The 56,663-nt window shown below is 70.1% G+C and carries 50 protein-coding genes (2 of these 50 only partly in view); 22 read left to right on the top strand and 28 right to left on the bottom strand.

The genetic code is table 11. The features are described 5' to 3' along the window. The 4 genes in view from NV348_RS14710 to NV348_RS14695 are tightly spaced (at most 2 nt apart) and all read right to left on the bottom strand, a layout consistent with a single transcriptional unit that may run on beyond the window. On the bottom strand, positions 1-580 hold the 5' portion of the coding sequence (locus NV348_RS14710; protein WP_447147459.1) for a pyridoxal phosphate-dependent aminotransferase. It extends 449 nt beyond the left edge of the window; the window shows 580 of its 1,029 coding nt (coding positions 1-580); the start codon lies at positions 578-580; its stop codon lies off the left edge, out of view. After that, entirely contained in the window at positions 577-1,590 is a 1,014-nt protein-coding gene (locus NV348_RS14705; protein WP_447147458.1) for a 3-oxoacyl-ACP synthase III family protein, read from the bottom strand. The genes NV348_RS14710 and NV348_RS14705 overlap by 4 nt, the downstream gene beginning before the upstream one ends. A 2-nt stretch (positions 1,591-1,592) precedes the next feature. Then, positions 1,593-2,252, bottom strand: coding sequence for a DUF8713 domain-containing protein (locus NV348_RS14700; RefSeq protein ID WP_447147457.1), 660 nt, complete (start codon positions 2,250-2,252; stop codon positions 1,593-1,595). Further along, complete coding sequence (locus NV348_RS14695) at positions 2,249-3,922, bottom strand: thiamine pyrophosphate-binding protein (RefSeq protein WP_447147456.1); 1,674 nt, start codon at positions 3,920-3,922, stop codon at positions 2,249-2,251. Before NV348_RS14695 ends, NV348_RS14700 begins: the two co-directional genes overlap by 4 nt. Positions 3,923-4,098: 176 nt before the next feature. Here NV348_RS14695 and NV348_RS14690 point away from each other — a divergent pair, with 176 nt between their 5' ends. From NV348_RS14690 to NV348_RS14680, 3 genes are all read left to right on the top strand, one after another. Further along, a complete protein-coding gene (locus tag NV348_RS14690; protein WP_447147455.1) occupies positions 4,099-4,626 on the top strand; it encodes an EXLDI protein in 528 nt (175 codons plus the stop codon). Positions 4,627-4,745: 119 nt separating this feature from the next. Further along, complete coding sequence (locus NV348_RS14685; protein ID WP_447147454.1) at positions 4,746-5,705, top strand: ATP-binding cassette domain-containing protein; 960 nt, start codon at positions 4,746-4,748, stop codon at positions 5,703-5,705. Continuing rightward, entirely contained in the window at positions 5,702-6,481 is a 780-nt protein-coding gene (locus NV348_RS14680) for an ABC transporter permease (RefSeq protein WP_447147453.1), read from the top strand. The genes NV348_RS14685 and NV348_RS14680 overlap by 4 nt, the downstream gene beginning before the upstream one ends. Positions 6,482-6,538: 57 nt before the next feature. Here the strand turns inward: NV348_RS14680 and NV348_RS14675 are convergent, their stop codons facing one another. The 3 genes from NV348_RS14675 to NV348_RS14665 all read right to left on the bottom strand — a co-directional run bounded on the left by NV348_RS14675 (position 6,539) and on the right by NV348_RS14665 (position 8,450). Continuing rightward, positions 6,539-7,237: an anti-sigma factor family protein gene (locus tag NV348_RS14675; protein ID WP_447147452.1), complete on the bottom strand. Its 699-nt coding sequence runs from the start codon at positions 7,235-7,237 to the stop codon at positions 6,539-6,541. After that, positions 7,234-7,743: a sigma-70 family RNA polymerase sigma factor gene (locus NV348_RS14670; RefSeq protein ID WP_218718536.1), complete on the bottom strand. Its 510-nt coding sequence runs from the start codon at positions 7,741-7,743 to the stop codon at positions 7,234-7,236. Before NV348_RS14670 ends, NV348_RS14675 begins: the two co-directional genes overlap by 4 nt. A 68-nt stretch (positions 7,744-7,811) precedes the next feature. After that, a complete protein-coding gene (locus tag NV348_RS14665) occupies positions 7,812-8,450 on the bottom strand; it encodes a YqgE/AlgH family protein (RefSeq protein WP_447147451.1) in 639 nt (212 codons plus the stop codon). Positions 8,451-8,556: 106 nt separating this feature from the next. On the opposite strand from NV348_RS14665, the gene NV348_RS14660 reads away from it, so the two are divergent. Then, on the top strand, positions 8,557-9,318 hold the full coding sequence (locus tag NV348_RS14660; protein WP_447147450.1) for a lysophospholipid acyltransferase family protein: 762 nt from the start codon (positions 8,557-8,559) through the stop codon (positions 9,316-9,318). On the opposite strand, the gene NV348_RS14655 is transcribed toward NV348_RS14660, so the two are convergent. After that, complete coding sequence (locus tag NV348_RS14655) at positions 9,312-9,623, bottom strand: GNAT family N-acetyltransferase (protein WP_447147449.1); 312 nt, start codon at positions 9,621-9,623, stop codon at positions 9,312-9,314. The two genes, NV348_RS14660 and NV348_RS14655, sit on opposite strands and share 7 nt — an antisense overlap. Positions 9,624-9,780: 157 nt before the next feature. Here NV348_RS14655 and NV348_RS14650 point away from each other — a divergent pair, with 157 nt between their 5' ends. Further along, positions 9,781-10,935, top strand: coding sequence for a glycerate kinase (locus NV348_RS14650; protein WP_447147448.1), 1,155 nt, complete (start codon positions 9,781-9,783; stop codon positions 10,933-10,935). On the opposite strand, the gene NV348_RS14645 is transcribed toward NV348_RS14650, so the two are convergent. Then, positions 10,916-11,296, bottom strand: coding sequence for a winged helix-turn-helix transcriptional regulator (locus NV348_RS14645; protein WP_447147447.1), 381 nt, complete (start codon positions 11,294-11,296; stop codon positions 10,916-10,918). The two genes, NV348_RS14650 and NV348_RS14645, sit on opposite strands and share 20 nt — an antisense overlap. A gap of 94 nt (positions 11,297-11,390) precedes the next feature. Here NV348_RS14645 and NV348_RS14640 point away from each other — a divergent pair, with 94 nt between their 5' ends. Then, positions 11,391-12,317 (top strand): NAD(P)-dependent oxidoreductase, encoded by a 927-nt coding sequence (locus tag NV348_RS14640; protein ID WP_447147446.1) that lies wholly within the window; start codon positions 11,391-11,393, stop codon positions 12,315-12,317. A gap of 53 nt (positions 12,318-12,370) precedes the next feature. Here the strand turns inward: NV348_RS14640 and NV348_RS14635 are convergent, their stop codons facing one another. The 3 genes from NV348_RS14635 to NV348_RS14625 are packed head-to-tail and all read right to left on the bottom strand — an operon-like array spanning position 12,371 to position 14,365. Continuing rightward, positions 12,371-12,607 (bottom strand): helix-turn-helix transcriptional regulator, encoded by a 237-nt coding sequence (locus tag NV348_RS14635; RefSeq protein WP_232995771.1) that lies wholly within the window; start codon positions 12,605-12,607, stop codon positions 12,371-12,373. Then, on the bottom strand, positions 12,597-13,439 hold the full coding sequence (locus tag NV348_RS14630; RefSeq protein WP_447147445.1) for an ABC transporter permease: 843 nt from the start codon (positions 13,437-13,439) through the stop codon (positions 12,597-12,599). Before NV348_RS14630 ends, NV348_RS14635 begins: the two co-directional genes overlap by 11 nt. Beyond that, a complete protein-coding gene (locus NV348_RS14625; RefSeq protein ID WP_447147444.1) occupies positions 13,436-14,365 on the bottom strand; it encodes an ABC transporter ATP-binding protein in 930 nt (309 codons plus the stop codon). Before NV348_RS14625 ends, NV348_RS14630 begins: the two co-directional genes overlap by 4 nt. A 180-nt stretch (positions 14,366-14,545) precedes the next feature. On the opposite strand from NV348_RS14625, the gene NV348_RS14620 reads away from it, so the two are divergent. Next, positions 14,546-14,992, top strand: coding sequence for a nitroreductase family deazaflavin-dependent oxidoreductase (locus tag NV348_RS14620; RefSeq protein ID WP_447151039.1), 447 nt, complete (start codon positions 14,546-14,548; stop codon positions 14,990-14,992). 90 nt (positions 14,993-15,082) lie between these two features. Here NV348_RS14620 and aroQ read toward each other — a convergent pair whose 3' ends face one another. After that, positions 15,083-15,541 carry a type II 3-dehydroquinate dehydratase gene (gene aroQ / locus NV348_RS14615; RefSeq protein ID WP_447147443.1) on the bottom strand — a complete coding sequence of 153 codons (459 nt, stop codon included), beginning with the start codon at positions 15,539-15,541 and terminating at the stop codon, positions 15,083-15,085. A gap of 15 nt (positions 15,542-15,556) precedes the next feature. Continuing rightward, a complete protein-coding gene (abmR, locus tag NV348_RS14610; protein ID WP_447147442.1) occupies positions 15,557-16,138 on the bottom strand; it encodes an ATP-binding transcription factor AbmR in 582 nt (193 codons plus the stop codon). 439 nt (positions 16,139-16,577) lie between these two features. Here abmR and NV348_RS14605 point away from each other — a divergent pair, with 439 nt between their 5' ends. Continuing rightward, positions 16,578-18,215, top strand: coding sequence for an NTF2-like N-terminal transpeptidase domain-containing protein (locus NV348_RS14605; protein WP_447147441.1), 1,638 nt, complete (start codon positions 16,578-16,580; stop codon positions 18,213-18,215). A gap of 161 nt (positions 18,216-18,376) precedes the next feature. Beyond that, entirely contained in the window at positions 18,377-18,733 is a 357-nt protein-coding gene (locus tag NV348_RS14600) for a DUF3054 domain-containing protein (protein ID WP_447147440.1), read from the top strand. A 1-nt stretch (position 18,734) separates the two neighbouring features. On the opposite strand, the gene NV348_RS14595 is transcribed toward NV348_RS14600, so the two are convergent. After that, on the bottom strand, positions 18,735-19,817 hold the full coding sequence (locus NV348_RS14595) for a lysylphosphatidylglycerol synthase transmembrane domain-containing protein (protein WP_447147439.1): 1,083 nt from the start codon (positions 19,815-19,817) through the stop codon (positions 18,735-18,737). A gap of 4 nt (positions 19,818-19,821) precedes the next feature. Then, positions 19,822-21,342, bottom strand: coding sequence for an adenylate/guanylate cyclase domain-containing protein (locus NV348_RS14590; RefSeq protein WP_447151038.1), 1,521 nt, complete (start codon positions 21,340-21,342; stop codon positions 19,822-19,824). 72 nt (positions 21,343-21,414) lie between these two features. Here NV348_RS14590 and NV348_RS14585 point away from each other — a divergent pair, with 72 nt between their 5' ends. The 5 genes from NV348_RS14585 to NV348_RS14565 all read left to right on the top strand — a co-directional run bounded on the left by NV348_RS14585 (position 21,415) and on the right by NV348_RS14565 (position 27,612). Beyond that, positions 21,415-22,650, top strand: a complete 1,236-nt coding sequence (locus NV348_RS14585; protein WP_447147438.1) for an AI-2E family transporter — start codon at positions 21,415-21,417, stop codon at positions 22,648-22,650. After that, a complete protein-coding gene (gene macS, locus NV348_RS14580) occupies positions 22,631-23,809 on the top strand; it encodes a MacS family sensor histidine kinase (protein ID WP_447147437.1) in 1,179 nt (392 codons plus the stop codon). The genes NV348_RS14585 and macS overlap by 20 nt, the downstream gene beginning before the upstream one ends. A 14-nt stretch (positions 23,810-23,823) precedes the next feature. Further along, positions 23,824-24,480, top strand: coding sequence for a response regulator (locus tag NV348_RS14575; protein WP_447147436.1), 657 nt, complete (start codon positions 23,824-23,826; stop codon positions 24,478-24,480). A gap of 49 nt (positions 24,481-24,529) precedes the next feature. Continuing rightward, positions 24,530-25,195: a DUF1707 SHOCT-like domain-containing protein gene (locus NV348_RS14570; protein ID WP_447147435.1), complete on the top strand. Its 666-nt coding sequence runs from the start codon at positions 24,530-24,532 to the stop codon at positions 25,193-25,195. 695 nt (positions 25,196-25,890) lie between these two features. Beyond that, positions 25,891-27,612: a DUF2339 domain-containing protein gene (locus NV348_RS14565; protein ID WP_447147434.1), complete on the top strand. Its 1,722-nt coding sequence runs from the start codon at positions 25,891-25,893 to the stop codon at positions 27,610-27,612. A gap of 141 nt (positions 27,613-27,753) precedes the next feature. On the opposite strand, the gene NV348_RS14560 is transcribed toward NV348_RS14565, so the two are convergent. Genes NV348_RS14560 through trmB form a run of 3 tightly spaced genes read right to left on the bottom strand, consistent with a single transcriptional unit; the run spans position 27,754 to position 33,110 of the window. Next, positions 27,754-31,557, bottom strand: coding sequence for an MMPL family transporter (locus NV348_RS14560; RefSeq protein WP_447147433.1), 3,804 nt, complete (start codon positions 31,555-31,557; stop codon positions 27,754-27,756). Then, positions 31,558-32,280, bottom strand: coding sequence for an NYN domain-containing protein (locus tag NV348_RS14555; protein ID WP_447147432.1), 723 nt, complete (start codon positions 32,278-32,280; stop codon positions 31,558-31,560). After that, a complete protein-coding gene (gene trmB, locus NV348_RS14550) occupies positions 32,277-33,110 on the bottom strand; it encodes a tRNA (guanosine(46)-N7)-methyltransferase TrmB (protein WP_447147431.1) in 834 nt (277 codons plus the stop codon). The genes NV348_RS14555 and trmB overlap by 4 nt, the downstream gene beginning before the upstream one ends. Before the next feature lie 166 nt (positions 33,111-33,276). On the opposite strand from trmB, the gene NV348_RS14545 reads away from it, so the two are divergent. From NV348_RS14545 to NV348_RS14535, 3 genes are all read left to right on the top strand, one after another. Continuing rightward, positions 33,277-34,386 (top strand): hypothetical protein, encoded by a 1,110-nt coding sequence (locus NV348_RS14545; protein WP_447147430.1) that lies wholly within the window; start codon positions 33,277-33,279, stop codon positions 34,384-34,386. Beyond that, positions 34,373-35,851 carry a hypothetical protein gene (locus tag NV348_RS14540; protein WP_447147429.1) on the top strand — a complete coding sequence of 493 codons (1,479 nt, stop codon included), beginning with the start codon at positions 34,373-34,375 and terminating at the stop codon, positions 35,849-35,851. Before NV348_RS14545 ends, NV348_RS14540 begins: the two co-directional genes overlap by 14 nt. A 252-nt stretch (positions 35,852-36,103) precedes the next feature. After that, positions 36,104-37,936: a phosphoenolpyruvate carboxykinase (GTP) gene (locus NV348_RS14535; RefSeq protein WP_447147428.1), complete on the top strand. Its 1,833-nt coding sequence runs from the start codon at positions 36,104-36,106 to the stop codon at positions 37,934-37,936. 54 nt (positions 37,937-37,990) lie between these two features. Here the strand turns inward: NV348_RS14535 and NV348_RS14530 are convergent, their stop codons facing one another. After that, positions 37,991-38,746, bottom strand: a complete 756-nt coding sequence (locus NV348_RS14530) for an HD domain-containing protein (protein ID WP_447147427.1) — start codon at positions 38,744-38,746, stop codon at positions 37,991-37,993. Between the two features lie 114 nt (positions 38,747-38,860). On the opposite strand from NV348_RS14530, the gene NV348_RS14525 reads away from it, so the two are divergent. Both NV348_RS14525 and NV348_RS14520 read left to right on the top strand, forming a co-directional pair. Continuing rightward, positions 38,861-39,811, top strand: coding sequence for a GlxA family transcriptional regulator (locus NV348_RS14525; RefSeq protein ID WP_447147426.1), 951 nt, complete (start codon positions 38,861-38,863; stop codon positions 39,809-39,811). 291 nt (positions 39,812-40,102) lie between these two features. Continuing rightward, the gene (locus NV348_RS14520) at positions 40,103-40,282 is read left to right on the top strand and encodes a hypothetical protein (protein ID WP_447147425.1); all 180 of its coding nucleotides are present in this window, start codon (positions 40,103-40,105) and stop codon (positions 40,280-40,282) included. A gap of 69 nt (positions 40,283-40,351) precedes the next feature. Here the strand turns inward: NV348_RS14520 and NV348_RS14515 are convergent, their stop codons facing one another. Next, positions 40,352-41,800: an aldehyde dehydrogenase gene (locus NV348_RS14515; protein ID WP_447147424.1), complete on the bottom strand. Its 1,449-nt coding sequence runs from the start codon at positions 41,798-41,800 to the stop codon at positions 40,352-40,354. 435 nt (positions 41,801-42,235) lie between these two features. Beyond that, a complete protein-coding gene (locus tag NV348_RS14510; RefSeq protein ID WP_447147423.1) occupies positions 42,236-43,108 on the bottom strand; it encodes a class I SAM-dependent methyltransferase in 873 nt (290 codons plus the stop codon). Between the two features lie 156 nt (positions 43,109-43,264). Here NV348_RS14510 and NV348_RS14505 point away from each other — a divergent pair, with 156 nt between their 5' ends. Further along, on the top strand, positions 43,265-44,446 hold the full coding sequence (locus tag NV348_RS14505) for a glycosyltransferase family 4 protein (protein WP_447147422.1): 1,182 nt from the start codon (positions 43,265-43,267) through the stop codon (positions 44,444-44,446). On the opposite strand, the gene NV348_RS14500 is transcribed toward NV348_RS14505, so the two are convergent. Continuing rightward, positions 44,436-45,353, bottom strand: a complete 918-nt coding sequence (locus tag NV348_RS14500; protein ID WP_447147421.1) for a hypothetical protein — start codon at positions 45,351-45,353, stop codon at positions 44,436-44,438. The genes NV348_RS14505 and NV348_RS14500 overlap by 11 nt on opposite strands. A gap of 54 nt (positions 45,354-45,407) precedes the next feature. Beyond that, complete coding sequence (locus tag NV348_RS14495) at positions 45,408-47,645, bottom strand: MmpA family trehalose lipid delivery protein (RefSeq protein WP_447147420.1); 2,238 nt, start codon at positions 47,643-47,645, stop codon at positions 45,408-45,410. 190 nt (positions 47,646-47,835) lie between these two features. On the opposite strand from NV348_RS14495, the gene NV348_RS14490 reads away from it, so the two are divergent. Next, positions 47,836-49,035: a polysaccharide biosynthesis protein gene (locus NV348_RS14490; RefSeq protein ID WP_447147419.1), complete on the top strand. Its 1,200-nt coding sequence runs from the start codon at positions 47,836-47,838 to the stop codon at positions 49,033-49,035. A 169-nt stretch (positions 49,036-49,204) separates the two neighbouring features. On the opposite strand, the gene pgfA is transcribed toward NV348_RS14490, so the two are convergent. Continuing rightward, positions 49,205-50,371 (bottom strand): cell envelope lipid trafficking protein PgfA, encoded by a 1,167-nt coding sequence (gene pgfA / locus NV348_RS14485; protein ID WP_447147418.1) that lies wholly within the window; start codon positions 50,369-50,371, stop codon positions 49,205-49,207. Between the two features lie 146 nt (positions 50,372-50,517). Here pgfA and NV348_RS14480 point away from each other — a divergent pair, with 146 nt between their 5' ends. Further along, a complete protein-coding gene (locus tag NV348_RS14480; protein ID WP_447147417.1) occupies positions 50,518-51,735 on the top strand; it encodes an acyltransferase family protein in 1,218 nt (405 codons plus the stop codon). A gap of 65 nt (positions 51,736-51,800) precedes the next feature. Here the strand turns inward: NV348_RS14480 and NV348_RS14475 are convergent, their stop codons facing one another. The 3 genes in view from NV348_RS14475 to NV348_RS14465 are tightly spaced (at most 55 nt apart) and all read right to left on the bottom strand, a layout consistent with a single transcriptional unit that may run on beyond the window. Continuing rightward, positions 51,801-56,021 carry an alpha-(1->3)-arabinofuranosyltransferase gene (locus NV348_RS14475; RefSeq protein ID WP_447151037.1) on the bottom strand — a complete coding sequence of 1,407 codons (4,221 nt, stop codon included), beginning with the start codon at positions 56,019-56,021 and terminating at the stop codon, positions 51,801-51,803. Then, positions 56,002-56,172 carry a DUF2613 domain-containing protein gene (locus NV348_RS14470; protein WP_218716029.1) on the bottom strand — a complete coding sequence of 57 codons (171 nt, stop codon included), beginning with the start codon at positions 56,170-56,172 and terminating at the stop codon, positions 56,002-56,004. The genes NV348_RS14475 and NV348_RS14470 overlap by 20 nt, the downstream gene beginning before the upstream one ends. Positions 56,173-56,227: 55 nt before the next feature. After that, positions 56,228-56,663, bottom strand: the 3' portion of a protein-coding gene (locus NV348_RS14465; RefSeq protein ID WP_447147416.1) for an isochorismate synthase. The gene runs 692 nt beyond the window's last position; the window shows 436 of its 1,128 coding nt (coding positions 693-1,128); the start codon falls outside the window, past its right edge; its stop codon occupies positions 56,228-56,230.

The following is a 56,663-nucleotide window of genomic DNA, read 5'->3' as shown; positions in this document are numbered from 1 at the left end:
CGAGGCGATCGGCCGGGTCGAGGAATTCGACGTAGGCCTCGTCCAGCAGTACCGGTACCCGCCGGGGGATGGCGGACAGGAACGAGCGCACCGCCCCGGCGTCGAGCACCGTTCCGGTCGGATTGTGCGGCCTGCACAGCACCACCAGCGCGGTGTGCCGGTTCACCGCGTGACGCAGGGCGGTCAGATCCTGCTCGCCCGCCGGATCGAGCGGCACCGGCACCAGTGTCATGCCGCTCATGTCCGCCAGCATCGGGTAGCCGTCGAAAGTGGGGGTACTGGTGACGAGTTCGCCACCGGGCAGCGCCCGCATCACCTGCTGGGCGACCCCGGTGGCGCCGGAACCGACCACCACCTGTTCGGGCCGGACGCCGAACCGTTCGGCGATGATCCGCGGCAACCGCTCGGGCAGGAACTCGGGGTACCGATTCGCCTGGGCGAGAGTGTCGTTCACCGCGGTGACGACCGACGGCAGTGGCGGAAAGGGGTTTTCGCTGAGCGAGAGGTCGAACAGCATCGGCGTGGCCGGGGTGCGGAACCGACGGGAGGGGATCGTCGGTTCCGCGAGGCGAGTGGTCATCGTGCCGCGCCCCAGCGCACGGCGGCCGCGCCGGCGAAATCACCGGCGTGCGCGAACGCCGACATCAGTACCACCGAGCCGTTGCGCAGGCGGCCTGCCCGGTTCTCCCTATCCAGCGTCACCGGAATGCCCGCGGCGAACAGGTTTCCGCACTGGTCGAAGGTGTCGGGATGCCGTTCGGCGGGCAGTTCCAGCGCGTCGTGCCAGTTGCGCAGGAACAGTCGATTCGGCTGGTTGGTGACGAAGGTGTCGATGTCACGGCCCTTCACGCCGATGTGATCGCACACGGCCAGCGCCACCTCGGGGACGAGCCGGTTGCCGCGCGCGAACACCTTGGTGATCTTCGATTCGGTGAAGCTCACGCAGCCCTGGCCCTCGCCCGGCTCCCAGTACTTGCGCGGACCGTTGGTGGAGAAGTCCATGTCACCGGCGAATTCGGGATAGGTGCGGCATTCGATGTCGAGGATCGGCGCCGAATCGTCCTTGCGGAGCAATCCGATGCCGCAGCCGTCGCCGGGCACCGGCGCCTGCGCGAGCTTGCGGATATCGGGCTGGGTGAACACCGGGCCCGCGCAGTTCTGGGCGGCGACGATCAGCGCGGTCTTGGCGTCGCTGGTGGCCATGATCATGCGGGCCAGCGCCATCATGTGCACGAAGGCCGCGCAGCCGCCGTTGTGCACGTCCAGGACGTGCGAGGGCTTGGCGCCGAGCCGTCGGGCCAGCTCGGGGCCGGCGCCCAGCACCGGATTGTCGGGCAGCTGGGTGTGGGTGAGGATGATGTCGATCTCGGCGGCCAGGCCATCGCCGTGCCGTTCCCGCAGTGGCGCGAAGGCTTTTTCGGCCATGTCGACGGCGGTTTCGTCGCGGCTGATGTGGTGGCGTCCGGTCGGGGACCGGAACATCACGTTCTTGGCCATTCGCTCGGAGCGGGAGAACTGGGTGAAGTATTCGGTCGGGACCGGATCGCCGGGCAGGTAGCTCGCGACGTCGACCAGACTCACTTTGGGCATGTTCACTGCATCCACTCCGGCTTGATCGGCAGCCCGTGAGCCGCGCGGTATTCACAGATGGCCTTGAGGTTGTCCAGCTCCAATTGGTGGCCGGCGGAGAACATCTCCCAGAAATCGCCGACCCACACCGGCCGCTTGGGCGGCGCGGTCTCCGGATAACCGTTCTCGTCGTAGAAGGGGTGTTTGCAGTTGACCCACAGCACCACCGACCCCGGTTTGTCGAGCACCACCTGGGCGTCGACGACCCGCATCAGGTAGATCATCCACAGGTGTTCGGACTGGTCCCAGGCACAGTGGTAGTCCACGGTCATGGCGTCGGCATGGGTGACGGTCCTGGTGAAACACTTGGTCGCGTCGCCGAGCCGGTCGTACGACAGCCACAGGCCCGGTTCGTCGGTCTCGGTGAAGCCGCGCAGGCTGTAGGTCCATTCCTCCAGCGAGCGGGTGTCGGCGAGGTATTCGAAGACCTCGCGCGGCGGTGCGGCGATATAGGTCTGCACGGGGCAGAAGTCGCCGTAGATCTGGTCGTGTGGATACACCGACCGCAGCATGTCCATGATGATCGGGGTCGTCGCCTCCCGATCGGAATTCTCGATGCGCAGAACGCCGGGGATCACCTCGTCGGGGATATCGCTGAGTGCTGGCAGGGCGCTGGTGGTCACGGGGTACTCCTCGAAGCGTCGATAGTCGACAGGAAGGGCAGGAAGGGCGGGATTTCGTCGGGGTCGCAGAGGATTTCGAGGAACGAGGGACCGGTGGCGGTGAAACTGTCGCGCAGTGCGACGGTGAGGTCACCGGGTTCGTCGACGGTGCGGGCGGGTAGCCCGGGGAACATGGCGGCGATGCCCGCTCCCAGGTGTGCGGGGTGAAAACGGTTGAAGCTGTAGCGATCTCGGTAGTAGAGCTGTTCGCGGGTGACGCACATGGCGTGCGCGTTGTTGTTGAACACCACGAAGGTGATCGGCAGGTCGTGTTCCACGGCGGTGTGCAGTTCCATGCCGTGCATGTAGAAGGAACCGTCGCCGGCGATCACGATCGTGCGATGCGGACCGTCGGCGGCGTCGTGCCGGGCGAAGGCGGAACCGATGCCCGCGCCGAACGCGTAGCCCATGCCGCCCATCCCGAGGGCGACGACGAATCGTCCGTTCTCGGGCACCCTCAGGTAATGCACCACGCTGGCGCCGGTGTTACCCGCGTCGGCGAAAATATCCGCGCCCAGGGGCAATGCGCGCTGAATCGCGTCGACGACTGTGCGGTAGCGCAGGCCGGGACCCGCGGCGTCGGGCACCGTCATCGGGGTCGGGTCGACCGGGGGATCGGCGTGGATGGGGGTGCCGTCGATGTGGGTCAGCAGGTCGCCGATGGTCGTGGCGAGGTCGGTGGTGGTGGTGTGCAGCGCGGCCGGATAGGGCGGCAGCGCGCCGATGCTGAGCAGGGTGACCTCGCCGAGTGCCGCGTCGAGGCCCGCGCTCGCGGTGACGGGCAGCCGTGTGCCGATCAGCAGGCACGCGCTCGCCGCGGCCAGCGCTTCGGCGAGTTCGGCGTGGCCCATGCTGCCCGCGACCCCGCAGTAGCCGGGACCGGCGTTCGGATAGACGTCCTTGGCGTCGGGCGCCAGGCCGATCGAGGCGTCCAGCGCGGTGACCAGCTCGGCGAGCTGGGCGCGAGCACCGTCGCGGGCGACCTGATCACCCGCGATGATCACGATCTTGCCGGTGCGCCGGGCGGCGGCGAGCTCGGTGACGAGGGAGTCGAGTACCGGAACCTCGGCGGGTCCGGTCGCACTCGGCGGTGCGACGGATTCCGGCATCGACTGCTGCTGCACATCTTTGGGGATGAGCAGCACGGCAGGCCCGCCGCCCGCGGCGGCCGCGACCGCCGCGGCGAACTGCGCGGGCAGCTCGCCCGGATCGGTGACGCGCGCGCAATACCGGCTCACCGCCGAGAAGAGCGCGATGGCGTCCAGCGATCCGGCCAGTCCACTCGAATCCTGAAACGCCCCATGGCCTTCCAGCGCGGTCGGCGGCTGCCCGATCAGCGCCAGTACGGGGACCCGGGACGCGAAGGACTCGGCGAGCCCGGCGACCAGGTTCATCGCCCCGCCGCCGGAGGTCGCGACCACGACGCCGAGTCCGCCGGTGCTGCGCGCGTACCCGTCGGCCATGGTGGCCGCCGAGAACTCGTGCTTGGCGACGATGCCCGCCGGGCGCCCGCCCGCGTCGAAGATCGCGTCGTAGAGGTCTTCGATATTGGCGCCGTCGACGCCGAAGAGATGCGTGACCCCCAGTCCGGATACCGCGTCCACGAGGTAGTCGACCACTCTGTCCGGCATCGGCCCTCCTTTTCTTCGCGTGCCGCGTCCATCGCCCGGGCACCTGGTCTGACCAGCGGGTACCGATGGACGGAACGTCGCGTACACGAGGAATACGGCGTGGCGGTGACCCCGGTTCACAGGGTGGGTGAGATCCACCCCTTGTGTGTACGTATACATCTACGTATAGTGAGTGCATGCCCAACAAGACGATCTACGTAGCCGACGATGATCTGCCTCTGTTCCAGCGGGCGCAGGAGCTCGTCGGCGGCAACATCTCCGGCGCGGTGGTCGCCGCGCTGCGCCGATTCATCGACCTGGAGGAAGGCCGCCAGGCCGGCTTCGACGAGGTCGTCTTGCAGGTGGGTCGCGACGGCGTGCGGCAGGTGCGCTTCCAGGGCTCCCTGCTGGGCGAATGGCGCGATGTCGGTGACGAGCGGGTACTGCACCAGCAGGTCTACCGCAGTCGCAAGGGCAAGCTCGTGCTGCACACGCACACGGCGCTGTGGAAGGACTACCCCACCGGCGAGGCGGCCGGTGATCTGAAGGACTGGAAGTACTGGCGCCGGATGTTCGGCATCGGCGACCGGCCCTGGGATTGGGGCGATTACGAGTACGAGATCGTCGACGACGTGACCGACCTGAAGGGCCGCATCCCCGACAAGCTCTACCGCAAGGTCGAGGACATCCACGCCCACCCGCAGATCGAGGAACTCGACATCTAGGTCCCGGCCGCCGGACACAACCACACACGCACACCAGCTACCGCAGCCCCTGGGGGCTGTGTCGATGACTCATGCACTTATTCGCAGTAATGAATGAAATTCTCTGGAAAGGGACGACCATGGTCAACTCGGCCATCACGGCACGGGGCCTGCGCAAGGCCTACGGCGAGCACACGGTCCTCGACGGCATCGACCTCGCCGTCGCCGAGGGCACGATCTTCTCCCTGCTCGGCCCCAACGGCGCGGGCAAGACCACCACGGTGCAGATCCTCACCACACTCATCAGCGCCGACGGCGGCGAGATCTCCGTCGGCGGCCACGACGTGGTGACCGACCGCGACGGCGTCCGCGAGCTGATCGGCGTCACCGGGCAGTTCGCGGCCGTCGACGAACTGCTCACCGGCCGCGAGAACCTGCACATGATGGGCGATCTCAACCATCTGCCCCGCCGTGACACCCGCAGCCTGGCCACCGAGCTGCTGGAACGCTTCGACCTGGTCGAGGCGGCCGACAAGCCGGCCGGCACCTACTCCGGCGGCATGACCCGCAGGCTCGACCTGGCCATGACGCTGGTCGGCAATCCGCGGGTGATCTTCCTCGACGAGCCGACCACCGGTCTCGATCCGCGCAGCCGCCGCGCCATCTGGGACATCATCCGGGGCCTGGTCGACGACCTCGGCGTCACCGTCTTCCTCACCACCCAGTATCTCGAGGAAGCCGATCGGCTCGCCGACCGGATCGCGGTGCTCGACCAAGGCCGCATCGTCGCCGAGGGCACCGCGGCCGAACTGAAGCGGCTGATCCCCGGCGGGCACATCCGCATCGACTTCGCCGATCAGCGCGCGCTGGCCGCCGCACAGTACGCGCTCGGCCCGTCCGCGCGGGTGCTCGACGCCGGCGACGGCCTCACTCTCGCCGTCCCCAGCGACGGCGGCGTGCGCTCCCTGCGCACGGTGCTCGACCAACTCGATGCCGAGAACATCGAAGCGGGCGGCATTTCCGTGCACACCCCCAACCTCGACGACGTCTTCCTCACCCTTACCGGCCGCGCCACCACCGAGCAGGAGTCCCTGGCATGAGCACCAACACCGTCGCGAACAAGCACGCCTTCGCCGACACCATGACCATGTTGCGGCGCAACATCATCCACGCCAAGCGCTACCCGAGCATGGTCTTCGGCATCCTGATCATGCCGACCGTGCTGCTGCTGGTGTTCAACTACGTCTTCGGTGGGGCGCTGGAGAAGTCCTCCGGCGGCGAGTACATCGACTACCTGGCGCCGGGCATGCTGCTGTTGCTGCCCGCGTACATGACCGTGTCGGTGGCCGTCTCGATCGCCACCGACAAGAGCAAGGGCATCATGAATCGCTTTCGGGTGATGGCGATCTCGCAGCCCTCGATGCTCAGCGGGCACGTGCTCGGCTCGCTCCTCCAGGCGCTGGGTGGCATGGCCGTGATGACCGCCGTCGCGCTGCTGATCGGCTTCCGGCCGAACGCCGACCTCGTCGAGTGGGTGGCCGTATTCGGTCTGCTCACCCTGGTGACCTTCGCGTTCAACTGGCTCGCCATCGCTCTCGGTCTGCTCTCGCCCAACCCCGAAAGCGCCAGCAACGCACCGTTTCCGATCGTGATGCTGCCGTTTCTCGGTAGCGGCCTGGTCGCCACCGACACTATGCCGGTCGGCCTGCGTCAGTTCGCCGAGTACCAGCCCTTCACCCCCATCACCGAGACCCTGCGCGGCCTGCTGATGGGCACCGAGATCGGCGTCAACGGCTGGGTCTCGCTGGGCTGGTGCGCGGTGATCGCCGGCGGCGGCTTCCTCTGGTCGAAGTCCATCTTCAGCAAGCAGAGCTGAGCAGCACGAGCTGAACGGTCCCGGAGAGACTCAGCTCTCCGGGACCGTTCGCTGTGCTCAGATCTGGGCTTCCAGGATCGTGCGGCCCGAGCTGACCGAGGTGATCTCGACCTTGCTGATCGACTCGGGCGGCGCGTCGATGGTGCGGTCGACGGTGAGTTCGGTGCCGGGGCCCGCGGGCCACTGGTCGAGCTCGAAGCGCTGGTCGCCCGCGGTGACGATCAGGCCGTAGGTCCAGCTGTAGCCGGAGCCGTAGCTGCTGGGGGCATAGCGGCAGGTCATCACCAGGCGGGTGCGGTCGCCGTCGCGCACCAATTTCACCTCGGCGCTGACCGGCGTCTGCTCCACCGCCCGCATCTGCTGGGCGGCGACGACCTGTTCGGCCGGTACGTCCGAGCGGGCGACGGTGACCGTCACCGGGACGGCGATCGCCACGGCGGCCGCGGCGGCCACGACCGCGCTGCCGATCCCGAGCCAGCGACCGCGCCGTCGCCGTTTCTCGGCCGCGGCGGCCAGCGAGGGGATCAGATCCGGGGCGTGGGCGGTCGCCGGTTCGGTGGCTTCGATCATCGACAGGGCGGTGTCGCGATCGACCAGCGCGAGCATTCCCGGCATGCCGGCCAGGTCGGCGACCGCTTCGGTGCAGTGCGGGCAGTCGTGCAGGTGCGTCTCGTACTCGCGGCGCTCGTCGGCGCCCAGGGAGCCGAGCACGTAGGCGGCGTCCCAGGTGCTGTACTCGTCGAAGAGATCGGTCATCGGTTCGTCACCCCCATCTCCTGTAATGCCAGTCGCATGGCGCGCATGCCGTAGTGCAGCCGCGACTTCACCGTGCCTGGCGGAATACCCAGCTCGTCGGCGATCTGCTGCATGCCGAGGCCGCGGTAGTAGGCCCGCACGATCACCTCGCGATGATCCTGGCTCAGCGTGCTGAGCGCGTCGGCGACGAGCCAGCCGTCCAGCGCCCGGTCGGACTGGTCGGGACTCACCTGTTCCGGCGGTGTGTCGGTGCCGAACTCCCGGCGGTGTCGCGCGCTGCGGTGTTCGTCGACGGCAAGATTACGGGCCACGGTGAACAACCACGCGCGCGGTGAGGTCTCGGTCTGCTCCAGCACCGCGGGCCGCTGCCAGGCCCGCAGCAAGGTCTCCTGCACGATGTCCTCGGCCCGGCCGGGATCGCGCACCAGGCCGAGGGTGAAGCGCCACAGCGCGGGAGCGTGCTCGGCGTAGAGCGCGCGCATCAGTTCGTCGCGACCGTCGTCCATCGGCGGTCCGGGTCACTGCTCGTCGATATTCATGGTGTCACTCCTGGTCTGTCGATGGAGTAACGGGATCAGTTGCGTTCGAGTTCAATCGGGTGCGTCGCGAGCAAGGCCAGGGGCAGCGGCTGGCGGCGCAGCACGCTCGCCCACAGGTCGTGCCGGTCGGTGGCGAGGGGATCCGACGGCAGCGCCGAGACCACGATCCAGTCGTCGTTGTCGAGTTCGCCGTCGAGCTGGCCCATCGACCAGCCCGCGTACCCGGCGAAGATCCGGATGCCCTCGACCAGCGGGCCGATCTCGGCGGGATCGGCGTCCAGATCGACCAGCACCACCCGGCCGTCGACCCGGCGCAGGCCGCGCACCTCGGAGATGTCGGCGCCGGTGCGCAGGGTGCCCAGGCACAGGGCCGCGTCGCGTTTGACCGGACCGCCGATGTACAGGTCGGTCGGCTGGGCGGCCAGGTCGGCCCAGGCGGGCAGGACATCGCGCACCGGGGTCTCGCTCGGCCGGTTCAGCACCACGCCGAGACTGCCCGCGTCGTTGTGCTCGATGACGTACACCACGGTCCGCCGGAAAGTCGGTTCCACCAGGTCGATCGCCGACACCAGCAGATTGCCCGCGCGGACGCCCACCGCGGGTTGCCCGCGCCGCCGGTCATCGCCGTGCCCGTCGCGAGTCCGGCGCTCGTCCGGGTCGTCTCCGCGTGCCACCGAGCCATCATCGCATTGGACGGGTGTCGCGCGCTCCCCGCGGAGCGTCGCGCACCGGAAATTTTCTTGCCCGACCGGCTGTGGGCGCGCCCGGTAGGGTCGCGGCATGCACTCGCCCGAGGTCGTTCTCGAAAACAGTGACGCCGTGTACGACTACTACCAGCGACATCAGCAGAATCGCTGGCAGGCGCTGGCGTCCTATGCCGTGCTGGCCCGGCGCTTCCGCCCGCGGGTGGCGTTCGCCGACGGCGCGAAGCAGCAGCTGACGGCACTGGTGCGCAGCGGGCGCCCGGTGATCTTCGCGATCAATCACCTCTCCACCAGCGACCCGTACACCGTCGCCGCGACGGCGTGGCGCTCCCCGCTGCGCCGCAAGATCGGCCGGGTGCGGGTGCTGGCCAAGGACGAACTGTTCGCCGATGCCGAGCAGCGCCGCAAGGTCGACATGATGGGCGGCATCCCGGTGTTCCGCGGCAAGGACCACGGCATCAGAGCCGTCAACGCCGCGGGTCAGCGCATGATGGACGTCTGCGCGCAGCGTCTGGCCGCCGGCGACCACCTGGCGATCTTCCCCGAGGGCACCTGCAACGACGTCGATCCGGCGACGGTGCAGTCCGTCGGCAGCGGGATCGGTCATATCGCGTTCCGCGCGGCCAAGCTGGACGCGCCGCCCGCGCTGGTCGCCCTGGCGATGAGCTACGGTCCGCGACCCGACCCGAAGGTCGAGCCGACCGCCGCCGAGGTCGTCGCCGCCCGGTTCTACTTCCGGGAGCCGGTGCTGGAACTCCCGCAGCGGCCCGCCGACATCGCCCGCCTGGTCAAGGACGAACTGCAGCTGGCCCTCGACGCCGCCGTCGCGAGCTACTGAGGCAGCCCGAACAGCTCCCGCGCCCGCTGCGGCACCAGCGAGATGTAGGCCGGGTGGGTCTTGACGAAATGCAGGACCACCGGACACAGCGGCAGCACGCTGAAACCTTCGGCGCGGCTGGCGTCCAGCGCGGCCTGGGTGAGCACGTTGGCCAGTCCCTGGCCCTCGAATCGGGGATGGATCTCGGTGTGCACGAGGGCGCGTTCGGCCCCGGTGTCCTGGTACTCGATATAGCCGGCGGGGACCCCGTCGGCGGTGAGTTCGAACCGCTCGAGCGCGGCGTTGTTGCGGACCTCGGTCGCCATGCGTCGAAACTACCCCGGTCGGCGGCATTCGACGGCGGGGTCCGCGTATGGCGGGTTCCGGCCCGAGCCTGGACAATGTCGGGATGATCGGTCAGCGCCCGCAGGCGGTAGCTCGCGTAACCACGGAGGGCGCCCGAGCATCCCAGGAGGAGACGGCATGACCGCACGTGTGGTGCTCGCTCCCGACAAGTTCAAGGGTTCCCTCACCGCGCCCGAGGTCGCCACCGCGCTGGCGGCCGGGATCCGCCGGGCCGCGCCGTCCGTCGACGTGCGCTGCGTGCCGGTCGCCGACGGCGGCGACGGCATGGTCGACGCGTTCGCCGCCGCGGGCTGGCAGCGGATCGTGGTCCCGGCACCGGGCCCGACCGGGGAACCGTCGACCGCGGTCTACGCCGTGCACGGCGACACCGCGGTGGTCGAGCTGGCCGCCGCGGTCGGCCTGGTCAAACTCCCCGGCGGCCGATTGGAGCCGATCCGGGCGAATACCTTCGGCCTCGGGGTGGTGGTCGCGCACGCGCTCGACCACGGCGCCCGCGAGATCGTCCTCGGGCTCGGCGGCAGCGCGTCCACCGACGGCGGCGCGGGCTTCCTGCAGGCGCTCGGCCTGCGCTTGCTCGACCGTGACGGCCGCGAATTGCGGAGCGACGCAGCCGGATTCGATGTGGTCACGCTGCTGAGCGGGGTGGTGTCGGTCGATCGGGCGGCACTGCATCCGGCGATCGCGCAGGCGCGGTTCACGCTCGCCTGCGATGTGGACAATCCGCTGCTCGGTCCGGCGGGCGCGGTGGCGGTGTACGCGCCGCAGAAGGGCGCGAACGCCGGCAGAATGGTGGATCTCGAAGCGGCGCTGACCAATTGGGCCGCCGTCCTCGGAACCGGCTACGCCGAGATCGGTGGCGCGGGCGCGGCGGGTGGTACCGGGTTCGGTGCGCTGGCCGTGCTCGGCGCGCGGGTCCGCCCCGGCATCGATGTGCTGCTCGAGCTGCTGGAATTCCCGGCGCTGGTGGCCGGGGCGAACCTGGTCGTCACCGGCGAGGGGTCACTGGATCACCAGAGCATGCACGGCAAGGCGCCGGTCGGGGTGGCCGCCGCGGCCAAGGCGGCCGGGGTGCCGGTGGTCGCCGCGGTGGGCCGAACCATGTTGTCGCCAGGGGAGATCCGGGCCGCCGGCTTCGCCGGGTGCTACGCGCTCGCCGACCTCCAACCCGATCCGGCGCGCTCGATCGCCGACGCGGCCGCGCTGCTCGAACGCGTCGGTGAACGGATCGCGGTCGACCGCCTGCTGCGACCGGCTACAGCGCGACGGCGGTAGCGACGGTAGCGACGGGCGCGCCCGGACGGGCGTTCGCGGCGAGCTGGGCGCGGTGGGTGTCGCCCCAGGCTTCCAGCGGCTCCAGCGCGAGTCGCAGGGTGTCGCCGAGCGGGGTCAGCGTGTATTCGACGCGCGGCGGGATCTCGGGGTAGATCTCCCGGTGCACCACGCCCGCGGCCTCCAGCTGGCGTAGGTTCTCGGTGAGCACCTTCTCGCTCACCCCGTCGAGCAGCCGCCGGATCTGCCCGAACCGCTGCGGGCCCGCGCCGAGCACCCACATCAGGTGCAGCTTCCACTTCCCGCCGACGACGTCGATCGCCAAGCTCATGCCGCACACGTCGTGATCTGCGTCACTACTCATCGTTGGTGCACCCCTTCCGACCGTATTTCGGACCTCGGGGTAAGCAACCACACCCCGACGTTCGGTCTTCCCGACGATACCCGCGCCGACCACCATGGATTCCGGCGCCGAACCATCGAACAATCGAGAATCGAAGGGGCATCAGATGTCCGAACAGTCCACCCGCTCCGTGTCCGTGCTCGGCCTCGGCCCGATGGGGCAGGCCATGGTCCGCGCCTTCCTGGCAGCGGGCGTCGAGGTCACCGTGTGGAACCGCAGCGCCGAGAAGGTCGACGCGATGGTCGAGCTCGGTGCGAAACGCGCCGCCACCGTCGCCGAGGCACTGGCCGCCAACGAGGTGTCGGTGCTGAGCCTGACCCACTATGCCGCCATGTACGACGTGCTCGGCCAGGCGCCGGAAGCCTTGGCGGGCAAGGTGATCGCCAACCTGTCCTCGGATTCGCCGGAGAAAGCCCGGGCCGGCGCCGCCTGGGTGCGTGAGCGTGGCGCGCAGTTCCTCTCCGGCGGGGTGATGTCGGCGGGCGACAATATCGAGCACCCCGCGTCCTACATCTTCTACAGCGGTCCGAAGGAGGTGTTCGACGCGCACGCCGAGCTGCTACGCCCGCTCAGCCCGCAGGAGTACCTCGGCGCCGACGACGGCCTCGCCCAGGTCTTCTACCAGGCGTTGCTGGTCATCTTCCATCCCTGGCTGCTGGCCTTCGACCAGGCGACCGCGGTGATCGCGAAGTCCGGCCACGACATCGCCCAGTTCGTGCCGTTCGCGGTCCGTTCCAGCGAGGCCTTCCCGTACTTCATGACGGAGTTCTCGGTGGCCAACCAGAACGGCGGCTGGGCCGACCTGGCCTCGCTGAAGATGATGGTGGCCGGCGCGCAGCACATCATCGACGCCAGCGAGGAGGTCGGCGTCGACGCGGGCTTCTCGCACCTGGCGCAGTCGTACTGGCGCAAGGCGGTCGAGGCCAGCGAGGCGGCGGGCAAGCCGGTGTCGACCTTCGAGCTGATCCGCGGCGCGGCCTGAGCCGGACGCGCCGGAACCGTCCGGTACCCGAGGGTGCCGGACGGTTCCGGTGGTCACGCGGTCTCGGCGCCGAGCCGGGGGAACGGCTCGGTGGCGAACACCACCTCCACTGCCACCTCGAAGTAGGCCGCGATCCGCAGGGCGAGATGCAGGCTGGGGCTGTATTCACCCCGTTCGAGGTAACCGACGGTCTGGTAGTGCACGCCCAGCGCCTCGGCCAGGTCCCGCCGCGAGATGCCGCGCTCGGCGCGCAGCATCGCGATGCGGTTGTAGATGACCTCAGAAGGCACGCTGCATCGCCTTGTCCCTGCGCGCGGCCATCGCGGAGCCGGATTCGTGTGCTGCCATGCGCCGCAGGACGATCGGCGCGATCACCAGCCCGGCGACCGTCCAGAGGCCGAGTACCGCGACGGTTTCCAGGTGCCGCCAGGACTGGTCGAGTTCGACGGCGACCGCGTCGGCCGGCAACAGCGCCGAGCGCATACCCAGACCCAGCCAGTACATCGGGAACGCCTGACCGACCGCCTGCAGCCAGCCGGGCAGCGCGGTGATCGGGTAGAAGATGCCGGAGATGGCGACCAAGCCCATCAGCGGAATCGTCAGCAGGAACGACGAGCGGCTGTCGAGCAGGCTGCCCAGGATCGTGCCCCAGGGCAGCACGGCCAGCAGACCGAGCGCCAGCACCCCGGCGAATGTCGCGATCGCGCTCGCGTCGGTCAGCGAGGAACCGCCGATGATCACCATGCCCACACCGAGCACGATAACGACCTGCGCGAGCACCGAGCCCGCGCCCGCCACGATCTTGCCGGTGAAGTAGCCGGTCAGCCCTTTGGGCACGGCCTTGGATCGCAACAGCGTGCCGTCCTCGCGGTCCAGGACCAGCACATTGAGGACCGCGTACAGGCCGTTGAACGCGATGATGGCGCCGATCAGACCGGGCACGGCCAGCTCGGCGACCGACAGTCCGCTCTCGCCGTACATCCGGTTCCGCAGCAGGAACAGCACCGCGAGCGAGAGCGCGGGGGTGAGGAACTGCCCGATCAGATCGGGGGCGTTGGTGTAGAGCTGGCGCAACTCGATCCCGCCGCGGGCGAGTCCGGCGCGGATGGCGGTGACGCTCATCGGGTGACCTCCGCGAGAGTGTGAACGGGTGCGCCCGCGGCGCCGGATTCGGCGCGGCGGACCAGGGTCATATAGGTGTCCTCCAGCGAGGCGCGACGGACCTCGAGATCGCCGATGGCCTCGCCGTGCTGCTTGAACAGCTCGTGCACGTACTTGGTCGACTCGGTGGTGGTGTGCACGAATCGCTGACCGTCCACGGTCCAGCTCACCTGGGCCTCGCCCGCGACCGAGCGGGACAGCTCGTCGGGCGAGCCGTCGGCGATGATCCGGCCACCGGCCAGGATCAGCAGCCGATCGGCGAGCTTCTCCGCCTCGTCCAGATCGTGCGTGGTGAGCAGCACCGTGGTGTCCTCCAGATCGGCCAGCCGGTGCACCAGATCGTGGAAGTCGCGCCGCGCGGCCGGATCGAAGCCGGCCGTGGGTTCGTCCATGAACAGCAGGTCGGGCTTGCCGACGATGCCGATCGCCACGTCCAGCCTGCGGCGCTGGCCGCCGGAGAGTGTGGCGATCTTGGCGTCGGCGTGGTCGGTCAGGCCGACCAGCTCGATGAGCTGATCGGTGTCCCACGGCCGTGGGGTGCGCTGGGTGGCATAGGGAACGTAGTACGAGCCGAGATGCTGCAGCAGTTCGCGCACCCGCCATTTGGCGTGATCACGCCAGGATTGCAGCACGACGCCGATCCGCGCGCGCCACTGTTCGTCACCGTGTTCGGGATCGGTCCCCAGCACGTCGACCCGGCCGGCCGACCTCCTGCGAAACCCCTCGAGGATCTCGATCGTGGTGGTTTTGCCCGCGCCGTTGGGCCCGAGCATGACGAGCACCTCGCCGCGCGAGGCCTGAAATGTCACATCGTGCAGGACATCGGTGTCGTCGTAGCGCATCCGTAGTTGCTGTACGTCGAGAACAACGTCGTTACTCGAAGCCATGAGTCCTCCCAGTCATCGACCTTCGATGAGATGTAGCATACGTACTACATTCCATCGCGGCAATGCTTCGGCTGAATTGGACATTTCGGGAAGTGAGAGCACTGCTCTTGACATGCCGCCGCCGGGCGCGCATAGTTGTACTCAACAGAGAGCAGTGCTCACAGTTCAGGAGTGATCAAGATGGACAACGCGACCCGCTACCTCGGCCCCACCGGCTTCGACCCGATCATGAACAAGATCGCCAACCTGCTGCCCAAGCTGGGGATCAGCATCATGGGCTCGCGTCTGCTGGCGGTGCGCGGTCGCAAGAGCGGCGAATGGCGCACCACCATGGTCAACGTGATGACCGCCGCCGACGGCGCGCGCTACCTGGTCGCCCCGCGCGGGCACACCCAGTGGGTGCGCAACCTGCGCGTCGCGGGCGACGGCGAACTGCGGCTGGGCCGCAAGGTCGAACAGTTCACGGCCACCGAGATCGCCGACGCCGACAAGGTCCCGCTGCTGCGCCTCTACCTGGAGAAGTGGGGCTGGGAGGTCGGCAAGTTCTTCGAAGGAGTCGACAAGAACGCGACGGACGAACAGCTCGCCGCCATCGCCCCTGGTTTCCCGGTATTTCGTCTCGCCTGATCAGGCACGCACATGGGTAACTTCTCGGGCACGGGCTGACCTGCCCGGTATCGAACCCGCGTCCCTGGATCTGGCGCGCCTGAGTCCGGCCTAGATACGCGGGGAGGCGGACAAGTACTCGATCGCCGCGGCGTAGCCCTGGATGCCGAGGCCCGCGACGACCGCGGTCGCGATCGGGGATACGAAGGAGTGGTGCCGGAACTCCTCGCGGGCGTGCACATTGCTGATGTGCACCTCGACGATCGGCACCTCGGGAATCACCAGGGCATCGCGCAGCGCGACAGAAGTATGGGTCAGGCCGCCGGGATTGATCACGATGCCCGACACCTCGCCCCGAGCCTGATGGATCCGGTCGATCAGCGCGCCTTCGTGATTGGACTGGAACGCCACGATCTCGCGCCCGAACCGGGCGGCCGTGCGCTCGCACAGCGCGACGACGTCGTCGAGGGTGTCGGCGCCGTAGATCTCCGGCTGGCGGGTGCCGAGCATGTTCAGATTCGGCCCGTTGAGCACGAGGATCGGGCCGGTGGCCTGCACGGTGTCTGCCATGCAGGCCACCTTAATTCACAGGCCGGTCGGGCCCTCCGAGCGCAGGTCGTCGACTTTGCGCATGGCCTCGCGGAGTTCGGCGAGCCAGGACTCGGCGTGCTTGCCCGCCAGTTTCACCGTCCAGGCCAGCGCGTCGGCGCGAGAGCGGGCCACGCCTGCGTCGATCAGGGTGTCGAGCACCTGGCGTTCGGGCTGACGCAGCCGGGTCATCACCGGAACCGCGAGGTGGGTGAACAGGATTCGCTCACCATCGACTCGCACGCCCCAGGCGACGCTGCGGCCGTACCGCCGCTGCGCCTCGTCGGCGATCTGCATCCTGGCCGGGCGGGTGGACTCGCGGAAGCGAGCCAGCGCTCCCTCTTTCGTCGCCGCCGAGACCGGCGGGGCGTCGCTGTCGGCCGACTTGGGCTGTGGCACCGGGAGTTCGCCGACGACCACGATCTCGTCGCGGTCGATATTGATCTCGGGCGGGCCGGTGAACCAGTCGGCGGGCAATCGTCCGGCGAACCAGTCGGCGGCGTCGGCCGGATCGGGGAGGTCTGCTTGCTGCCAGCCGCCCGGCCGGCCGAATCCGCGTTCGCGATGGGCGTTCCGCATGGAAATCACCTGCTATCTCTGTTGCGCACGTTGCGTTGATTACAAGATTACGCCGATATATGCGCCGCGGTTTATGCTCTGCGTGAACGGGGATGTTCCCGGTTGGCGCCCCGCGGTGACGCGGGGTTGAGCGTCGGTGGGTCTGGGTACCCTCGCGTTGAATCGCCGGACAATGCGAGATCCGCGCGACTCGGCGCGCCGCCCGGTACGGTAAGCGCGCCAGTTGTTGCCACTGGCTGGGCGAGGTTCGAAATCAGGCCCTCATCGGGGTGGGATTTCGGGCACAATCGAGGTGCTGAGGTCGGGTAGCGTCCCGTATTGCCGGGGCATCGGAGACGGGTCAACTTCCGGTACGGTGGATTTGTTACCGGAGTGGCAAGAGTGAAGAGTGGGCGATATGGATGTGTGGGGATCCCGCCGCTTTCGCGTCCGGGGCGCAATGGCGATCGCGGGGGTTGCGACCCTCGCCATCGCGCTGTGCTCGTGCGGGGTGGGTGGGAAGCCGAGTGAGTCGGAGTCGGTTGTCCAGCGGTTCACCGATCTGCTGGACGAGCAGGATTACACCAAAGCCGCCGACCTGACCTCGTACCCCGCCGCCGCTTCGGCAACCATGAAGCAAATGTTCGAGGGCTTGGCGACCGGCAAGGTCGACTACGAGCCGAGTCAGGTGATCGATCTCGACCCGCAGTCGGCGATCTTCAGCATGGACGTCGCCTGGAACTTCGGCGAGCACAAGGACTGGACCTACACACTGCAGGGCACCGTCCGCAAGCTCGCGATCGGCTGGCGGATCTCCTGGGAACCCGCCGTCGTCATGCCGCAGCTGGCCAACAATCGCACCGTCAAGCTCGTGCGCACCACCGCCAAGCCGCCGCCGCGGGTCGTCGACCTGCCCGGCGAGCCGCTGATGACCGAGCAGACGATCAATGTCATCAAGATCGATCCGAGCCGCACCGGCGACCTGGTCGGCTCGACCAACGCGCTCGCCGACGCGATCGAACCGGTCGCGCCGCTGATCACCGGGCCGTCGCTGATGCAGCAGCTGGCCGCGTCGCAGGGCCAGCCGGTCGTCGCGGTCAACCTGCGCGAGGGCGACTTCGCGATCCTGGAACCGCGGATGGCGCGGGTGCCGGGCGTGGTGATGGAGAAGCAGCCCAAGCTGATCTCCGCCGATCGCCGCACCTGGTCGCCGATGCTGGACGCGCTGCGCGAGGTGTGGAAGGACAGCCAGGAGGCCACCTCCGGCTGGGGTGTGCAGATCTTCGAGGCCGACGGCCGGTTCGTCAACCAGGTCGCCGGTTACCAGGGCCCGGCCGGGCCCGACATCTCCGCGACCATGGATCAGCGGCTCCAGCGCGCGGCCGAGGACGCGGTGGTCAGCGTCGGCACGCCGGCCTCGGTGGTCGCGATCCAGCCGTCGACCGGCGCGGTGGTGGCTGTCGCGCAGAACAGCTACGCCACCGAGAAGGGGCCGATCGCGTTCACCGGGCTGTTCCCGGCGGGCGGCACCATGGAGCTGTTCCGCGTCGTCGCCGCGGCCGCGAAGAACAAAGCGCCGCAGGATGTCTCGGTGCAGGAGGCCGCGGAGGCGGCCACCGCGCTGGGCGTCGGCGTCGACTTCAAGGTGCACGGGCTCGACGAGGTGACCGGGCGGATCAGCGCCCCCGGCCGCAGCACCGAGCAGGTCCGGCAGGGCGCCGGGTCGGACGCGGTGCTGGCCAGCCCCTTCGGCATGGCGATCGCCGCCGCCGCGATCTCGCGCGGTTCGGTGGTGCCGCCGATGATCGAGAACGGCAAGCCGAGCACCACCGACACCCCGGTGCCCGCGCTCACCCAGCCCGCGGTCGACCGGCTGCGCGGCCTGATGCAGGAGGGCATCGGCAAGCCGGAAACCGCTGCGCTGCGCGGCTTCCGGGATGTCACCGCCTTCGCGGCGACCGGCGGCGCCGACGGCTGGCTGCTGGCCACCATGGGCGACCTGGTCTTCGCGGTGCACATCGCCGATGTCGACAGTGGCGACGCGACGTCGCGACTCGCCGCCGTCCTGCTGAAATCGTTGGCCACACCGGAGGCTTGACCGCCTCTCCGCGTTTCTGGCCGGACTCAGGTGCGCAGAACGTGAGGACGCGGCCGGCGGTGATGTGTGGGGCCGGTTCAGGCCGTACCCGGTGAGTTACCCATGTACTCGCGTGGGCCGGGGTGACGGATTCGTAAGCCGAGCTGGCATAGGCTGCTGGAGTGAAGAAGTTCGCGCCGTTCCTCGCTGATGCCCTGTTGGTGATCGTTTTCTGCGCGATCGGCAGGCGCAGTCACGACGAAGCGGTCATCGCCGGTCTCGTGAAAACGGTGTGGCCCTTCGGAATCGGCTTGCTGATCGGCTGGGCGCTGGCGGTGCTCGTCGCGCGCAACGCCCGCTTCGACGCGACGGCGCTGTGGCCCAGCGGCATCCTGATCTGGCTCGGCACGCTCGTCGGCGGGATGGTGCTGCGCGCGGTCAGCGGTCAGGGCGTCGCTGTGAGCTTCGTCATCGTCGCCGCCTGCGTCCTCGCGCTGTTCCTGCTCGGCTGGCGAGCCGCCATCCGCGCGCTGCGCTGACTCAGATCCTGCGCTGCTGCTTGAACTCCTGTTCGTATTCCTCGTCGTCGGCCTGCGGGGTGCGGAACAGGAACGCGAAGACGATCCAGCCGACGATGGCGACCAGGATGAAGCTGACGAACCGGTAGACGAACGCGGCGGCGACCGCCTGGGAGGCGGGCAGGCCCGCGGCGGCGGTGAGGCTGTAGATCAGGGTCGCGTCGACGTAGACGATGCCGCCGGGCGCGAACGGGATGGAACCGACGGCCTTGCCCGCGGTGAACGCGATGAGCAGGCCGGACAGCTTGGGGTCGGCGCCGACGGCGTAACAGGCCGCGCCGAGACAGGCCACGTCGGCGAAGCGGTGCACCAGCGCCCAGAGGCCGACCAGCGCCGCGTCCTTCTTGCCCAGGTCCACCGATTCGAGCTGGCGCCGGATCTCGCCCAGCTTGGCGATGCCGTGACCGGCCGGTTTCTTGCGCAGCCGGTTCACCAGCGCGAGCACCCGGCGCAGCATCGCCTCCAGCGTGCCGGGATGGCGGGCGAGGTAGTTGCCCGCGAGCAGCAGCGCGGCCAGGATCACCACCGACCCGATGAGCTTGGGTCCGATCTGGTTGCCGACCAGCGCCGCGCCGCCGATGCCGAGCAGCGCCAGCCCGGCCGCGGCGACCACGCCGGAGAACACCAGCTGCCAGGACGCCACGATCGGGCTCGCGCCCCAGCGCCGGGTCTGACGGTAGGTGAACGCGGTGGAGAAGACCTGACCGGCCGGCAGGGTCACCGACATCGCGGTGGCGCCGTAGACCACCGACACGGACTTGCCCTGGCTGACGTCCACCCCGCCCGCGTGCAGCAACTGCTTCTGCACCCGGCCGAATCCGCTCATCGACATCGCCTGCAACACGATGCACAGCACGACCCAGCCCCAGTGGATCTCGGTCAGCGTGCGCCACGATTCGTGCAGGCGGGGCCACAGGTAGGCACCTTCGCCGATGAGCAGCGCGAGCAGCACCGCGCCGAGCACCCATTTCACCCACCGGAACCGGCGGCGGCGCTCGGTCGGTGGCGAGGCGGGTTCGCCTGCTAGGTCGCCGTCGGCCGTCACGGTCTCAGCCTAACGAACGCAGCTGTTCTTCCTCGTCCTCGCCGGGTGCGGCGGCCGCCGGTTTCGGCCAGGCCAGGCGGGTTTTTCTGCGTCTGCCACGCAGTTGCACCTCGTCGCCGGTTTCCCAATGGTCTTGCTCGCTTTCATCGGCGAAGTAGAGCGCGCTGCCCGAAGCGAGAACGCGGCCGGGTTGATCTTTGGCCAATTCGGTGAGCCGGGACGCCTCGTTGACGGGGTCGCCGATCACGGTGTATTCGAAACGATTTGCGGCGCCGATGTTTCCGGCGACCGCCAGGCCCGCCGAGACGCCGATGCCGACGTCGAGGCTGGTCACCTCGCGCAGCGCCTCGCGCAGGTCGCGGGCGGCGGCCAGCGCGGCGCTCGGCGCGTCGGGACGGTCCAGCGGCGCGCCGAAGATGGCCAGCGCCGCGTCACCGACGAACTTGTTGACGAAACCGTGGTGCCGGTCGATCACGTCGACCACCACCCGGAAGAACTCGTTGAGCAGGCTGACGACCTCGGTCGGCGGACGTTCGGCCGCGGCCGCGGTGGAGCCGACCATGTCGACGAACAGCACGGCGACGAACCTGGTCTCACCGCCGAGTTCGGTGCCGTAGTCCAGGGCCCGCTGGGCCACGTCCTCACCGACGTGCTGGCCGAACAGTTCCTGGAGCTTGCGCCGCTTGGCCGCCTCTTCCATCATCCGGTTGAAGCCGACCTGCAGCAGGCCGATCTCACTGCCGTCGTAGACCTCCACCTGCACGTCGCGCGCGCCGCCCTGCACCCTGTTGATGGCTTGGGACAGCTGGCGCACCGGGTCGGAGATGGAGGATCCGGTGAGCATCGACAGCGCCAGCGCCTGCATGATCACCACGCCGCACAGCAGCAGGATGGAGATGGCCAGCGACTTCGCCGAGAACTTCACATCGGAGGAGATCTGGGTGACGCACAGCAGCACGATCGCGATGGTCGGCGCGAAGGTACCCATGCCCCAGGTCATCGCCATCCTGGTGCCGACGCCGGGGGTGAGGGTGTGATCGAAGGTGCCCTCGGTCAGCGCCTCGGCGGCCACCGGGCGCAGGATGCGCTCACCGAGCATGTAGGTGAAGCCGAAGACGATGGTGGCGGCCATACATTCGGTGACGATCACCGCGCCGGCCAGTTCGGGCGAGTCGACGATGATCAGCGCCGCCAGAATGCCGCCGCCGATGATCCACAGCACCAGATGCAGGATCGACTGGCGCAGCGGCACGTGCAGCGCGGCCATCTGTTCCTGCCTGCTGGGTGGGCCGCCACGCATCTGCCAGCGCATCACCGGCCGCAGCATCAGCGCGGCGCCCGCGATACTCAGCACCGCGGCGGCGCCGAAGACCAGCACCGGCGCGAGGAAGCCGGTCCGGCGCACGCCACCGGGATCGCCCTCGGGCACGGGCAGGCCGTACTGGATGAAGGCCCACACCAGGACCGCGCCGAAGGCGTTGGCCAGCAGTACCGAGGTCAGATACAGCGGCCAGCGCGTTCGCATGGTCTGTTTGACCGCTTCCAGGGGCGCCGACACGACCACCAATCTAGCGTTCGGGCCGATAGGCTCTCTCGGGTGACCGACCAGAAGGCAGATTCCGGGCCCACGTCCGCACCGTGGCGCGCGGACGCCGAGGCAGTGCATCCGCTGGTCCGCAAAGCCGCCGCCTGGAGCTGGCGGCTGCTGATCATCTTCGCTGCCCTGATCGCGGTGGGGATGCTGGTACAGAAGTTCGCCAACGTGGTGATTCCGCTGGCGATCGCGCTGCTCGCGGCCGCGCTGCTCGCGCCGCTGGTCGACTGGATGCAGCGGGTCGGAATTCCGCGTTCGCTTGGCGTGTTCGTCGCGCTGGTCGGGTCGATCGGGCTGCTCGCCGGGATCATGACCTTCGTCGTCGAGCAGTTCGTCGACGGTGTGCCCGGGCTGTCCAACGAGGTCACCAACAGTGTCCACAAGGTGCAGGACTGGCTGATCAACGGCCCGCCGCACCTGAGCGATCAGCAGATCCGCAGCGCGGGCGACACCATCGTGCGCACCATCCAGGACAACCGCGAGAGCCTGACCAGCGGCGCGCTGACCACCGCCACCGCGATCGGGCACATCCTCACCGGCGCCTTCCTGATCCTGTTCATCCTCATCTTCTTCCTCTACGGCGGCGACCAGATCTGGCATTTCGTCACCCGGATCATCCCCACCGCGCACCGGGAGAAGGTCCGCACCGCCGGTGAGCTGGGCTTCGGCACGCTGGTCGGGTTCGTGCGCGCCACCGTCGTGGTGGCCGCGGTGGACGCGATCGGGATCGGCGCCGGGTTGGCGATCCTGCACGTCCCGCTGGCGCTGCCGCTGGCCTCGCTGGTGTTCATCAGCGCGTTCATCCCGATCATCGGCGCGTTCTTCGCCGGGTTCGTCGCGGTGTTCATCGCGCTGGTCACCAAGGGCCCGGTCACCGCGCTGATCGTGCTCGGCATCATCATCGCGGTGATGCAGCTGGAAGGCCACGTGCTGCAGCCGCTGCTGCTGGGCCGGGCGGTGAGCATCCATCCGCTGGCTGTCGTCCTGGCGATCACCGCGGGCTTGGTGGTCGGCGGGATCGCGGGCGCGCTGCTGGCGGTGCCGTTGATCGCGGTCGGCAATACCGCGATCCGCTATCTGCTCGCCGACAGTCCGGAGGAGGTCTACGGCGAGCTGATCGGCGAGGACCGAAGACTTTTCTCCGCCGAGCCGGACAAACCGGAGCAGGGCCGGTTCGACATCGCGCACACGCTGCGCAAGGCCGAGGCGGAGCCCGGCGATGCGGACGCACACAGCTGAGCTGAGCTCGGCCGACGCGGCGACCGCGCCCCTGTGGCGGGCCGCCCAGGCGTTTCGGCTGGTCACGCTGCTGTACGCGATCGGCCAGCAGATCGCGTCGGTGTCGTACTACGAGCACCCGCGGCTGAGCTGGGTCCTGATCGCGCTGATGGCGATCTGGTCGGGCACGTCCGCGCTGCTGCTCTCGCAGTGGTATTTCCCCACGGCGACCGGCCGGATCCGGGGTTGGGTGGTCTTCGGCGACCAGGTCGTGACGATCGCGCTGATCGCCTCGACCCGGCTGGTCGCCGATTACGGCTGGTACCACGGTCATCAGACGCTGCCGACCACGCTGTGGATCGCCAACTCGGTGATCTCGATGGCGATCCTGCGCGGGCCGGTCGCCGGGGTGATCGCCGGGCTCGGCATGTCGGCGGTGGTGGTGACGGTGCGTGATCAGTGGGGACAGGACGTGTGGGGCGATGCCACCGCGCCGGTGCTCGTCTCGGTCGGCCTGGCGCTCGGCCTGGCGGCCGATACCGCGCGCCGCGCCCAGGGCCAGCTCGAACGGGCGCTGCGGATCACCGCGGCTGCGCAGGAACGGGAGCGGCTCGCTCGCGAAGTGCACGACGGCGTGTTGCAGGTACTGGCGTTCATCAAGCGTCGCGGCAACGAGATCGGCGGGCCCGCCGCCGAACTCGCGCAGCGGGCCGGGGAACAGGAAGTGGCGCTGCGGGTCCTGCTGTCCGAGCAGACCGAGCTGCCGGATTCCGGTGCGGCCGAGGTGGATCTGCGGCCGATGCTGACCGCGCGGGCCACGCCGAAGGTCTCGGTGGCGACGCCGGGGGACCCGGTGCTGATCGCCCGGTCCATCGCGCAGGAGATCGCCGCCGCCGTGGCGACCGCGCTGTCGAATGTCGACCTGCACGCCGGGCCGGACGCGAAAGCGTATGTGCTGCTGGAGGACACCGGTGACATGCTGGTGGTGAGCGTGCGCGACGACGGGAGCGGCATCCCGGCGGGCAGGCTGGCCGCGGCCGAAGCCGAAGGGCGGATGGGGGTTTCCCGCTCCATCGTCGGCCGGGTCGGCGCGCTCGGCGGCACCGCCGAACTGCTGACCGAGGGTGAGGACTTCGGCACCGAATGGGAATTCCGGATTCCGCGCCACCCGGCGCGCTGAGCGAAGGAGCCGCGATGACGGACCAGGCGATCACGGTGATGGTGGTCGACGACCACCCGATGTGGCGCGAGGGCGTCTCCCGCGACCTCACCGAGGCCGGCTTCGCCGTCCCCGCCACCGCCGACGGGGTCGGAACCGCCACCCGCCGCGCGGCCGCGGTCCAGCCCGACGTGGTGCTGATGGACATGCAGCTCACCGATGGCAACGGCGCCACCGCCACCGCCGAGGTGCTGCGGGTCTCCCCGCACAGCCGGGTGCTTGTCCTCTCGGCGTCGGCCGAACGCGACGACGTGCTCGACGCGATCAAGGCCGGGGCCAGCGGCTACCTGGTGAAGAGCGCGTCGGCCGCCGAGCTGATCGACGCGGTGCGGGCGACCGCCGCCGGTCAGCCGGTGTTCACGCCCGGTCTCGCCGGGCTGGTGCTCGGCGAGTACCGGCGAATGGCGACCGCGCCGCCCGCCGCCGACCAGCCGCATCGCCCGTCGTTGACCGAGCGGGAGACCGAGGTGCTGCGGATGGTGGCCAAGGGCCTGTCCGCCAAGCAGATCGCGTCGCGGCTCAATCTCTCGCATCGCACCGTGGAGAACCATGTGCAGGCCACGCTGCGGAAACTGCAGCTCGCCAACCGGGTCGAGCTCACCCGCTACGCCATCGAACAGGGTCTCGAATAGGGGTTTGCCCTGATGTGCTGGGGGCCTCGCCGTCGCTACCCTCGATGACATGGGCGGTCCCGAATCCCTCTTCGTACCCGGCGCCACGACGGCCGGTCCCGTCGGCGACCGGGACCTGCGCGTCTCCGACGCCGAACGCGAGCACGTCGGTCAGCTGCTACAGCGCGCCGTCGGCCTCGGCATGCTCTCCCTCGGCGAGTTCACCGAACGCATGGACACCGCGCTCGCCGCGAAGACCCGCGGTGAACTCAACGTGGTGCTCGTCGACCTGCCCGGCATGCGGGTGGCAGGCGCGCCGCAGCCCGCCTCGATGCCACGGCCGCGCCCGGTCCCGCCCGGCGGCGCGATCCCCGGCCTGATCCGCAGCCGCCTCTCCGGCGTGCACCGGCGCGGGCCCTGGCAGGTGCCGCCGGTACTGCACCTGAACAACCTGCTCTCGGGTGTCACCCTGGACTTCACCGAGGCGGTCATGCAGACCCAGATCGTCGAGATCAAGGTCGACGACTACCTCAGCGGCCTCACCCTGCTCGTCCCCGCCGCCGCCACGGTCGACCTCAACGGCCTCGAGCTCATCGGCTCCGGCGTCACCAACAAGGTCCGCACCGGCCCGCCCATCGGCCCGCTGCACCTGGTCGTCCACGGCCGCGTCCGCTTCGGCTCGGTCACCGCCAAGTACCCGCTCATGGTCCAATGGCGCCGCTTCCTCGGCTCCTGACCCATTTCGGGTAGGAACGGGCACCCCGGTAGGGGGTTTCTACTCATGTCCCGCGCGACCTGCGCGCCGACCATGAGGACATGAGTATTTCGATCGATCCCGCGCTCGTCGCCCGCCTCTCGGGCGAGTTCACCATGCTGGGTGCCCAGATGGGCCGGCTCGGCGGTGACCTGGATGTACTGCGCGCTCAGTTGCAGGGGGAGATCGCGGGTGCGCCCGCACCGAGCTGGGGGACCGCGGTGTACCCCGGCCTGCGGGCAGCCGGACCGACGCAGACGGCCGATGCGGCTCCCGATAGCGCGGCGGCTCCGGCAGTGCCGACTCCGGCTGGGGCCTCACCGGCGACGACTGTCCCGACCATGGGTGTCGCGCCTGCCGGTGGACCGCCGGAGCCGCGCGAAGTCGCTGTCGAAGGCGCGGCAGCTACTGGGAGCTCGGCGGGGGCTTCAGTTCTCGATGAGGTGGCCGGAGCTGGGTCGGTCCCGGGTGGTGCCGGACCGGTGACGGTGGCCGGGGGGATGCCCGTCGCGGGCGGCCAGGTGCCTGTTGGCCAGGTGCCCGGTGGCGTGCCTGTTGGCGGCGGCCCAGTGTCCTGGGGCGTGCCTGTCGGTGGTCGCCACATGCCTGGTGGAGTGCCGGTGGCTGGTGGACCGGGGCGTCCGGGGTGGGCGCCTGGTTACGGTGCGGCTCCGCAAATGCCTGGGGCACAGCATGTTCCGCCGTCGTACGGCGGGCGGGGTGGGGCGCCGGGGTATGGGGTGGGGCGGCCCGGTGGGGCGTGGGTCGCGCCGGTGGCGCGGGAGCCGCGGACACCGTGGTGGCAGCGGGAAGGGGTGATCTCGCGGGCGCTGGCGGTGGCGGGCGTCGGGGTGACGCTCATCGGGGTGTTGATGTTGCTGGTGTTGGCGGCGCAGGCGGGGTTCTTCGGGCCGGTGGCGAGAGTTGTTGCCGGGGGCGCGCTTTCGGTGAGTCTGGTCGTGGCCGGGTGGCGGGTGTTCGGTCGGCCGGGTGGGCGGGTCGGCGCAATCGCGTTGGTGGCCACCGGTATTGCCGGTGGGTATTTGGATGTCGTCGCGGTGACCGGGTACTACCACTGGGTGGCGCCAGGCGTCGGGCTCGCGGTGGCGTTGGGGGTCGCGTCGGCCGGGGTCGGGATCGCGATGCGGTGGCAGTCGCAGCCGCTGGCGGTGGGGGTGGTGCTGGGGGCAGCGGTGTTGTCGCCCGCGCTGACGACCGAGCTGATGCTGCTGGGATTCCTGGTGGTGTTGCAGGCGGCCGGTGTGCCCGTGCAGATGCGCCGGGAGTGGCCGGTGCTGCAGGTGGCGCGGACCCTGTCGGTGGTGCTGGCCGCGCTGAGCATGATCGCGTTGAGCGCGCTGTCGTCGGCGATCGCCGGTGACGAGGTCGAGGAGCGGGTCGGGCTGCTGGTCGCGGCGGTGGCGAGCGCGGTGGTCGGGCTGGTCGGCGCGTTGCTGGTGGTCCGGCGGCGCGATGGTGACATCACCGCGAGCGTCACGATCGCGCTCACCGCGCTGCCCGTCTTCGCCGCGGCGCTGCTGTTCGACCATGCGGTGGCCGCCGCGATCACCGGCACGCAGGCCGCGATCCTGCTCGGTCTCGCGGCGACGACGCTGGTTCCCGGCCTCGCCGAGCGCCTCGGGATTCCCCGGCACACCGCGCTGGTCGCCGCGCTCACCGGCGCCGTCTCGCTGCTGCTGACCTGCGTCACCGCGACCGGCGGCGAGCCGCGTCTACTGCCGATCGCGCTCGCCACGGTGGCCCTGGCCTTCCTCGCGGTCGCGGCAACGAGCCGGACGCGGGTGAGCGCCGGACTCGGCATCGCCTTCGCCGCGCTCGGCGGACTGGTCCTGCTGGCGATCGCCACGCCGGAAACCCTTGCGCTGCACCGCCTCGCCGACCAGCGCCTCGACGTCGGGACCGCCGTGTCCGCCGTCCTCGGCCTCGGTGTCGCCGCCATGGTGGCGTGGACGGTGCCCCGCGTCCGGGGCTGGGGCGAGCAGGCACTCGTCACCGGGGTGTGGATCGCGGTGAGCGTCGCCGGGCTGTACTACGTGCTGGTCGCAGCGGTCTCGCTGGGCGTATCCCTCGGCGGGGCAGACGGTTTCGTCCTCGGCCACAGCATCGCGACCATCGTGTGGATGGCCGCCGCGACCGCCGCACTGTTCTACGGCCTGCGCAGGCTGTCCCGCTCGCCCGCCGTCGCCAAGGTCTGCCTGGTCTCGGGCCTGCTCGTGGCCGCCGCGGCACTGGCCAAACTGTTCCTGTTCGACCTGTCGACGCTGTCCGGCCTGGTCCGGGTCGCCGCCTTCCTGGTGGTCGGAATGCTCTTGCTGCTCACCGGGACTCGATACGCGCGAGCCTTCGCGGACGCGGGACCGCCGCGCCCGACCGACTAGGTGAAGAGCGGGTCCCGGTTCGCCGACTCCGGTCCCCAGCCGATCGGTATCAGCGAATCAGCAGTGGCTCAGCGGATCTGAACGACGAAACCCACGGCGCAGGTCAGCCGTGGGTTTCGTCGTGTTCGGGGCCTGCTCGACTCAGTCGGCGTCGTCCTCGCGGCGGCGCAGGAGCTCGTTCACGCTGACCGTGCGGCCCTCGTTGCCGCTGTGGCGACCTTCGTCGGCGGCGGTGCCGCGCCGGGAGGAGCGCAGCTGGGCCATCCAGTTCTCGATCTCGTTGCGGTTGTCCGCCTGTGGTTCGTCGGCGTCCGGCGCGCTGTCGTCCGTGGCGGGCTCCGGCTCGGCCGGAGTCGCGGGCGTCGGTGCGGGCACGGCGGTGAAGCCGTCGGGCGCCCGCCACTGACTCGGGTTCGACTGCGGTTCCGCGGGTTCGGCCTGCGGTGCGGGCTCGACCGCCGGGGTCGGCTCGCCGGACGCGACGGCGGTGAAACCGGGCGGGGCGACCTGCGGACGCACCGGTGGGGCCGAATCCTGTTCCGGCGACGGTGTGACCGGGGAGAACCAGGGCCCGCTGGCCGACTCGGGTGCGGTGAATCCGTTCGGCGCGGCCGGGCTGCCGTTCCACGGCGAGGTCGGCTGCGGCGGTTCGACGGGTATCGGGGTACCGAAGACGCCACGCGGCTCGTCCGGCTCCGTGCGCGCGACGTCGTCGCCCGCGGGCGATTCGGCGCGATGCGCACCCGGCGCCACCGACAGATCGTCGCTCGAAGACGCGGAGCTCCGCGGTTCCGGCTCCGGCTGCTCCTCGCGGGCCGTCGGCTCGAAGCCGGTCAGCGGGGTGAACCCACTGAACGTCCCACCCGCGGGCGGTTCGACCGGTCGCGGCGTCGGCGTCACGATGCTCGGCGGCGGGCTGACGATGCTCGGCGCGGGCGGGGGCACGACGCCGGGCGGCGGCGTGTTCACGATGCTGGGCGCGGGCGGCGGCACCACACCGCGCGGCTGCGGGTTGACGATGCTCGGCCGGGCCGGCGGCACGATGCTCGGCCGCGAGCCGGAATCCTCGGCGGGCGTGCCGAATCCGGACGCGTCACCCGGAGGCGAGACGCGCGGTGTCGACGGGCTGAAGCCTGCGGGCGGCTGCACCCGCGACGCCCCACGCGGCGGCACGGTATCGCGGCCGGTCGGGGGCAGATCGAGGCCGCCGATGACGCCGTCGATGGCGGGTCCGGTGCTCTCGCCACCGATCACCCCGGAGTCACCGGGCGCGGCGGGATTCGCTTCCGGCGCAAGGAAACCCACATCGTCGCGCGGCGCCTCCGGTTCGGGCGCGGCGTCGTCGGGCCCCTGCTCGGGCTTCGGCGGTTCGGCGCCGGGCTTGACGACCGGCAGGATCTGCGTCGGCTCACCGCTGGTGAACATCGGCGGCGGCGTGGTCTCCGGTGCGTTCGCGGCCGAATCCGGTTCGGGCTTCGGCGGTTCGGCACCCGGCTTGACCACCGGGAGCACCCGGGTCGGCTCGCCGGACAGCATCGCCGCGCGCGGACGCGTCGGATCGGGCGACATCGGCGGCCGCGGCCGGGCGGGCTCGGCCGGGTCGGTGTGCTCGGTGATCTTGTCCAGGTGCGCGGTCGGCGCCTCGGCCTCGATCTCGGCGACCGTGCGCGGGCGGCGCGGGGTCTTGGCCAGCTTGCTGTCCGGGACCACCGTCATCTGCATGGTCGGCGGATCGGTGATCGGCGTGGTCTTCACCAGGTCGACCACGGCGCCCTTCTGCGGGCGCTCGTCGTCGAGCATGGGCTCGCCGAGACCGATCTTCTCCTGGATACGCTTCATCCACTTCGGCGCCCACCAGCAGTCGTCGCCGAGCAGCTTCATGATCGCGGGTACCAGCAGCATGCGCAGCACGGTGGCGTCGATGAACAGCGCGGCGATCATGCCGTAGGCGATGTACTGCATCATCACCAGATCGGAGAACGCGAACGCGCCGGTGACGACGAGCAGGATCAGCGCGGCGGCGGTGATGATGCGGCCGGTCTGGGCGGTGCCGATCCGGACCGCCTCGGTGGTCGACGCGCCTTGCGCGCGCGCCTCCACCATGCGGGACAGCAGGAAGACCTCGTAGTCGGTCGACAAGCCGTAGATGATCGCGATGATCAGCATCAGGACCGGCGCGCTGATCGGTTGTGGCGTGAAATTGAGCAGCCCGGCGCCGTTGCCGTCGACGAAGATCCAGGTCAGGATGCCCAGCGTCGAGCCGAGGCCGAGCGCGCTCATCAACGCTGCCTTGATCGGCAGCACCAGCGAACCGAAGGTCAGGAACATCAGCACGGTGGTGGTGAGCAACACCAGCACGATCATCAGTGGCATCAGGTCGAGCAGTGTGTCGATGCTGTCGGCCATGAGCGCGGGCTGACCGGTGACGTACATGGTGATGCCGTCGGGCACCTCGATCGAGCGCAGGTAGTCGATGGTCGGCTGGGCGTTGTCGGTCGGATCGACCAGGGTCGCCGAGGTCCGCCACACCTCCGTGTTGCCCTGCGGGTTCGTCGGCACGCCGAACGGGCCGACCAGCCCGGGCGCCTGGTTGGCTTCCTTCCAGACCTGACCGATCGCGGTCGTGTCCGCACCGGTGAAGACCAGCTGGATGGGGTCGGTCTTCTTCTGCGGGAAGACCTCGTAGAAGTGTTCGAGCGAGGAGCGGACCTGGTTGTCCGGCGGGAGGTACTTCTCGTTGATGCCGCCGAAGGCCAGGTCCTTGACCGGGATGATCAGCAGCAACAGCCCGATGGTGATCGGGATGGCGATCTTGAGCGGGTGCTTCATGACCCAGCGGGTCAGGTTGCCCCAGAAGCCGTTCTCGATCTGCTCGGCGGTCTTGGTCTTGCGGAATCGCTTGAGGCCGAGCATGTCGACGCGGGGACCGAGGATGGCCAGCATCGCGGGCAGCAGCGTCACCGCGGTCAGCGCGGCGAGCGAGACCGTCGCGATGGTGCCGTAGGCGACCGAGCGCAGGAAGCCCTGCGGGAACAGCAGGATGCCGCCGAGGCTGGCGACGATCATCGTCGCCGAGAAGATGACCGTGCGTCCGGCGGTCATCACCGATCGCCGGACGGCGACTCTGGTGTCGTACCCCTCGGCCAATTCCTCACGGAACCGGCTGACTATGAACAGGCCGTAGTCGATCGCGAGACCGAGACCGATCATCGAGACGACGCCGGTGACGAACGAGTTGACCTCGGTGAAGTTGGTCAGCGCCATCACGATGCCGGTGGCGCCGATGATCGTGAGGCCACCGATGATCAGCGGCAGCGCGGCCGCGACGATGCCACCGAAGATGAAGAACAGCAGCACCGCCACCGCGGGGATGGCGAGCAGCTCCATCCGCTTGGTGTCGTGCGCGATGGTGTCGTTGAGGGTCACCGCGATGGCCTGCAGGCCCGAGACCTCGACGTCCTCGCCGGGAATGTAGAAGACATCCTGGATGGCGCGATAGTTGGCCATCATGGTGGTGTCGTCGTTGCCGACGATGGCGATCGAGGCGAACGCGTGTTTCTTGTCCTTGGAACCGAACGTCGACGGCACCGAGGGCGCGTCGCCCACCTTCCAATAGGTGCCGTTGATCTTGTCGATCTCCGGGTTCTCCGCGACGACCTTGGTCAGGCTGTCGACGACCTTCTGCGAGAACACCGGGTCGTCGATCGTCTTGCCCTCGGGGGCGTTGTACATGACGATCACGTCGGCCATGTGATCGCGCCCGAACGCGCCGTCGGCGATCTCCGCGCCCTGCACCGACTCCGAGCCGGGATCGAACCAGCCGCTCGAGGTCAGACGATCGCCGAGCCCGGTGCCGTAGGCACCCAGCGCCAGCAAAGCCGCACCGAGAATACCGATGACGGCGAAGCGGAACCGATAGACCAGATCGCCCCAGCGGGTGAACACTTAAGCGACTCCTTGACCAGGGCGAGACGTGAGTAGTGCCGACAGCGGCCGGAAAGGCTGCAGCCAGGCACCCTCGTCGGGCAGCGAATCGAGGCTCACCCGCGGTAGCGGCTCCCGGAATACTCCCGGGATGTCCTCGAGGTCGACGAACTCGAGAGTATCGGAAGTCACCGCCCAACTCGCGTGCTCACGGAAACCGAGAACCTGAGCAGGGATTCCCTTGGCGGCGATGGCTTCCAGTGGTTCGCGGAAGGCCTGTCCGTCGGCCGAGGCCACCATGATGCCCGCCAGGCCGCCGTCGCGCTCGCGCATCGCGATATGCGCCAGCATGTCGGCGTCGACGTCGGAGTCCTCGTCGATCTTCGGTTTGGCGAAGACCGCGAAACCGACGTTGCGTAAGGCCTCTACCCACGGCCGGACCACATCGGCGGTGCCGGGGGCGATATTGGTGAAGACGGTGGCCTCGGGTTCGACGCGGCCCTTCGCGCCGACCGAGAGCTCGGCCGTGCGCGCGAGCAGCCAGCGGCCGAGCGCGTCGAAACGGGGGCGATAAGCGGCGGTGGGACGACCACCGAGGATGGCGCCGAGTCCCATGTCGAGGTTCGGCGCGTCCCAGACGAGCAGGACGCGTCGGACATCGGGGCCGGAACTGCTCAGCGCCTCGCTGCCGGTGGTTCCCTGGGCGATTTCCGGCATCTCGGTGGCGATCTCACTCACGCTCATCTGTCGATCTTCCCCCATATGAACTCGTTGATGGCGCTACCGGCACGCAGGCCTTTGCCCTCGAACTTGGTGACGGGCCGTTCGAAACCGATCGGCGCGGTGACGCGGTTGGCGGCGCTGTCGCCGCCCGTGGTGTCGTTCAAGCCGGTGAGCAGCGGTTCCGCCGAGCCTACTTCGAGAATCTGCTCGGCGTAATCGGCATGGTCGGTGGCGACGTGCAGCACGCCGCCCGGCTTCAGCCTGCTGGCGATCAGCGCGAAGGTCGGGGCCTGCAGCAGCCGCCGCTTGTGGTGGCGAGCCTTGGGCCACGGGTCGGGGAAGAACACCCGGACGCCGGTCAGCGACTCCGGGGCAACCATGTTCTCCAGCACATCGACGGCGTCGCCGCGCAGCAGCCGGATGTTACCGATCTCCTCGCGCTCGATCTGGCAGACCAGCTGCGCCAGGCCCGGCTGGTACACCTCGATGCCGATCAGGTTCAGGTGCGGCTCGGCCTGCGCCATGGCGGCCGTCGCGGTACCGGTGCCGCAGCCGATCTCGATGACCAGCGGGGCACTGCGCCCGAACCAGGTATCGGCGTCGAGCGGCTCGTTGGCGACGTCGCGCCCGATCACCGGCCAGGTGCGATCCCAGGAGACCTGCTGATTCGGCGTCAGCGCGCCACGCCGCGAGCGGAAGCTCGTGACGCGCGGGTAGAGCCGGGAGCCCGTGGTCGAGCGGCGGCCCGCCTCGTGCGGCATCTCGGACAGCTTGGGATGGGTCGAGCCGGTGGACGGCTGCCCCGGCGCCGACTCGACAGGGTGGTTGGCGGCGTCGTTCACGCCGTCCATTGTCCAGCATGCGCCGAGCTGCGTCGCAGGCGCGTGCGCCGGTTCGGACCGCGCACCGGCGATTCCTGCCGTGTAGCGGCGGTGTTGCCCCAGGTCGGCAGAAGGTTCGCGACGGCCACCGGCACCCGGATCTGACAGAATGCCCTCCGAAAAGGGGGTGTGCAGAATGTCGACAGCCACCGAATCCGCACAGTCACGGGCATCCGACCAGCTCGACCAGCTGATCTCGGCCCTCGGCGCCGGTCGGGGGACCGATCCGGCCATCGCCGAGCGACTGGCCGCGGCGGTCGCACGGCGGCGCAGGCCGCTGCACATCCAGGTCGCGGGGCGGGCGCTGAGCGGGCGGACCACCGTGCTGCGGGCGCTGGCGCTGCTGTCGGCCGAGGAGACCGCGCCGGTCGATCAGCCCGATCAGCCGGACCCGGTGCTCGACGGTGACCTCGTCATCTATGTGCTGGCCGGTGCGCCGCAGGCCGCCGACCACCGCGTGCTCGCCACGGTGCCGCCGGGTCGCGGTGTGGTGGTGCTGAACAAGGCCGACGCGGTGGGGGCGCGCTGGGGTGACGCGGTCGCGGCCGCCGAACGGTCCGCGCGCGAACTCGGTCTGCCGGTCGTGCCCGTCGTCGCCTCGCTGGCCGCGCGGACCAGGGCGGGCGCGGTGGACCCGGCCGATCTGTCCGACCTGCGCCGCCTCGCGGTCGGCCCCGATGTGCCGTCGGTGCTGTCGGCCGACCTGTTCATCGGCACCGGCTCCGACCAGGACGCGCGCGGGCGGTTGATCGCCAACTGGGACCTCTACGGCGTCGACTGCGCGCTCACCGCGCTGCGCGCCGACCCCGATCTGACCTCGGCCGCGCTGATCCAGATCCTGCACTCGGCGGGCGGCGTCGACCCGCTGCACCGGCTCGTGCATCGCCGCTATGAGCAGGTCGAGGCGGTGCGCGGGGGTGAACTGCTCGACGAACTGGTCCGTCTCGCCGCCCGCGCCGTCCCCGCCGACGGTGGCCGCGCCCGCGAGCTGATCGAGCAGTACCTCGCCGGCGACGACGCGCTGTGGGCCGGACTGTGCGCGGGACTGGCCTGCCCACAGGTCGCGCACCTGGCCGCCGGGTACCCCTCGCCCGCACCGGCCGACGCCGACGAGGCGCTCGCCCGCGCGACCCGCTGGCGGGCCGTGGTCTCCAGCGATATGCCGCCCGCCGCTCGCCGCGCCGCTCTCCGCGTGCACAACGGCTACGTGCGCGCCTGGGAACGGATGACGAGTGCCGGGCTCTGACCAGCCGGCCGACCCGTCGCCGCTGCCCGACGAGCTAGCCGCCGTCGTCGAACGCTGGAATCCGCAGGGGGCGGCGCTGCTGCGGGCGATGGACCAGGCGGGCACCGGCTCCACCGTCGCCTTCTACGCCGTCGACGACGCCAACACCACCCTGCTGCGCACCGAGCTGGCCCGTTTCGAACCGCGCGTCGACCTGACCGATCCGGCCGCGGTCACCGGGTCGACCGACCCCGCCGCCGCCCTGATCGTCTTCGACGCTGGCAGCGTGCTCGGCGCCGACATGCTGACCCTGATCGACCGCCTGCGCGTCGCCGGTCAGCGGATCGTGCTCGCCATGAACGGCTTCCACGCCTATCAGGACTGGCAGGCGACCCGCGAACGCAGCCTCGCCCTGCTCGCGGCCCGCGGTGTCACCGACCTGCCCGTCCTCCCGGTTTCGGCCCGCCTGTCCGCCGCGGCCCGCGCCGCCGCCGACTCCGCCCTGCTCGACCGCTCCGGGCTGGCCGGCCTGCACGCCGCGCTGGCCGCGGCGACCGCGCACCGGCCCACCGACGGCACCGTGCGCCGCTCGGTCGTGCTGACCAGGGTGTTCGCCGACACCAGGGCCAGGATCACCGAGCAGGTCACCGCGCTGCGGGCGGGCGCCGAGTCGACCCGCCTGCGTGCGGAACGGGTGGCGCTGCTGGCCGAGCGCGACGGCGGCCGACAGACCGGCCTGTCCGCGGTGCGCAGCCAGGTCCAGCTGGCCCGCGTCGACCTGACCACCGAGGTCGGCGCGCTGGTGCGGGCCCTGCACACCCGCTCGCGCGCCGAACTCGACCGCTGCGACCGCGCTGAGCTGCGCGCCTACCCGCAGCGGTTGCAGCAGGCCACGGCCGAGCTGTCGGTGGCGGTCGACACCGCGATCGACGCCAGGGTGATCGAGACCGCCCGCCGGGTCGGCACCGCGGCACCCGCCGCACGCAGGCACGATCCGGCCCCGAAGGTCGGCCCCGATCCCGAGCCGAGACACCGTGGTGTCGAAGATCACCTCATGATCGCGCTCGGCGCGTCGGCTGGCGTCGGCCTCGGTCGACTGGTCGTCGCACCGCTGTCGCTGGTGCCCGCGCTGGACGCCGCGAGCGTCCCGGTGACACTGCTGCTCGGCGCGGGCGCGGCCTACTGGGTGGTGCGCGCGCGGGGCCAGCTGGCCGAGCGCAATCACCTCTCGCAGTGGGTCGCCGAGGCGCTGGTGAATGTGAAAGCCCAGCTGGAGCAGCGTGTCGCCGCGGTTCTGGTGGATGTCGAGGCAGAATTGGCCGAGCACGTCATCCGGGAATCGACGGCGCGCGCGGTCGCGGTCGACCGCCGGGTCGGGGAGCTGGACAGCCTCGCGCGACGCCTCGTCGCCGAGCGTCCGGCTCAGCTGGCGGCGTGCGAGCGAGACCTCGCCGCACTGGATCGCGTCGAGGCCGAGATTGGGTGATCGACCTGTGGGTACTTATCAGTGAACCCGATTCCCAACCCGATTCCGTATCGATCGTCATATCGCGTTAACCTTTAACCAGGAACCTGGGCGTCCGCTCCGTGCCAGTCGATGTGCGGCCTCCGTCCATGGACGTCGCTGTACGCCGTCCATTTGGGGTTGTGCGGTGGTTGGTTCGCTGCGGACGCCTTCCCGCCCGGTGGCGATCGATGGACTTCGCATCGAAGAACCGCCCATCTCAGGAGAGTTTTCATGACCTCAGCGACCATTCCTGGTCTTCGTGGATCCGACGGCACCGCGCCGACCGAGCACAGTGAACTGCTCGCCTGGGTACAGGAAGTCGCAGAGCTCACCGCGCCGGATCGCGTGGTCTGGGCCGACGGCTCCGACGCGGAATGGGATCGCCTGACCACCCAGCTGGTCGAGGCGGGCACCTTCAAGAAGCTCGACGAGAAGAAGAAGCCGAACTCGTTCCTGGCGCTGTCGGATCCGTCCGACGTCGCCCGCGTCGAGTCGCGCACCTACATCTGTTCCAAGACCGAGGCCGACGCCGGTCCGACCAACAACTGGGTCGACCCCGCCGAGATGCGCGCCACCATGACCGAGCTGTACCGCGGCTCGATGAAGGGCCGCACCATGTACGTGGTGCCGTTCTGCATGGGCCCGCTCGGTGCCGAGGACCCCAAGCTGGGCGTGGAGATCACCGACTCCGAGTACGTCGTCGTGTCGATGCGCGTGATGACCCGCATGGGCCAGGCCGCGCTGGACAAGCTGGGCACCGACAAGCCGTTCGTGAAGGCGCTGCACTCGGTGGGCGCCCCGCTCGCCGAGGGTCAGGCCGACGTGCCGTGGCCGTGCAGCGACACCAAGTACATCACCCACTTCCCCGAGGACCGCGAGATCTGGTCCTTCGGTTCCGGCTACGGCGGCAACGCCCTGCTCGGCAAGAAGTGCTACTCGCTGCGCATCGCCTCGGCCATGGCCCACGACGAGGGCTGGCTGGCCGAGCACATGCTGATCCTCAAGCTGATCTCGCCCGAGGGCAAGAACTACTACGTCGCCGCCGCGTTCCCGAGCGCCTGTGGCAAGACCAACCTGGCGATGATCCAGCCGACCATCCCGGGCTGGCGCGCGGAGACCCTGGGCGACGACATCGCCTGGATGCGTTTCGGCGAGGACGGCCGTCTCTACGCCGTGAACCCGGAGTTCGGTTTCTTCGGCGTCGCGCCGGGCACCAACCACAGCTCCAACCCCAACGCGATGGCCACCATCGAGGCGGGCAACACCGTCTACACCAACGTCGCCCTGACCGACGACAACGATGTGTGGTGGGAGGGTCTCGAAGGCGAGCCCGATCACCTGATCGACTGGAAGGGCAACGACTGGAACCTCCGCGAGTCGGAGACCCTGGCCGCGCACCCGAACTCGCGCTACTGCACCCCGATGTCGCAGTGCCCGATCCTGGCCCCCGAGTGGGACGACCCGCAGGGTGTGCCGATCTCGGCGATCCTGTTCGGCGGTCGCCGCAAGACCACCGTCCCGCTGGTGACCGAGTCGTTCGGCTGGGAGCACGGCGTGTTCATGGGCGCCACCATGGGCTCCGAGCAGACCGCCGCCGCCGAGGGCAAGGTCGGCACCGTCCGCCGCGACCCGATGGCGATGCTGCCGTTCCTCGGCTACCACGTGGGCGACTACCTCAACCACTGGATCAACCTCGGCAAGAACGCCGACGCGAACAAGCTGCCGAAGATCTTCTACGTCAACTGGTTCCGTCGTGGCGGCGACGGCCGCTTCCTGTGGCCCGGATTCGGTGAGAACTCCCGCGTGCTGGAGTGGATCGTCGGCCGCATCGAGGGCCGTTCGGGCGCCGAGGCGACCGCGGTCGGCAACGTCCCGTCGGCCGCCGACCTCGACCTGGAAGGCCTCGACGTGGTCGTCGCCGATGTCGACGAGGCCCTCGCGGTGAACGTCGACGAGTGGCGCAACGAGATCCCGTCGATCGAGGAGTGGTTCCAGTTCGTCGGCGACCGGCTGCCCTCGGGCGTGCGCGACGAGTTCGAGGCCCTCAAGGAGCGCCTGGGCTGATTCGCCCCCTCAACAGCGAACCGCCCGTACCGGATTCGGTACGGGCGGTCTCGTCTATTCGGCGAACGGCGCCAGCTTGATCAGCTGCAGGAAACCGGTGCCGTTGAGCCAGTGGATGCGGCCGTCGGGGACGGCGGCGGCCTCGGCGGTGAAGCAGGCGATGAGGTGCCGCTTGAAGTCCTGGCGCGGGTGCCGGACGAGCAGGTCGTCGACGAAGCCGGCGTCGAGGTCGGACAGTCGTCGGCCCAGCACGTCCACCGAGGCACCGGCGGAGACGAAACCGCCTGGATCGCCGAGGTTTCCGGCCGCGTCCGGGTTGAGGTGGGCCGCGATGGCCGCGCCGATCGCCTCGGCGCGTTCGGCAGGCGCGCCGTGCCGTACCGCGAACGCGTTCGCCGTCTCGCCGCCGACCACCGCGAAACACCGACCCGGCGTGGGTGTTTCGAGCTTGAGGTCGTGCAGCAGGCTGGCCACGTAGCCGATCTCGTCGTCGTAGCCGACGCCGTCGAGCTCGGCGAGCGCGCGGGCGAAGAAATAAGTGCGGTACGAGTGCGCCAGCATCGTGTCCGAAAGCTGGTCGCGCGCCTCGGCTTCGGCAGCACGGGCGAGCGCGGTGTCCGGCAGGCGCAGCTCGGCCAGCGCCAGCCGCCCCGAGCCGCGACGGCCGAGCGCCTGCCGGATCCGGCCCGGCACCAGTGCCGGCGCGGTGCGGAGCAAGCCGGCGGTGAGGGCCCGGCGCTGGGCGGCGGTGAGATTCCCGCCGGTGTGGGTGGCCCAGTCCCAGTCGAGGGCGGGTGTCACGGTGAGCATGGTCGATCTCCTCCGACGCGTGTTTCGCGGTGTCCGTCGAGTGTCGCGGAGCGGATCGAGCCGGTGAAGTGGCGGAAATGCCAGCATTGCGTGGATACGTGCCAAACTGGAGGCATGATCGAGGTCGCGGCGCTGGCACTGGACGGGGTGATGACGTTCGACCTGGCCTGCGCGGTGCAGGCGTTCCGGCACGGACCCGGCGTCACGGGCGAGCCGCTGGGTTTCGCGATGCGCACCTGCGGCGTCCGGCCGGGCCCGGTGTGGACGCCCAACGGCTTCGACCTGCGGGTGGAACACGGCCTGGAACTCCTGGCCGAGGCCGATCTGATCGTCGTCCCCGGCATCGGCCTGCCGACCCTGCCCACGCCGGAGCCCGTGCTCGACGCCCTGCGCGCGGCGGCGGAGCGCGGCGCGACGATCGCCAGCATCTGCATCGGCGCGTTCGTCCTGGCTCAGGCGGGCCTGCTCGACGACCGCCCGGCCACCACCCACTGGGGCTACTGCGACCAGTTCGCCGAGCTCTACCCGGCGGTGAAGCTCGACCCCACCGCTCTCTACATCGACGACGGCGACATCCTCACCTCGGCGGGCCTGTCCGCCGGCCTGGATCTGTGCCTGCACCTGGTGCGCCGGGAACTCGGCGCGGCGGCCGCCGCCGACCTGGCCCGCTGGAATGTGGTGCCGCCGCATCGCGAGGGCGGCCAGGCTCAGTTCATCCCGCAGCCGATGGGCGGACCTGATCCGCACGGCGGTCTGGCCGCGACGCTGACCTGGGCGACGGCGAATCCCGAAGCCGCCAGCGATGTCTCGGCGCTCGCGGGGCACGCGCTGATGAGTGAGCGCACGTTCATCCGCCGCTTCAAGGCCGAAGTCGGCGCCACCCCGGGCGCCTGGCTCGACGCGCAACGGCTCGGGCGGGCACGCGAACTACTCGAGCGCACCGAGCTGCCGGTCGAGACGGTCGCGCAGCGCGCGGGGTTCGGCAGTGTGACGGCGTTGCGTGATCACCTGCGCGCCGCCACCGGGCTCACGCCCTCGGCGTATCGGCGCTCGCTCCGGCACTGACCCGGTTCCGTCGGTGAGCCGAATTCGCCGCGGCTTCCGGGGCGTTGGGCGGTGATGAACTGGACAAGCGAACTATGAGTTTCCGAACAGAGTGCGTCGCCGACGATTTCCCCGGCTCGATTCTGGGTACATCTGTCGATGTCAGAGGGTCGCTGCCGTTGGGCGGGAGTCGTGACCTATATTCCTGGTCAGGCTCCTCCGTACGTCGCACCATCCGAGCTAACTCCCTTTCGAGACTCCAGCACCGCCGATGCGGGCCCGATGAGATCGACGCTGAGAGGTGGTTCACGCATGACCGATGTGGTGACCGGATACGGATCCGACACCTACTCGAGCACACCGCTGCAACGGGTGGCGGGACGTTTGCAGCGCGCACTGCCGCCGGGGTGGCAGGTCGACGTGGTCGACCTGCCACCCCGCGGTCAGGTGGCCGGACAGCCGGTACTGCGGGTGCAGATGCCGGAGAACTAGTCGGGCTCGATCGGCATGCTCGGGCGCCCTACGTGGTGACGCAGGCTGCCGCCTCCGGGCGCCGACCGATTATGCGGGCGTCCAGCCCATCGGCATCAGCACGGACTTCTGCTCGCAGAACGCGTCCAGGCCCTCCGGGCCGTTCTCGCGGCCGATGCCCGAGTTCTTGTACCCACCGAAAGGCGCGGTGGGGTCGAAGGCGTACCAGTTGATGGCGTAGGTGCCGGTGCGCACCTTCGCCGCGACCTCGACGCCGTGCTCGATGTCGGTGGTCCACACCGAACCGGCCAGGCCGTAGTCGGAGTCGTTCGCGATGGCGATCGCCTCCTCCTCGGTGTCGTACGGGATCACCGAGAGCACCGGGCCGAAGATCTCCTCCTGGGCGATGGTGCTCGAGTTGTCGACGTCGGCGAAGATCGTCGGCTCGACGAACCAGCCGCGCTCGACGCCGGCGGGCCTGCCGCCGCCGAGGACCAGCCGCGCGCCCTCTTCCTTGCCCTTGGCGATGTAGCTCTCCACCCGTTCGCGCTGCTTCTCGCTGATCAGCGGGCCGAGCTGGGTGGCCGGATCGCCCGGATCGCCGGTCTGCATGGTCTTGACGTGGGCGACCAGCGCGTCGACGATCTCGTCGTAGCGGCTGCGCGGGGCCAGGATTCGGGTCTGCGCGACGCAGCCCTGGCCGCTGTTCATCAACCCGGAGAACGCCAGCACGGGAATGCTCGCGGCCAGGTCGACATCCTCGAGCACGATGGCGGCCGACTTGCCGCCGAGCTCCAGCGAGACGGTCTTGAGCTGCTCGCCCGCGATCGCGGCCAGCTTGCGGCCGACCGCGGTGCTGCCGGTGAAGGTCACCTTGTCCACGCCGGGGTGGCCGGCGAGGTACTCGCTCTCCGCGGCGTCGGCGGGCAGCACGGACAGCACGCCGTCCGGGAGCCCGGCCTCGGTGAAGATGTCGGCGATGAGGTTGGCCGTCAGCGGGGTCAGCGGTGAGGGCTTGAGCACCACGGTGCAGCCGGCCAGCAGGGCGGGGCCGAGCTTGTTCGCGGCGAGGAACATCGGGACATTCCAGGCGGTGATCGCCGCGACGACGCCGCGCGGTTCCCGTGAGACACGGGAGGTTCCGAACAGGCCGGTGCGAGTCTCGTTCCACGGGAACGTCTTCGCCAGCGCCGCCCAGGCGTCCAGCGCGGCGACGGCCGGAATCTGGTTGAGTGTCAAGGCGGCTAACGAAGGCGCGCCCATCTCCGCGGTGAGTGCGGCGAGCAACTCGGGCGAACGCTGCTCGATCAGTCGGGCCGCCTTGGTGAGCACCTCTGCTCGTTCCAGTGGCGGTGTGGATGGCCACGGTCCGCTGTCGAAGGCGTCGCGGGCCGCGGCGACCGCGGCGTCCACATCGGCCTTCGTTACCGCGGGCACGCTGCCGACGGTCTCCTCCGTTGCGGGTGAGACCACGGAAATGCGGTCACTACCGGCAGGGGTGGTCCACTTCCCGCCGATGAACAGACTGTCGTAGTGCATAAGAACACGTTACAGTTTTGTGGCCGGGTTGTCTGCAACACGTTCTAATTCGCTGTCCCGCAACGACTGTGAACAGGGCGAATTCCAACCTGTCGGTTCGCTTTTCGGGTAAACGCACTATTGCGTTCTGTTGTTGAAAAGGGGATGCTTTAGCTACTGATCAGCTCGCTCGATTCATCAGACCTTTACAGCGAATTGGGGAGACCGACTCATGGCTGTGCAAGTGATCGGCCGATCGTTGATGACCAGCGACCAGACCGACCATCAAGCGAAGAGTGTGGGCAGCGGGGGATGGGTTGTGTCATTCCTCCCGGGCCGCACACTCACGATCGAGCAGGCAACTGCCGCCATTCAGGCCGCTGAGGCGGTCGCGATGGTCGGGGCGCTCGCTGATCAGGTCGGCCTGACCACGCTGGAGACGGTGGGCCTGGCGATTCAGGAATCGCCGTGGGCCGCCGCGCTACCCGAGCCGGTCCGCCGGTCTCGTCGATTGAGCTGGCTGGCCTGATCGTCCTTGGTGGCCACGACCACCAGGTTGCTCACCAGTAGCTCGCGGATCACCGGAACTCGAACCAGCCACCACGCCCAGCGCGGGTGGTAGCGGGGGAAGACCGTCCGTACGTCGGCTGAAGTCGTTGCCGCCCAGCGCAAACCATCGGCAGCGGTCACCGCGAACAGTGACCTGCCGAACCTGTTCTTGGGTTCACGACCGTGCTTACGGCGGTACCGGCGGGCCGCGTACTCGCCGCCGAGGTAGTGCCAGAGGCCGGTCTCGTGACCACCGAACGGCCCGTGCCACACCGTGTAGGAGTACACGATGAGGCCGCCGGGCTTGGTCACGCGGACCATCTCCTCCGCCATCACCCACGGCTGCGGCACGTGCTCGGCCACGTTCGAGGAGAAGCAGACGTCGAAGGCGTCGTCGCGGAACGGCAGCGCCATCCCCGATCCGCGAACCGAGCCGGAGACCCGCAGGCCCGCGGCGTGCATCTCCGACGGGTCGGGCTCGACGGAGACGTAGCGTGCCCCCACCGCGGTGAACTCGTCGGCGAAGTACCCGGGGCCGCCGCCGACGTCGAGGACAACGGTGCCGGTGAGGTCGCGGCCGGTGATGTCGGCGTAGAAGTCGCTGATCAGGTCGGCGCTGTCGGTGGCGATGCCGCCGTAGAACCTGGCCGGGTCGGACTGCTCGAACCGGAAGCTGGTGAGCAGCCGCAGCGAGCGGCGCAGCGTCGCGCGGCGCGCGAACCTGGACTGGTCGCGGCGCTGGACGGGCTGCTCGGTTCTCGGCGGGGATGCGGTCGGCACGGCCAGAGTTTATGGGCAGCGGCACCGGGGCCGATCGCGTGGTCCGGCCCGACACAGCGGGACGGGCGCGGCGATACAGATGTGTCGCGCAGACCACACCCGCTAGGGTGGGTGCCGACCTTTGTCCTCCACCCGACCCGATTGCGAGCCCCGACCGTGCGTGAAGTCCTCCTGCTGTGCTGGCGTGACACAGGGCACCCGCAGGGCGGCGGCAGCGAGCGGTACCTGGAGCAGGTCGGCGCGCAGCTGGCCGCCCGCGGCATCAAGGTCACCCTGCGGACGGCCGGTTATCCGGGCGCGCCGCGCCGCGAGCGGATCGACGGCATCGACATCAGCCGAGCGGGCGGTCGCTTCACCGTGTACCCGCGCGCGCTGGCCGCCATCGTCGCAGGTCGGCTGGGGATCGGTCCGCTGCGCGGGGTGCGCCCCGACGTCGTGATCGACACCCAGAACGGCATTCCCTTTTTCGCCGCCGCCACCGGCGTCCCCTCGGTGGTGCTGGTGCACCACGGCCACCGGGAGCAGTGGCCGGTCGCGGGCAAGCTGGTCGGGCGGATCGGCTGGTGGATCGAGTCGCGGCTCTCGCCGCGCGTGCACCGCGACAATCAGTACCTGACCGTGTCGCTGCCCTCGGCCGAGGAGCTGGCGGTGCTCGGCGTGGATCGTGAGCGCATCGCCGTCGTCCGCAACGGCGCCGAGCCGGTGCCAGCCGAGGTCGTCCCCGGCGCCGAGGGCACCCGCGCCACCCATCCGCGCATCGCCGTGCTGTCCCGCCTGGTTCCGCACAAGCAGATCGAGGACGCGCTGACCGCCGTCGCCGCCCTGCGCGCGCGCTTCCCCGACGTGCACCTCGACGTGATCGGCGACGGCTGGTGGGCGCCGAACCTGCGCGCCTGCGCCGACGAGCTCGGCATCGCCGACGCCGTCACCTTCCACGGCCACGTCGACGAACAGCGCAAGCACGAGATCCTGTCGACCGCGTGGGTACACGTGATGCCGTCCCGCAAGGAAGGCTGGGGACTGGCCGTCATCGAGGCGGCCCAGCACGGCGTGCCGACCATCGGCTACCGCAGCTCGCGCGGCCTCACCGATTCCATCGTCGACGGCGTCACCGGGCTACTCGTCGACGACGCCCCCGCGCTGGCCGAAGCGGCCGCCGACCTGCTGGCCGACCCGGAGACCCGGCTGATGATGGGGGAGAAGGCGCGGGCACGTGCGCGCGAATTCTCCTGGGAGCAAACGGGTTCCGGTGTCCACCACGTGCTGGCCGCCGCTGCCCGAGGCGACTTCGTCACCGGCCTCGTCGCACCGCCGGCGGCCGATCACGTCACGCTGTGAACATATCGTCGACGGAACGGGCGGTGATCGACCGATCGAGCCAGTCGACGAGTTGCGCGCGATCGTGACATGAGGTGATCTTGGCTTCGGCCGCGTCGCCGACTTCGATGCCGCGACGGCGCAGAATCCGCAGAATGCTGTCGGCTACCCCCTGCTCACGGCCTTCCTCACGGCCTTCCTCACGGCCTTCTTCGCGGCCTTCCTCGCGGCCTTCCTCGCGGAGCCGCTGCGAGGTCTCCGAGCGGAAGAACGACAGATCTATGGACATGAGATTCCTCCATATCGTGGCGCCTCGGGTTCGGCCGAGGCCCAGTTCGACCAGTTCGGTGTAGATCTGCGCGTCGTCCCGGCCGCCCGCGAGGTGCAGCGCCGCGGAAAGCGCTTCCAGTATGGCACCGATCTCAGGACGTGTGGCGTGCGTAATCGCAGATAGAGCGGCTAGCGGCAGATCGGTGAAGGCGGTCTCGACGTCGGTGACGGCGGGCACGTTGTGGGGTCCGAGAACCAACGGATGGAGCATCAGGCAAGGCCATGTCTCGTGTCCCAGCGAGAGGGGGCCCTGCGCCCACATGGCCGTCGCCTGGCTGCGGCAGACGACGACCAGGACTGCCGGGATCGAGTACTTGGCGTGCAGGAACGCCAAGTAGTACGCCCAAGCGCTCGGGCGGCTTGGCTCCCTCTTGCCCTGAGCTTCCACGACCAGCAGGAAGCTGGACTCCGCGGTCGTAATCCGCAGTACAGTGTCGGCGCGCCGTTCGATCGGTTCGATCTCGGTCAGGTCGACTGAGAGATGTTCCACCTCCAGGGGGTCGGGGAAGGGTAGGTCGAGCGCGTGGAAGACCCGGGCGAAGGTGCCGGGGTCGTGCCGGAAGATCCGGTGCATCGCCTCATGCTGTGAGCTGACCATAGCGAGTGAACATAGGTTGTCGATCGCACTGGTGTTCTATCCGATGGGCGTGTTCTACGACATGCGCGCGCCGCGCCGGGTGACACTCCGCTGGCGGGGGCGCAGGACGGCGGCAGTGGTGAGGCCTGCCAGGAGGAGGAGAGTCCAGAGGAGGTGGGCTGTGCTGGAGATCGCGCGTTGGGTGGACGTGGCGACGTCTCGGGGCGTCGGGGCCGCGATTCGGTAGAGGGCGAGGTCGGCGTCCTGGTACACCAATTCCGCGGCTGCGAGGGTCTTTTCGGCGTCGCCGTGGGGGCCGGGTGTGGTGCGTTCCACCACGATCCAGCCGACGCCGAGGGCGGCGAGTTCGGTCGGGGGTGCGCCTCGGAGTAGTGCCTGTTCGACGGTGCGGGCCCGGTTGCCCTCACCGTTGACGGCGTAGCCGCGGACTCGGAGCTCGCCGGTTTGCAAGACGTCGTTCGGGAGGATGCGGGGCGCCGGGTCGAGGACGGGAGCTGTTCCGCTGTAGGGGAATCGGCGGAACATGCCGGCCGGGAGGACGGCGACATCGCCCGGCGCGTCCATGCGCTCGACGACCCGCGCCCACCCCGCCGGATAGTGCACCGGGCGCATCTCACCACCCACTCCCCAGGCCAGGTCGGCGAGCGGGAGGATCAGGAGTGCGATGAAAAGGGCGGCGACAGTGGAGGTTCCACGTCGGATTCGTGCCTCATCGGCCACCGGCACGACGCTGTTGTCCGAGTGCCCCGGCTCCGCGCGGTCCGAGTCGGCCCCTGCTCGGACCAAGTCCGCCGGCCCCGCTGTGTCCGAGTCCGCCGAGCTGTCGTGGACCGGGTCTGATGGCACGGCATGGTCCGAGACCGCTGACTCGGCCACGTTCGTGTTGCCTGGATCGGCATGCCGCGAGTTCGTCCCACCAGCCCTGGGCTCCGGTCGTGCCCACGCTGTCCGGCGCGCCCAGCCGAGCACCGTCGCGCACGCGGCTGCCGCGCACAGTGCGTAGGCGGGCATCGCCAGCGCCACGTACTTCTGGGTATCGCGCAGCAGGCCCGCACCGGGGACGTGCACCACCAGCCACTCGCCGACCGCGAGACCGGGGCCGGTCGCGCCCAGCGCGGGCAGCACGATCGCGACCGCCGCGATCACCAATAGTGCCCGGCCGTTCCGTCCCAGCGCCCACACGGCGCGCACGCCGAGCGCGACGATGCCGAGCAGCAACAGGGTGCCGACCAGCGCCAACGGTGTCGTCCGCGTGGCAGGCACCGCCTCGCTGTTCCAGATACCGCCCAGCCCGGCCAGGCTGCCCAGCGTGCCGAGCCACGGTTCGGCACGGGCCGCGAACGCCGACACGCCCGCCGGATCCGACGGCTCGGCCCCCGATCCGAGCGCCGTCGCTGTCAGCCAGGGCGCGCAGGTGACGATCCACAGGACCGTCGCGGGCAGGAACGCCCGCCGCCCGACCAGGGCGAGCCCGATGATCGCGGCCAGCAGCGACCCGGTGGGCGTCAGCCCGGCCGCCGCGAAACCGGCCGTCAGCGCCGCCCATGCGCCGACCGCCGCAGCTCCTTCGCGGCCGCCGGCTTCGGCCCGGCCGACCGGTCTGGCACTGCTCGCGCCCTCCACACCATCGCCGCGCACCTCCGCGGCGGCCTGCGGACCATCACCGCTCGCGATATCGGTGGAGTCCCTGCGAGAGGTGTTCGTACCTGCCCGTGTGCTCGTAGCCGCGTGGGTGTCAGCCGGTGGCTGTGTGCCCGGATCGGTGCGCGCATCCGCGGGGAGTCGCGGGCACGCGGCGGTGTCGGTGCTGGCGGGCGAGCGACCGCGCCGGGTCGCTTGCCTGACGCGGGCGGCGGCCAGGGCGGTCCAGGGGAGAGCGGCGTAGCCGGCGAGGAGGCTCCAGTGGCCCTGGAGGAGGCGTTCGGCGACGAAGGGGTTCCAGAGGGCGAGGGTGGCGGCGACCAGCTGGGCGGGGGTCGAGGCGGTGAGGAATTCGCGGGCGAGGACGGCGGCGCCGTAACCGGCGGCCCACAGGGCGACGATCAGGATCGCCTTCACCAGGAGGCCGCCGTCGATCACCGGGGACAGCACGGCGAGCAGCGCGTCCTGGGGGACGGCGCGCGGTGCGGCGGCGCCGAGGCCGAGGGCGGAATCGGTGAGGTAGGAACGCGGAGTGCTCACGGCATCGCGGAGCAGCAGGTAGCCCGACCCGGCCAGCGGTCCGACGATGATCAGCGCGAGCAGTGCGCAATAACCGGCCACCCAGGCCCGCGCACGCCTATCTCCCGTCACGCCAGTGCACCTTACGTTCTGTCGAGGGTCCACGGGCCCGGCGGGCCAGCGGGCACCAAGGTGAGTCCGGTCGGACTCACATTTTCGGGGTACTGGTGATGCGTGGGGCGTCGAGGTGCGACGATGAGGCGTGTCCTCGGTCCGTCGCCCCCCTGTCGTTGCTGACCTGACCTGGGTGACGGCCGGCGCGATGACCGCCAACGTCGCCGGGTACCTGCTGCAACTGCTCGCGGGCCGCTGGCTCGGCGTCGCCGGGTACAGCGAGTTCGCGAGCCTGCTCGCCGTGCAGCTGCTGTGCGCCGTCCCCGCGCTGGCCATGCAGAACGTGGTCGCGCGCGAGGTGGTACGCGGCGCGGATCTGCGGGCGGTGCGGGCGATGCAGTGGCGGTGTGCCGCGCTGGTCGCCGCGGTCGCCGTGGTGCTGGTGCCGGTGGTCGCCGGGCTACTGCACGTCGGCGTGTGGGCGGCCGCCGCCGCGCTCGGTGCGGCGCCCGCACTGGTCGTGCTCTCCGGCGAACAGGGAATTCTCCAGGGCGGCAACCACTTCCGCGCACTCGCCACGGTGCTCGCGATGGCCGGTACGGCGCGCGTCGCGCCCGCGCTGGTCGCGCTCGCCCTCGGCGGCGGTGCGGCCGGTGCCCTGTGGGCCGGCGCGGCGGGCATCGTCTGCGCCGCGATCATCGCAGGCCGCATCGCCCGATCGACTGCGCGGGATCGCGACGCGCCGCACCCGGACTCGGCCGTCCCGGCGAAGGGGCAGGCGATCGGTGTGCTGCCGGTGCTGCGGGCGGTGCAGGTGCAGGCGGCGCTGATGGCGTTGTCGTCGGCGGACCTGATCGTCGTGCGGATCGTGCTCGACGACATCGACGCGAGCCGCTACTCGCTGGGCACCATCGCCACCAAGATCGCGTTTTGGTTGCCGCAGGCGGTCGGCGTCGTGTTGTATCCGCGCATGGCCCAGCCGACGCATTCGGCGCGCGCGATCCGCGACGCGCTGTCGGTGCTGTCGATCATCGGCGTCGTTGCGGTGCTCGGCGCCGCGCTGGCTGCCCCGCTCGCCCCGCTGTTCGCCGGGCAGGACTATGCCCCGATCCAGGGCCTGCTGTGGATGTTCGCCCTGCACGGCGCCATTCTGGCCGTCCTGCAAGGTGCCCTGCTGTCGGCGATCGCCGTCGAACGGACCGCGCTCGCCGCCGTCACCTGGGTCGGCCTGGTCCTCGAGGTGACCCTCATGCTCACCTTCGCCCGCACCATCGGCGCCCTGATCACCACTGCCGTCTCGGTAGCCGCCGTGACCACCCTGATCGTCGCGGTCGTCGTCCTCCGCACCGCCGCCCGCGCCACCACCCCCGATCAGGCGCCCGCCGTCACCAGCGGCACCGCTCCCTGAGCGTCCTCGGCCTGCCACCTCGCGTACCCCCACAGACATCCACATCCGGGGGGATGGCTGTGGACAATCCACCGGCGACGCGCCACGACGTCGCGGGACCCGGCGGACGTGCGGAAACGACAACGGCCCCGGTCGTGAAGACCGGGGCCGTGCTCGGGAGCGGTATCCCTCAGGGACGCTTGTTGATATCGATCTGCTCGGTCGGCGCGTCGTAGTCGCCCCGGGTGAACTGGGTGGTCGGCGCGTCGTCGGGGGCAGCGGTGGGAGCGGGCGTCGGACGGGTGCCGCGCGGGCTGGCGTGCTGCGGAGTGTTCCCGCCACGCAGGCCCAGGAACAGGCCGGCGATCAGGGCGATCACACCGAGGATGCCGAACACGATCGGGACGACGCGGCCGAACAGCGACAGCTTGTCGGTGTTCTCCTTGGCGATCGCGATCTGCGACTCGACGGTGTTCTCGTCGAACACGATGTGCGACTTGAGCGCGGTCACCTCGGGCTTGTCGCCCGAACGGGCGTAGAACAGGTGGATCGACTCGCCGCCCTTGATGACGGTGCCGGTCTCCGGCTCGACCCACAGGTCACGCACGTTGGTGTAGTAGCGGGTCATGGTGACCGGCGTGTCGCCCGGCACATCGGTGACGCCCCACTTCGACGCGGGCAGGGTCAGCCGGTTGGTCGGCGACTGCACGACGTCCCAGGTGCTGGTGACCGGCGCGGTCATCTGGAAGTAGTAGACCTTCGTGTTGTTGATCTCGGTCTCTTCGATGAAGTTCGCGTCGAAGGACTTGCGCACGTTGATGTCGAAGTACGGGTACGTCTTCTTCTCGGTGCCGATCGGGAAGCGGTAGCCGAGGCCGGTGTGCTGCACTGGCTCCATGACGCTGCCGTCCTTGTTGACGGTGACCGCGATCGAGCCGTTGGGCTCGGTGTCGACCGGCTCGCCGGTGGTGCGCGAGATGGTGACCCGGTCGATGGCCGCGGTGAGCAGACCGGTGTCGCCCTGCACGTCGGTGCGGCGCAGCGTCTGGCCTGCCTGCAGCGTCATGTTGTCGGCGTCGGAGGGTTCCTCGACGGTGACGAAGCGCTGCGAGATCAGCGGCACGTCCTTGTTCACGACGGCGGGTCCGTCGCCGGTGGTCAGCGACTTGGAGTCGAGGACGAGGCTGTCCTCGCCCTTCTGGTTCTCGGCGATCGTGGTGATCTCGAGGTCGAGCGGAGTCTTGGCCACCTTGCTCACCGTGTAGGTGGGGATCATCAGCGCGGCGACGAGTAATGCCGCGCCCAGACCCACGAGCACGCAGGCGACCGTCCTTCTGGTACCGGCACTCAGTGCCATGCAAACTCTCCTCGTCGTTCGAACACGGATGCTCCGGTGGTCTGGTATTGCACCCTAAGCCCTCGTGAGCCCCGACACTAACAGCCTGGCCGCACAGTGTGCCGTGCTGCGCCCGGTAAAACGCCGACACGGCAGACTGGAGCGTGATGACGACCGCCACCGCCCCCGTTTCACCGCCTCGCGCCTTCAATCCCGCCCTCGAAGGGATGCGCGGGATGGCGGCACTCGGTGTGCTGTTGACCCACGTCGCGTTCCAGACCGGCACGAGCGGGATCACGGTGCTCGGCCCGATCCTCGAGCGCTTCGACATGGCGGTCGCGGTGTTCTTCGCGCTGTCGGGATACCTGCTGTGGCGCCCGCACGCGGCGGTCGCGCGTGGGCTCGGCGCCGCCCCGAGCACGGCCCGCTACCTCTTGCATCGCCTGATGCGGATCGTGCCCGCGTACTGGGCGGTCGTGGTGTTCGTGCTGTTGCTGCTGCCCGGCGCGGCGCAGTCGGCGAACCTGCGGGTGTGGGTGTCGAACCTGTTCCTGCTCCAGGTGTTCGTGCCGCTGACCCTGACCGAGGGCCTCACCCAGATGTGGAGTCTGTCGGTGGAGGTGGCGTTCTATCTGGTGCTGCCGCTGCTGGCCTTCGCGATCGTGCGGCTGCGCGGCGCGGCGGCGCGCTGGCGTGTCCCGGTGATCTGCGCGCTGATGGCGGTGACCCTGACCTGGAATCTGTGGCCGGTGCCGACCCCCGACGCTATCCACTCCGACAACTGGCTGCCCGGCTATCTGCCCTGGTTCGCCGCGGGCATGCTGCTCGCCGAGCTGATCTACCAGGTGCGCCCCGGTACCTGGTGGCACCGGCCGTTCGCGAGTCAGCCGCTGATGTGGGCGCTGGCGCTGGCCGCCTTCCTGCTCTCGGCGACCGAGTTCGGCGGACCGGCCGGGCTCGAACGCGCCCAGCCCTGGCAGTACGCGATGAAGATGCTGCTCGGCACGATCATCGGATTCGGTCTGCTCGCCCCCCTGGTCCTGCGCCCGATCGATGCCGGCCCGCACCGCTGGCTGGAATCGGCCACCGCGGCCACCCTCGGCCGCTGGTCCTACGGCATCTTCCTGTGGCATCTGGTGGTGCTCACCATGGTGTTCCCGGTGTTCGGCGTGCTGCCGTTCAACGGCCACTTCGGGTACGTCCTCGTGCTCACCACCGCGCTGACCCTGCCGCTGGCCGCTGCCAGCTTCGCGCTGATCGAGGACCCGGCCCGGCGGCTGGCCCGGCGCTGGGACAAGGCCGTCACGGCGAGGGCCGCCGCCCGCAAGCGGGCCGGGTCGGTGCCGGCGAGCGAGCACGCCGATCTCGGTGATGGCGCGCGCTGATCGAAGCCGGTCAGCGCTCCTGGTCACCGAGCGGCACGCCTTCGCGGCCTGCTCACGGGGGAGGGTCAGCCCCGGCGACGCGGTAGCGCCGCGATGCCGACCGCGATGACCGCGAGGACAGCGGGTGCCTGCGCCCACAGCGATCCGCCCATGTAGGTGGTCCCCGATCGCCACGTCCCGGTCGACAGCACGGCCGCCGAGATCAGCGTCCCCAGCCCCGCCACCCACGGCAGCACCCGCGCCGTCAGCACGGGCCGGTACCAGCTCCCGGCCAGCGCGAGCACCGAGCACACCGCGCCGAAGGGACCGGATACGACGGTAGCCACCCCGGTGAGCCCGACCGCGCCGATCCAGCGCGGACCCCAGGTCCCTGGCGCCGGACCGGGATCCGGCACCGGACGGCGCCGCGGAATCGCCAGCAGTGCCAGCGGAATCAACAGCAGCAGCCCGCCGAAGATGGCGAGCCGGTACCAGCGGTCGGCCGGGAACGACACGGTGATCTCCCCGGTCGTGCCCGCCGGGACCACCCACGCCTGCTGCCACCCGTCGACGACCACCGGCGACAGCTCGCGCCCGTCGGCGGTGTGCGCCTGCCAGCCGACATTGGTGCTCAGCGGGAGCACGAGCAGTCGCGTGCCCGGATCGGCGGATGCCTGCGCGATCGGATCGGTGCGCACCAGCCGCAACCGGTCGACGGTGAACAGCTCGGTCGGCGCGATGGTGAGGTCGGGATGCCCGGGCAGCAGTTCGATATCGGCCGCGTCCTCGGCGCACGCCCGCGCCGACACCGGTGCGCCGGAACGCAGTTCGTCGGCGGTGGCGGTGATCGTGGTGTGCACGGTGCGGCCGCCGATCGCGATCACGGGACCGTCCGCGCAGCCGATGGTGACCAGCCGGTCGTTCGCGGCGTGCGCCGGGTACTCGGGCCCGAGCACCTCCACCTCGGCCAGGCCGGACGGCTGGGTGAGGACGAACCCGAGCGCGGTCCGGTCGAGCACCTCGTTCCAGCTCTGGATGCTGATCTCGATGCGATCGGTGACGGTGGGGTACAGCGAGATCCGCGCGGGTTCCCCGTGCTCGCGCTCGGGCAGTTCGCGGACCTGCGGACCGTTGCCGAGGTTCACCGCGACGGCCGTGGCGGTCGCGGGGAGACCGCCGAGCGCGGTGGTGATGTCGAGCCCGGTGACCTCGGCGGGTTCCGGAAGTTCCAGTACCAGGGTGGGTTTGGCCCCGGCGAGCCCGCGGACGGTGGCTTCCGGCGCGGTCCAGGTGGTCTTCGGGTCGCCGTCGGTGGCGGCGAAGGCCGCGCCGCGCAGGTCGCCGACATCGGCCTTGCCACGCGCCACCGGGCGGGTGTGGTCGGTGAGCAGGGCCTCGAGCGCCGGTCCGGGCCGGGTGCGCACGGTCAGGTCGGTGGTGGCGGTGAGCGGTTCGGCAACGGCGAGGGTACGGCCGAAGACGCCGGGCTCCTCGGCGGGCAGTCCGAGCCCCCTGCTGCAGTGCACCCGGTCGGGGCCGTCGAAACAGGCACTGCGCCCAGGGAATTCCTGGCCGAGGTCCCAGCCGGTCACGGTGGTGCCTGGCGCGACGTCGGGCAGCACGATCCGGTGCCGGATGTCGACCCGCACCGGCGCGTCCCGCACGGTGTAGTCGTCGAGGGTGAGTTCACTGATCCCGAACTGGCCACCGCTGGTACCGGTTTCGGTCCGCGAGGCGGTGACCATCACCCAGTCCGTCCTGCCCGCGGGCAGCGGAACGGTCACCGGCGCACCGGGTTCGGTGATCCGCGCCGACACCGTGCCACGGGAGGTGCGGACCTCGACCCACTTCACCGGGTCGCCCAGTGCGGCGGCGGTGGTGGTGAAGCGCAGTGAGCCGGTGGTGATCGGCTGGTCCAGATCGAGCCGGAGCCACTGTCCGAGCGCGGATTCGGCGCCGTTGCTGATCCAGGCGGTGCTCGGGTCGCCGTCGACGGCGGCGGCGGTGGAGCTGCCGGGCGCGGCGCCGCCGATCTGGGTGGCGTCGGCGGCGGAACTGGACGCGGTCACCTGCGCGCCGGACCATTCGCCCCGGACCAGGGGGGTGCCGTCGACCGGGTAGTCGGGCACCAGGTTGTGGGTGCGCCGGGCGTCGTCGGCGGCGCGGACGGCGGAGTTGTGGTTGTCGACCCGGCCGAAATCGGACTCGCGATCCATCGGGGTGTCGGTCAGCAGGACCGGCTTCGGCGGCAGGCCTGCGCGCGCGGCGTCGGCGGTGAGAAGTACGGGGGCCGTGGGGTTTCCGGTGTCGCGGCGGATCCGCTCCAGCACTTCGGGGCCGCCCTGGACGACCGGCACCGCGTCCAGCGGCACGGTGTACGCGCCGGGGAATCCCGGCGGCGCGCCGGTCCCGCTGCGCACCTGCACCGGGGTGCCCGGCGGCGGCACCTCGACCTGGTAGATCTCGATCGCCGGATACGCGGGCTGGAGGTCGTTGTCGACGACCAGGCCCGTGTCCGCCACGCGCGGCCCGATCAGCGCGCCGAATTCGGCCACCTTGGTCAGCCCCGGCGAGCCCTCGATGGCCCGGTGCGCCAGCATCGGCCGGGTCGAGCGGGAGGTCTCGGGGTCGAGATCGTTGCGCAACACCAGGATTCCGATGCCCTGATCGGCGAGGGTGGCGGCCAGCCCGGTCGAGGGCCTGCCGTCGGCGATCAGCCGCTGCACCGAATCCATCGCGCGGATGGTGCCCGGCGGATTCAGCGGGACCGAATCGCGCACGGCCCAGGGCGTACTGGCCAGGGCCTGCAAGGGCTCGTCGCGGGTCAGTCCCCAGATCTGGCTGCCGAACGGCGCGCCCGGCACCACGAGCGCGCGGGTGTCGGCGGCGTGGTTGGCCAGCCACTCGGCGGTGTCGGTCCAGTACGCCGGCACCTGGTCGTAGGCGCCGCGCGGCGCGAGCTTGCCGGTCCAGGCCAGCGAGGTGGCCAGGGCGAGCGCGGCCAGGATCAACGCGGCGACGGCGACGATCCGGTCCCGCTCCGGGTGCGCGAAGGCGTCGCGCCACTCGCGCAGCGGCACCGAGGCGGGCAGCGGCACCCGGCCGAGCAGATGGGCCAGGCCGATCACCAGCGGCAGGCGGATCAGCGGTTCCAGCTTGTGCACATTGCGCAGCGGCGCGCCGCCGGAGTCGAGGAACACCCGCACCGACTCGGCGAACGGACCGCCGAGTTCGCCGACGTAGCCCGCGCAGATGCCGGCCAGCCCGACCAGCAGGATCAGCGTGAACCGGCCCCGGTACGGCAGGGACGACCGGGCCAGCCCGGCCATGCCCGCCGCCGCGAGCAGCCCGGTCGCGAGCACCGCGGCGGGCTGGGTGACCAGCACCGCGCCCGCGATGCGCTCCGGCGAGACGAACGGGGTCCAGCTGTCGGTGCCGCGTAGCACCTCGCTCAGCGAGGCCCACTGGGTCGTCACCCCCGAGGACTCGATGTAGTCGAGGAACGGCGGGCTCACCTTGCCGAGCAGCAGCAGCGGCACGACCCACCAGAAGGTCGCCAGCACGAGCAGCGGAATCCACGCCGCCGTGAACCGCCACCAGCGGCGATTCGGCCGATAGGAGGCCCACCAGAGCGCGGCGGGCAGGAACGCGGCCACGGTCGCGACGGCGTTCACCGAGCCCATCAGGGCCAGCGCGAGAGCGCTACCGGCCGGGGAGAGTGCCCCACCGCGCCGCGGGCTGCCACCTTTCGTCCGCACCGCGACCCCGAGGGCGGCGGGCGCGAGCAGCACCCATGGCGCGAGCATCATCGGCAGCGTCTCCGAGGAGATCGAGCCGAGCGTGGTGAGCACCCGCGGCGACAACGCGAACGCGATACCGGCGATCACCCGCGAGCCTCGCGCGCCGATCCCCAGCGTCTCGCACAGCTTGACGATGCCCCAGAACCCGGCCAGCAGCAGCAGCGCCCACCAGACGCGCTGAGTCACCCAGGCGGGCAGGTGCAGCAGATGACCGGCGGAGAAGAAGGTGCCGTGCGGGAAGAAGTAGCCGTAGGCCTGGTTCTGCACCTGGCCCATCGGAGCCTGACTGCTCCACAGGTGCGAGGCCCGTGCGAGGAACCCGAGCGGGTTCTGGGCGAGGTCGTACTTGGTGTCCGCGACGGTGAGTCCTGGCGCCTGCGCGAACGTCAGGACGAAGGCGGCTACAACCGTGCCGACGAACCAGCGCCAACCCAGTGGAGCCGTGTCCGGGTGCCCCGCTAGGGGGCGTGACGCGCGGGCGTCGGACTCAGCGGCTGCCGTATTCAGGAGCGTTGAGCAGCGAGGAATCCTTGTCACCGCTGCGGTCGATCTCCGGCGCCGTGTTCTGCTGCACCGCGGCCGTGATCGCGAAGACGGCGATTGCGCTCAGCAGGGCGCCGCCGACCGCGCTGGCAACAGCCGGAACAGCAAACTTCATCGCGCACTCCAATACGCTCGACGTCGGGGTGGTACTTCGGCCAACCTAGCAGGTGTCACCCGCCAAGTCGGTGTTCGGGCACGCCGCAATGTAGCGCGCCGAGCAGTGTGCGGAATTTGGCGGTGGTCTCGGCGAGCTCGGCCGCCGGATCAGAGGCCGCCACGATCCCGCCGCCCGCGCTCGCTCGCAGCGTTCGCCCGTCGGCCGCGAGCTCGGCGCCGCGGATCGCGACCACCCATTCGCCGTCGCCGTCGTCGGCGCACCAGCCGACCGCGCCGCCGTAGAAGCCGCGGCGGGGTTCGTCGGCGGTGATCGCGGCGAGCGCGGCGGCGAACGGTGTCCCGTTGACGGCGGGCGTCGGGTGCAGCAGCAGTGCCAGGTCGAGCGCGGTGGTCGACGGGTCGCGCAGCACGCCGTGGATCGGGGTGGCCAGGTGCCAGACCTGTTCGGTGCTCAGCAGTTCGGGCGCGTCGGGGATGTGCAGCTCGCGG

The sequence above is a fragment of the Nocardia fodinahabitans genome (genome assembly GCF_052983615.1).
The sequence above is the reverse complement of the archived record's forward strand: the minus strand, read 5'-3'. Positions and strand labels throughout refer to the sequence as shown.

Excerpts from the sequence above, each read along its gene's own strand:
- NV348_RS14705 (WP_447147458.1), bottom strand. The coding sequence starts at position 1,590 with ATGCCCAAAGTGAGTCTGGTCGACGTCGCGAGCTACCTGCCCGGCGAT.
- NV348_RS14695 (WP_447147456.1), bottom strand. The coding sequence starts at position 3,922 with ATGCCGGACAGAGTGGTCGACTACCTCGTGGACGCGGTATCCGGACTG.
- NV348_RS14690 (WP_447147455.1), top strand. The coding sequence starts at position 4,099 with ATGCCCAACAAGACGATCTACGTAGCCGACGATGATCTGCCTCTGTTC.
- NV348_RS14685 (WP_447147454.1), top strand. The coding sequence starts at position 4,746 with ATGGTCAACTCGGCCATCACGGCACGGGGCCTGCGCAAGGCCTACGGC.
- NV348_RS14680 (WP_447147453.1), top strand. The coding sequence starts at position 5,702 with ATGAGCACCAACACCGTCGCGAACAAGCACGCCTTCGCCGACACCATG.
- NV348_RS14675 (WP_447147452.1), bottom strand. The coding sequence starts at position 7,237 with ATGACCGATCTCTTCGACGAGTACAGCACCTGGGACGCCGCCTACGTG.
- NV348_RS14670 (WP_218718536.1), bottom strand. The coding sequence starts at position 7,743 with ATGGACGACGGTCGCGACGAACTGATGCGCGCGCTCTACGCCGAGCAC.
- NV348_RS14660 (WP_447147450.1), top strand. The coding sequence starts at position 8,557 with ATGCACTCGCCCGAGGTCGTTCTCGAAAACAGTGACGCCGTGTACGAC.
- NV348_RS14655 (WP_447147449.1), bottom strand. The coding sequence starts at position 9,623 with ATGGCGACCGAGGTCCGCAACAACGCCGCGCTCGAGCGGTTCGAACTC.
- NV348_RS14650 (WP_447147448.1), top strand. The coding sequence starts at position 9,781 with ATGACCGCACGTGTGGTGCTCGCTCCCGACAAGTTCAAGGGTTCCCTC.
- NV348_RS14645 (WP_447147447.1), bottom strand. The coding sequence starts at position 11,296 with ATGAGTAGTGACGCAGATCACGACGTGTGCGGCATGAGCTTGGCGATC.
- NV348_RS14640 (WP_447147446.1), top strand. The coding sequence starts at position 11,391 with ATGGATTCCGGCGCCGAACCATCGAACAATCGAGAATCGAAGGGGCAT.
- NV348_RS14630 (WP_447147445.1), bottom strand. The coding sequence starts at position 13,439 with ATGAGCGTCACCGCCATCCGCGCCGGACTCGCCCGCGGCGGGATCGAG.
- NV348_RS14625 (WP_447147444.1), bottom strand. The coding sequence starts at position 14,365 with ATGGCTTCGAGTAACGACGTTGTTCTCGACGTACAGCAACTACGGATG.
- NV348_RS14620 (WP_447151039.1), top strand. The coding sequence starts at position 14,546 with ATGGACAACGCGACCCGCTACCTCGGCCCCACCGGCTTCGACCCGATC.
- aroQ (WP_447147443.1), bottom strand. The coding sequence starts at position 15,541 with ATGGCAGACACCGTGCAGGCCACCGGCCCGATCCTCGTGCTCAACGGG.
- abmR (WP_447147442.1), bottom strand. The coding sequence starts at position 16,138 with ATGCGGAACGCCCATCGCGAACGCGGATTCGGCCGGCCGGGCGGCTGG.
- NV348_RS14605 (WP_447147441.1), top strand. The coding sequence starts at position 16,578 with ATGGCGATCGCGGGGGTTGCGACCCTCGCCATCGCGCTGTGCTCGTGC.
- NV348_RS14590 (WP_447151038.1), bottom strand. The coding sequence starts at position 21,342 with ATGCGAACGCGCTGGCCGCTGTATCTGACCTCGGTACTGCTGGCCAAC.
- macS (WP_447147437.1), top strand. The coding sequence starts at position 22,631 with ATGCGGACGCACACAGCTGAGCTGAGCTCGGCCGACGCGGCGACCGCG.
- NV348_RS14575 (WP_447147436.1), top strand. The coding sequence starts at position 23,824 with ATGACGGACCAGGCGATCACGGTGATGGTGGTCGACGACCACCCGATG.
- NV348_RS14570 (WP_447147435.1), top strand. The coding sequence starts at position 24,530 with ATGGGCGGTCCCGAATCCCTCTTCGTACCCGGCGCCACGACGGCCGGT.
- NV348_RS14565 (WP_447147434.1), top strand. The coding sequence starts at position 25,891 with ATGCCTGGGGCACAGCATGTTCCGCCGTCGTACGGCGGGCGGGGTGGG.
- NV348_RS14555 (WP_447147432.1), bottom strand. The coding sequence starts at position 32,280 with ATGAGCGTGAGTGAGATCGCCACCGAGATGCCGGAAATCGCCCAGGGA.
- trmB (WP_447147431.1), bottom strand. The coding sequence starts at position 33,110 with ATGGACGGCGTGAACGACGCCGCCAACCACCCTGTCGAGTCGGCGCCG.
- NV348_RS14545 (WP_447147430.1), top strand. The coding sequence starts at position 33,277 with ATGTCGACAGCCACCGAATCCGCACAGTCACGGGCATCCGACCAGCTC.
- NV348_RS14535 (WP_447147428.1), top strand. The coding sequence starts at position 36,104 with ATGACCTCAGCGACCATTCCTGGTCTTCGTGGATCCGACGGCACCGCG.
- NV348_RS14530 (WP_447147427.1), bottom strand. The coding sequence starts at position 38,746 with ATGCTCACCGTGACACCCGCCCTCGACTGGGACTGGGCCACCCACACC.
- NV348_RS14525 (WP_447147426.1), top strand. The coding sequence starts at position 38,861 with ATGATCGAGGTCGCGGCGCTGGCACTGGACGGGGTGATGACGTTCGAC.
- NV348_RS14520 (WP_447147425.1), top strand. The coding sequence starts at position 40,103 with ATGACCGATGTGGTGACCGGATACGGATCCGACACCTACTCGAGCACA.
- NV348_RS14515 (WP_447147424.1), bottom strand. The coding sequence starts at position 41,800 with ATGCACTACGACAGTCTGTTCATCGGCGGGAAGTGGACCACCCCTGCC.
- NV348_RS14500 (WP_447147421.1), bottom strand. The coding sequence starts at position 45,353 with ATGGTCAGCTCACAGCATGAGGCGATGCACCGGATCTTCCGGCACGAC.
- NV348_RS14490 (WP_447147419.1), top strand. The coding sequence starts at position 47,836 with ATGACCGCCAACGTCGCCGGGTACCTGCTGCAACTGCTCGCGGGCCGC.
- pgfA (WP_447147418.1), bottom strand. The coding sequence starts at position 50,371 with ATGGCACTGAGTGCCGGTACCAGAAGGACGGTCGCCTGCGTGCTCGTG.
- NV348_RS14480 (WP_447147417.1), top strand. The coding sequence starts at position 50,518 with ATGACGACCGCCACCGCCCCCGTTTCACCGCCTCGCGCCTTCAATCCC.
- NV348_RS14470 (WP_218716029.1), bottom strand. The coding sequence starts at position 56,172 with ATGAAGTTTGCTGTTCCGGCTGTTGCCAGCGCGGTCGGCGGCGCCCTG.